We start from the raw sequence: 57671 nt of genomic DNA, 5'->3' as shown, positions 1-57671 counted from the left end.
AATCCGTTACACTGCGAGACGAAAGATTGACGATGCCATCCCCTTAATGACTTAAGCGGCAGCATTACTGGCTGCAACGCCATTTATTTTGGGTATAAAGCACAACAAGAGGCTATCTCTATGTACCACGATTTGATTCGTAGTGAACTGAATGAAGCGGCTGATACTCTGGCGAAATTTCTTGCTGATGACGCCAATATTGATGCGATCCAGCGTGCCGCAGTTCTGCTGGCCGACGCCTTTAAAGCGGGTGGAAAAGTGATTTCCTGTGGTAACGGTGGGTCTCACTGTGACGCCATGCACTTCGCGGAAGAGCTCACTGGCCGTTATCGTGAAAACCGCCCTGGCTATCCGGCTATTGCTATTTCCGATGTGAGTCACCTGTCGTGCGTCAGCAATGACTTCGGTTTTGAGTATGTTTTTTCACGCTATGTTGAAGCGGTTGGCCGCGAAGGTGATGTGTTGCTGGGGATCTCTACTTCGGGCAACTCCGGTAACATCATCAAGGCGATTGAAGCGGCTCGCGTCAAAGGGATGAAAGTGATCACCTTGACCGGTAAAGATGGTGGCAAAATGGCTGGTAGCGCTGATGTAGAAATCCGTGTTCCGCACTTTGGTTACGCCGACCGTATTCAGGAAATTCATATCAAAGCGATCCATATCCTTATTCAACTGATCGAAAAAGAGATGGTTGAGGCTTAAAGATAGAAAGGGGCGAGTTGCCCCTCACAAAGTCAGGGCGCTTGCCCGAATGTACCCAAAATAATTCGAGCTGCTTGTAGGCGGCAACTGAGTGAAGCCCTAGGAGCATAGATTAACTATGTGGCTAGGGTGAGCAAGGGCAGCCAACACCCAAGCAACTTGAAGTATGAAGAGTATACAACTGTCAGTGGTGTGAAGGAGTAACTGGCGATGTGTGAACTGCTCGGGATGAGCGCGAACGTACCCACCGATATCTGTTTTAGTTTTACCGGACTGGTGCAGCGCGGTGGCCTTACGGGGCCACATAAAGATGGCTGGGGGATTACCTTCTACGAAGGGAACGGTTGCCGCACGTTCAAGGATCCACAGCCGAGTTACAATTCACCCATCGCACGCCTGGTGCAGGAATACCCGATCAAGTCCCGCGCCGTGGTTTCCCATATACGCCAGGCCAATCGCGGCGAAGTAGCGCTGGAAAATACCCATCCGTTTACCCGTGAACTCTGGGGCCGTAACTGGACTTACGCGCACAATGGCCAGTTGAAAGGGTATCGTCAATTGGAGACGGGCAACTTTCGCCCGGTGGGGCAGACCGACAGTGAATATGCTTTCTGCTGGTTGCTGCATCAACTGACGCTGAAGTACCCCCGTACCCCCAGTAATTGGCCTGCTGTTTTTCGCTATATTGCGAAACTGGCCGATCAACTCAGGCAGAAAGGGGTCTTTAACATGTTGTTGTCGGATGGGCGTTTTGTTATGGCCTATTGCTCAACCAATCTTTATTGGATCACCCGTCGTGCGCCGTTTGGCAAAGCCACCTTGCTCGATCAGGATGTGGAGATTGATTTTCAGCAGCAGACCGCGCCGGATGATGTGGTTACGGTTATTGTAACGCAACCGTTAACGGGCAATGAAACCTGGCACAAAATAGCACCAGGTGAATTTGCCTTATTTTACTATGGTGAGAGCCTTGTTACTGGTTGACGGATTAGTGTCAACCGTTGACGCATACTGCGTGGGTTGGCCGCTGCCCGTAACTGGCCTGGTCAGCACATATTGACCGTTAGAAACCGTTACCGCTGGTGGCTGACGGTTTTTAGCAAAGTAGTCGTAACCTGGTTTTAGCTGACGCCAGAAGCTGATATGGCTGGAATTACGATGGCGTTGTAGATTCTGCTCGGTCATGCGGAACGGATATATGCTGATATTCACCTGTGCTTGACCATAGGCAAATGCTGCTTCCACATAACGATAAATCTCGTCCATATAGTCGTTGGTCATCGCGTAACAACCCACAGATTTGCACTCACCGTGGATCATCAGATAAGCGCCAGAATACCCCTGTGCTTTATCATAGTCATTCGGAAAACCGATATTGATGGCCCGATAATATTTGCTGTTGGGTTTCAGTTGGCGTACATCAACGCTGTAAAAACCTTCGGGGCTTTTAAAGTCGCCCTCACGGCGTTTTGGACCAAGGCCACCGGAGAAATTACAGATCGGGAAGCTATTCACCAGACGGAACTCGTTACCCATTTTGGCGTACAGTTCTAGCTTGCGTTCTTCTTTGAATATCTGAATATAGACGGGCGAGCCCAGTAATTGCTGTGTAACCACCGGTGCTTCTGGAGCTTGTTCGCTGGCGCTACAAGCTGTGATCATCGGTATACAAAATAGCATCGCAAAAAACAGCGCGATTTTACGCATTATTATTCCTGATTAAATTTATCTTTACCCAAGGCATTTCAAGTTGCAGCCTGGTGACCAACTCATGATTTTCCAGTCACAGAAGACTACTGTAAGCGACGGGAATAAGCGCGTGCAGCCAACGACGTTATGTCTTGAAAGGTACTGTGGTCTACTGCTTGCCGCATTAAACTCCGCCAGATTACCAGTGTGTTATTTTTTAGCAATACGTAAATTGTATAAAAAAAGTACACTCATCGATAAAAGTGAATTAACTGACAGATTTTAACGATGAGTACCGAGTAATGGCGGCGATTTTATTGTATTTGCTTGACTCAGGTCACTAGATAGCGCGAAAAAAAATTGTCGAAAATGGTAATATCTTCTCTGTGCTATTCCGTCATAAATACAGTAAATAACCGGGTCGAGACTGCATGAAAATTCATCAATCCCGCCTCTATATATTTATAGCAATATTTTAACACTTTGCATTATGACCGTGAGCGCAAACACCTTGAAAAGAACGGTGTGAAAATTTCATGTTGGGCATGATATCGTCGTGTTCATCCGGACGTTGCCAAGGCAACTTCATCATCCTGCGTTGTCCGAACCTGCCTCTGGGGCTGGTAAGACAGGCGAAATTTAAAAAATCTTATAAATCCTATGATTAGAATCAGAAAAGGGTTAGATCTGCCAATCGCTGGTGAACCTTCTCAGGTGATTCAGAACGGCCCGATTATCACGAAAGTGGCACTGCTTGGTCAGGATTACATTGGTATGCGGCCTTCAATGTTAGTACAGGAAGGCGATCGCGTTAAAAAAGGCCAGGCACTGTTTGAAGATAAGAAGAACCCTGGGGTTTTCTTCACCGCACCTGCAAGCGGGCTGGTTGTGGCGATCAATCGCGGCGAACGTCGCGTGCTGCAATCTGTGGTCATTGAGATCGATAACGGCGGCGATGAGCAGGTGGAGCTGGCTTATTATCAGCAGGCGGACTTGCCAATGCTGGAGCGTGAGCAGGTGGAAAGCGATCTGCTTGCCAGCGGTCTTTGGACCGCGTTGCGTACCCGCCCGTTCAGTAAAACACCGCGCCCGGGCACTTCGCCACGCGCAATTTTCGTCAGCGCCATCGATACCCAACCGTTGTCTGCCGATCCGTTAGTGATTATCGCGGAGCAACAAGCAGCATTTAACGCAGGGCTAACGGTACTGGCGCGGCTCACCGAAGGCAAAGTACACGTCTGCCATGCAGCAGGCACGCGTCTTGAGAACGTTCATGCAGCTCAGGTCAGTTATAGCGAGTTTGCAGGCCCTCACCCTGCCGGTCTGGTAGGCACACATATTCATTTCCTTGAACCGGTCAGCCTGAAAAAAACCGTTTGGCATATTGGTTATCAGGATGTGATCGCCATTGGTACGCTGTTTACCACTGGACGGCTTGAGACCCGCCGGGTAGTTGCATTGGCTGGGCCGCAGGTGGAACAGCCGGTTCTGTTACGAACCTGCTTGGGGGCCAGTCTGGATGAACTGACGGCAGGCCGTCTTAAAGCGGGCGAAAATCGCGTGATTTCCGGGTCAGTACTGAGTGGTAACCATGCTATAGGCACTAACGCTTGGCTTGGTCGTTTCCATACCCAGGTTTCAGTGCTGCTGGAAGGGCGCGAGAAAGAACTGTTCGGCTGGATCACCCCGGCACCGGATAAATTCTCGATAACTCGCACTACGCTGGGGCATTTCCTGAAGAACAAGCTGTTTGCTTTCTCGACCACCACCAATGGCGGGGAACGTTCGATGGTCCCTATCGGTAATTATGAACGGGTGATGCCGCTGGATATCCTGCCGACCCACCTGTTGCGTGATTTACTAGCCGGTGATACCGATAGTGCTCAGGCGTTAGGCTGTCTGGAGCTGGATGAAGAGGATCTGGCGTTGTGTACCTTCGTTTGCCCTGGCAAGTATGAGTATGGCCCGGTGTTACGCGAAGTACTGACCAAGATTGAGCTGGAAGGATAACCGATGGGCCTGAAGAATTTTTTTGACAAGATTGAGCATCACTTCACGCCAGGCGGAAAACTGGAAAAGTGGTACCCGCTGTTTGAAGCGACTGCCACCGTGTTCTATACGCCTGGAACGGTAACGCACGGCGCATCTCACGTTCGTGATGCCATCGATCTCAAACGCATGATGATCCTGGTCTGGCTGGCGGTGTTCCCGGCGATGTTCTGGGGCATGTACAACGTCGGTAATCAGGCGATCCCGGCACTGCATCACCTTTATAGTGGTGAGCAATTGCAGACAGTATTGGCGGGTGACTGGCATTACTGGCTGGCGGACTGGCTGGGAGCATCACTCAACACCGATGCCGGCTGGATCAGCAAAATGGTGTTGGGGGCGACCTATTTTGTACCGCTGTATGCAGTAGCCTTCCTGGTTGGGGGTTTTTGGGAAGTGCTGTTTGCGATGATCCGCAAGCATGAAATCAACGAAGGTTTCTTTGTTACTTCCATCCTGTTTGCGTTGATTCTGCCACCGACCTTGCCTTTATGGCAGGCCGCATTGGGTATCACCTTTGGTGTTGTGGTAGCCAAAGAGATCTTTGGTGGTACCGGGCGCAACTTCCTTAACCCTGCGTTGGCGGGGCGGGCTTTCCTGTTCTTTGCCTATCCGGCACAGATTTCTGGCGATCTGGTATGGACCTCGGCTGATGGTTACTCCGGGGCAACTCCATTGGCGCAGTGGAGTACCGGGGGGATCAGTAATCTGGTCAATCAGGCAACCGGTCAATCCATCAGTTGGATGGATGCATTTATCGGCAACATTCCGGGCTCTATTGGTGAGGTTTCTACACTGATGATCCTGATTGGCGGGGCAATTATTCTGTTTGGCCGCGTTGCCTCTTGGCGCATCGTGGCTGGCGTGATGATTGGCATGATCGCCACCGCTTGTCTGTTCAATGCTATCGGTTCTACAACCAACCCACTGTTTGCCATGCCGTGGTACTGGCATCTAGTGCTGGGGGGATTTGCTTTCGGCATGATCTTCATGGCCACAGACCCGGTTTCCGCCTCATTTACCAATAAAGGGAAATGGTGGTACGGCATGCTGATTGGCGTGATGTGCGTGCTGATCCGGGTGGTCAATCCGGCCTATCCAGAAGGCATGATGCTGGCGATCCTGTTCGCCAACCTGTTCGCACCGCTGTTCGATTATCTGGTGGTGCAGGCTAACATCAAGCGGAGAAAAGCACGTGGCGAATGAATCAAAGAATGACAGCATAGCTAAAACACTATGGGTTGTGCTGCTGCTGTGTCTGGTGTGTTCGGTGGTGGTGGCGGGTTCTGCTGTGGGCCTCAAAGCCAGACAGCAAGAGCAACAACTAATTGATAGACAACGTAATATTCTTGACGTTGCCGGTCTGCTGGAGCGTGGCATGACCGGGGAGCAAGTGAAAGCCACTTTCACCAAGAGTATTGAACCGCGTTTACTGGACCTGAATAGTGGTGAGTTTGTGGCAGGTCATAACACGACCTTTGATCTGGCCGCAGCTTTGCGTAGCGATGCCAAGAGTAGGGCGCTGCCAGCCGATCAGGATCTCGCTGGTATCCGCCGCCGCAGTAATTATGCAGAAATCTATCTGGTGCGTAACGAAAGCGGGGCGGTAAACAAGATTGTGTTACCGGTTTATGGCACCGGACTGTGGTCGGTGATGTATGCCTTTGTGGCACTGGATGCCGATGGGAATACCGTGAGAGGTTTAAGTTTTTACGCGCATGGTGAAACCCCGGGGCTGGGCGGTGAAATACAGAACCCTAATTGGCGTGCGCAGTGGGTTGGTAAGCAGCTATTCGATGAAAACGGCAATCCGGCCATTCGCATCGTAAAAGGCGGCGCGCGGCCAGGGGATGTGCATGGTGTTGATGGTTTGTCGGGTGCGACGCTGACTGCTAACGGTGTACAGAATATTTTCAATTTCTGGTTGGGTGAGCACGGCTTTGGCCCATTCCTGCAAAGAGTCCGTGAAGGAGCGCTGAAGAATGGCTGATTCCAAAGAGATTAGGCGGGTCTTGCTTGGGCCGCTGCTAGACAATAACCCGATTGCTCTGCAAGTGCTTGGCGTCTGTTCTGCGCTGGCGGTGACCACCAAGTTGGAAACAGCGGTGGTGATGACCATTGCGGTGACTCTGGTTACCGCATTTTCCAGCTTCTTTATTTCGTTGATCCGTCATCATATTCCGAACAGTGTGCGTATTATCGTGCAGATGACCATCATCGCCTCGTTGGTGATCGTGGTCGATCAACTATTGCGCGCCTACGCGTTTGAGATCTCGAAGCAGCTTTCGGTTTTCGTTGGGCTGATTATTACCAACTGTATCGTCATGGGGCGGGCGGAAGCTTACGCTATGAAATCGCCACCGATTGAAAGCTTTATGGATGGTATTGGCAACGGATTGGGCTACGGCGTGATCCTGATCCTGGTGGGGTTCCTGCGAGAGCTGATTGGTTCGGGCAAACTGTTTGGCATTACGGTGTTGGAAACGGTGCAAAACGGTGGCTGGTATCAGCCTAACGGCCTGTTCCTGCTGGCACCGAGTGCATTCTTTATCATCGGCCTGCTGATTTGGGGGTTACGTGCCCTGAAGCCAGCGCAGATAGAAAAGGAGTAACCGCCGATGGCACATTATATCAGCCTGTTTGTTCGTGCGGTGTTCGTTGAGAACATGGCATTGGCTTTCTTCCTCGGGATGTGTACTTTCCTGGCGGTTTCGAAGAAGGTTTCCACCGCGTTTGGCTTGGGTATTGCCGTTACCTTGGTGCTTGGCATTTCTGTACCAGTGAATAACCTGGTCTACAACCTGATCTTGCGCGACGGTGCGCTGATGGAAGGCGTAGATCTCAGCTTCCTCAACTTCATTACCTTTATTGGTGTGATTGCCGCCCTGGTGCAGATCCTGGAAATGATCCTTGATCGCTTCTTCCCAGCTTTGTATAACGCCCTGGGTATTTTCCTGCCGCTGATTACCGTGAACTGCGCCATCTTTGGTGGTGTGTCGTTCATGGTCCAGCGCGATTACAACTTTGTGGAATCTGTGGTGTATGGCTTTGGTTCCGGCACCGGATGGATGCTGGCAATTGTGGCCCTGGCGGGGATCCGGGAAAAGCTGAAGTATGCCGATGTGCCAGCTGGCTTACGTGGCCTGGGCATTACCTTTATTACCACCGGATTGATGGCATTGGGTTTCATGTCATTCTCCGGCGTTCAGTTGTAAAGGCAGGAAGCATTTATGGAAATTATTTTAGGCGTTGTCATGTTTACCTGCATCGTTATGGTGCTGGCGTTGCTGATCCTGTTTGCCAAGTCCAAATTGGTGAATACCGGCGACATCGCCGTAGAAGTTAATGGCGATCAAGATAAAAGTTTTACCGCCCCGGCTGGCGATAAATTGCTCAATATGCTCTCTGGTCAGGGGATATTTGTCTCCTCGGCCTGTGGCGGCGGCGGCTCCTGCGGCCAATGCCGGGTGGTAATCAAAGAGGGGGGCGGCGATATTTTGCCGACTGAACTTTCCCACATCAGCAAACGTGAGGCCAAAGAGGGCTGCCGTCTGGCATGCCAGGTCAACGTGAAGCAGAATCTGAAAATCGAACTGCCAGAAGAGATTTTCGGCGTAAAAAAATGGGACTGCGAGGTTATTTCTAACGATAACAAAGCAACCTTTATCAAAGAACTCAAGCTGAAAATTCCTGATGGCGAAGATGTGCCATTCCGTGCTGGGGGATTTATTCAGATAGAAGCTCCAGAGCACGCAGTGGATTATGCGGACTTTGACGTACCGCAGGAATATCGTGGTGATTGGGACAAGTTTAATCTGTTCCGTTTTCGTTCGGTGGTGAAAGAGACCACAGTGCGTGCCTATTCGATGGCCAACTATCCCGACGAAAAAGGCATCATCATGCTCAACGTGCGTATTGCCACGCCTCCGCCGAACAACCCTGAAGCGCCGCCGGGGATTATGTCCTCTTACATCTGGTCGCTTAAGGCTGGGGATAAGGTGACGATCTCCGGGCCGTTTGGCGAATTCTTTGCCAAAGAGACGGACGCCGAAATGATCTTTATCGGCGGTGGCGCGGGTATGGCACCGATGCGCTCGCATATTTTTGATCAGTTGAAGCGCCTGAAATCCAAGCGCAAAATCACTTTCTGGTATGGTGCTCGCTCTCTGCGTGAGATGTTCTATGAAGATGACTTCAATCGTCTGCAGGAAGAGAATGAGAACTTCACCTGGCATGTGGCGCTTTCTGACCCGCAGCCAGAGGATAACTGGACTGGGTATACCGGCTTCATTCACAATGTTCTGCTGGAGAATTATCTCAAAAATCATCCTGCTCCGGAGGACTGCGAATTTTATATGTGTGGGCCGCCGATGATGAACGCAGCGGTGATCAAAATGCTGAAAGATTTGGGTGTTGAAGACGACAACATCATGCTCGATGATTTTGGTGGTTAATGGTGTGCAATAGGTGGTGGTAATAGGATGAAAGTTTGGATTACGGTGGTGCTGTTTTGTGCCGCATTTTTGCTGAGTGGTTGTGGGCCAAAGCAGAAGGATCTCGATGGTAAGACCATGGGGACGTACTACTCAATCCGTTTTATCCCTGAAGATGGAACGCCCTCAGTGGAAGCGCTGCGGGCAGAGATAGATAAACGTTTGGAACTGGTTAACGCTCAGATGTCGACGTATCGGCCTGATTCTGAGCTGAGCCGTTTTAACAGCAGCCGCGAAGTGAACAAGCCTTTTCCGGTTTCTGGCGCAGTTGCGCAAGTGGTACGCGAAGCCAAGCGTATTAACCACGTTACCGATGGTGCCCTGGATGTAACCGTTGGGCCGCTGGTTAACCTCTGGGGTTTTGGTCCGGAAGAGCGCCCGGTTAAAGCGCCTAGTGCTGAAGAGTTGGCGCAGCGCCGCCTGTGGACAGGGATCGACAAGCTATCGGTAGAGGATAATGCGTTGGTAAAACGCATCCCAGAACTGTATGTCGATCTCTCTTCGATCGCCAAAGGCTACGGTGTTGATGTGATTGCACACTACCTGCAATCACAGCACATCAAAAACTATATGGTAGATATTGGTGGGGAAGTACGAACCCGCGGTCATAACGGTGAAAAGAAACCTTGGCGCATTGCTATCGAACGGCCCACAGCGGATAGTGAACGTAATGCTCAGTTGGTGATTGAACCGGGTGAAATGGCAATGGCGACTTCCGGTGATTACCGAAATTACTTCGAAGATAACGGGGTGCGCTATTCTCATACTATCGACCCGTTAACCGGTAGACCGATTACCCATAATCTGGTTTCGATCACGGTAATCAGCCCATCGTGTATGACGGCAGACGGCCTTTCTACTGGCTTGAATGTCATGGGGCCGGAACGGGGGATGGCGTTAGCCAATCTGTTGAATATTCCGGTGTTTATGATTGTGAAAACCGCAAACGGGTTTGAAGAACGCTATTCCGATGCGTTCAAACCCTACTTGGGGAAAAGTTAGTGGGGCGTTTATGCTGACGGTATTTGTTGCATCATTTGTGTTGTTTATGCTGGTGGTGGGCGGCATGTCGCTAGGCTATGTGTTTCGGCGCAAAACCCTGCAGGGGAGTTGTGGTGGAATTACCGCCTTGGGAATGGAGAAGGTTTGCGACTGCCCTGAACCCTGTGATGCGCGCAAGAAGCGTATGGCAAAAGAAGCACTGCGGCGTGAACAACTGAATAAGCACCGCATTCTCTGAGACTGAAAGGCCCTGCTGATAGGGCCTTTCAGCTATCTAGGCTGTATCTCTGCACTGTAAAACAGTGTGCTGATGATGTACGCACTATTGAGCTTTCCATAATTAGCTGTATACTTATACAGTGCTGTTAGGAGGGGCGATGCGTAAAATCATTCACGTTGATATGGACTGCTTCTTCGCTGCGGTTGAGATGCGCGATGATCCCAGCCTGCGCGATATTCCATTAGCTATTGGTGGCAGCGCCGAGCGGCGTGGTGTGATCAGTACAGCCAACTATCCTGCGCGCCGTTATGGAGTGCATAGCGCAATGTCTACCGCTATGGCGTTCAAACTGTGCCCCCAGCTTAAATTATTGCCCGGTAGGATGGCGGCCTATAAGGAAGCTTCGCAGCATATTCGTGAAATTTTTGCCCGTTATACCCCCCTGATTGAACCCCTTTCGTTGGACGAGGCCTATCTGGATGTCAGCAACAGCAGCCAATGTAATGGTTCCGCTACGTTGATCGCTCAAGAGATCCGTCAGGCAATATCCGACGAACTGAGTCTCACCGCTTCGGCAGGTATTGCACCAATCAAATTCCTGGCCAAGATCGCTTCCGAATTGAATAAACCTAACGGTCAGTTTGTGATTACTCCCGCTCAGGTTCCGGCATTTCTGCAACAACTCCCATTGAGCAAAATTCCAGGTGTGGGCAAGGTCACCGCCAAACGCTTGGAGGAACTGGGGTTAGTCACCTGCGCAGATGTACAACGCTATGATTTGGCGGCGTTACTAAAACATTTTGGTAAATTTGGCCGGGTGCTGTGGGAACGCTGCCAAGGGATCGATGAGCGTGAGATTTCTCCCGATCGTCTGCGGAAATCGGTAGGGGTGGAGCGAACGTTAGCGGAAGATATTCACCATTGGGAAGAGTGTGAAAAGCTGATTGTCGATCAGCTCTATCCAGAATTGGAGATGCGGTTACGCAAGGTTAAACCCGATCTCTGCATTGCCCGCCAGGGGGTCAAGCTCAAGTTTCAGGATTTTCAACAAACCACCCAGGAACATGTTTGGCCAGTGCTGAATAAAGAGGATTTGCTCAACGTCGCCCGTCAGGCGTGGCATGAAAGGAGAAATAGCCGCGGTGTACGTTTGGTTGGTCTGCATGTCACGCTGCTGGATCCCCAACTTGAGCGGCAGTTGGTACTGACATGGTAAAAAATCGTTATTGCGCTCCGAATAACTTGTTTTAGCCCATAGTTAATCTGAAATTTTTGCCGTTTTGGAACCCATCGGAGTTGATGTGCGCTTGGTGCTTGAAGTGGCCGTTTTTTTCGGTGATGCCTGACTATGGCTGCATACATTCACTGTCAAAATATTAGGCTGTGTCCCTTAATTGCACGCGAGCGCCGCTTGCGGTCATTTGCGCACAGGGCAAGGCGAGAGCCGCGAGGTTTGGTGGACCAAATAAGCGGCGAACAACGCCGCAATGCGCGCAAATGGCCCCAGCCCGAAGGGTCGCGCGCCAAAAGCCCGTTCGAAGTAAAGTCGGGCTTGAACAGAGGGCCACTCTGCCCTTCACCCTCCGCCTTGATAACGGGCTTTTGGGTCTGCGATGGCACCACGGGCAATTAAGGGACACAGCCTAGCAGGAAGGTAATAATTCAGTTCCCGGAATTGTGCGGTTAATAGCCTAGAGGGAGTGAGGCCTGTATATAGCCGGCATGTCTTAATAAAATGGGATTGATCAAAGTAATCATCATTGTTTGTATTGCAGTAGATGGGGCTTTCGGTAAGCAATTGTCGTAATGCTCGCTGGAATCGTGCTGTGCGGCAGAAATAGCGGGCATCTACCCCTGTAAACTGACGGATCCGTCTCTGCATTGTGCGCTCATTCATTCCCAACTGCTGCCGGATGAACCAGAGATCTTCACCATAATAAAGCCGATCAATAGCCCAGATCATCGCTGAATCCGTAGTATGGCAACGCATACAGAGTGCCAATAGCCACTGTTCTAACAGCGAGGTTCGTGTTTCATAAGGCAAACCGAGTAGCTCAACGGCTGGAAAGAACAAACCCAAATCCGCCAGTGGGATAGGCATGTCACTTAATTCATCTAATGCGAAACCAAATAATGGGAAGCTCGTCGCTGAGCGGAGTCGGATTGACAGGATATCAATCTCACCGGTCGCGCTAATCTTTAGCCTGGCTTTTCGTGGACGAAGTAGTACAGCTTCCCCTGTTGGTACCATGAAACGATAAGTTGTCTGTTCACCATCAGTAGACAAAGGGAAAGCAGAGAACATCAGGGGGGCTCCCAGGTTGAAAAGAACCTCTCCGCCAGTACCTGGAAAGAGGTCTGGTAATCCCCTGCCTGCCGGTATTTGCCAACCCCAATAGTGTGCCACCCAGCGGGATAGGCTTTGGTGTGGCTGGCTATATCGTTGCATTAATAAATTATTTTGCATTGTCACTGCATGGCATAAACAGTTTATCTCCGCTTATGTTGCCCAAACCGGGGTGATGGTCAAAACGGACGACTCCGACGCTCATCCTTCCTGCTGCGCCCTCGGCTACTTGCGCGACACCGAGATGGCCAAACCCGGCACAAAGCTCGATAGCTTGAATGCCTTCGTCATAAAGTGAATTGAGTAATTCTTTGGCTTGCTGATAATCCCTTACCGCAATCATCTTCACGTGGACTTTTTCTGTTACTACCCAGGCATAGTGAGTTTCTGGGATTACATTTGGTGCAACAAAAATAAAAGCAGCTTTCAATATATCGCTCATGTCGGTCTTCACGTTCTATATGAGAAAACGACATGCTAAATCTTGGTACACTCACTGTATTGTACCAATCCGACAGGGCGTAACTTAGGTTACCTTACCGAAGATAGTCCAGGTTTTTGCCTCACCGCTCGTTTAAAGCATAACTAAATGTACTACGTATTATTAACCTGGCCGGACATCTTATCGCATTGATTGTTAATGCGGTTAGGGGCATAGCGCACAGGCATTTATTCTTTCATTTGGCCTGGCGATAACGCCAAGGTTACTGCGCGGTCTGTTTGCTCTTCGCGCTTTCAGAGAGCTTGATAGCCCACAGTTTTTACTCTGTTCTCTAGTCTTAAAAAGAAAATGGGCCCGGATTTGCCGGGCCCACGAGGCTGATGACAAAGTCGCCTTCTGACCCGAGATACCCGGGCCTAGCGCACAGAGGGGCGCTCCGACGGCTTACGCCGTTACGACCCCATCGGCACGCTCTCCCTAATAACGGGGTTTGTCAGCAGTCTGATGGGCTCGGATTTGCCGGGCCCACAGGTTTAACTGCGTTCAGGAATGGCTTTCAGTAATTCTGTCAACAGCGTCCAGTATTGCCCCACGCTGGCGATATGTACTTGTTCATCCGGTGAGTGCGGCCCGGTGATGGTTGGCCCAATTGAGACCATATCCATATTCGGGTAAGGTTTCTTGAACAGACCACATTCCAGACCTGCATGGATCACCATGATGTTTGGCGTCTTGTTAAATAGCTTCTGGTAGGTTTCGCGTACCAACTGCATCACTGGCGAATGGGCATCCGGCTGCCAGCCTGGGTAGCTGCCTTTAGCAACAACTTCCGCCTGAGCCAACTGTCCCAGCGCGCTCAACATGCTGACTACATAGTCTTTGCCGCTGTCGATCAGTGAACGGATCAAGCAGATAATCTCGGCTTCATTTTCATTGGTCGTGACTACGCCAACGTTCAGTGAGGTTTCAACCACGCCTTGTACCGCATCGCTCATGCGGATCACCCCGTTTGGCGTGCCGTTCAGCAGCGCGATAAAACGGTTCTGGCAATCAGCGGTTAGCGCCTGCGCGGTGCTTTCGATAGGTTCCAGCAAAACGGTAACGTTTTTCTCTTTTGCAACCAGTTCGTTTTTCAAGATAGTCAGGAACTGTTGGCTCAGGGCTTTGAGCGCATCTGCTTTGGCAGCCGGGACGGCAACCACAGCAGAAGCTTCGCGCGGTATTGCATTACGCAGCGTACCGCCGTTCAGATCCAGCAAACGCAGTTCCAATTCCTGGGTATGGGCGAATAGGAAACGTGCCAGTAATTTGTTGGCGTTGCCAAGACCATGGTGGATATTGGCACCGGAGTGGCCACCTTTCAGGCCTTTGAGGGTCAGTTTCAGCGTTTGATAACCAGCAGGAACCGCTTCACGTTGAAGGGGCAGGGTGGAGATAAAATCAATACCGCCAGCGCAGCCCATGTAGATTTCACCTTCCTCTTCGGAATCGGTGTTGATCAGAATATCGGCTTGCAACCAGTTTGGCTGCAGGCCAAAAGCGCCATCCATTCCAGCTTCTTCGGTCATGGTCAGCAACACTTCCAACGGGCCGTGCTCAACGCTGTCATCGGCCAATACTGCCAGTGCAGAAGCCATACCTATGCCGTTATCGGCACCGAGAGTGGTACCATGGGCTTTTACCCATTCGCCATCAATATAAGGCCGGATGGGATCTTTGGCGAAGTCGTGAACGGTGTCGTTGTTTTTCTGTGGGACCATATCCAGATGGGCCTGCAGGGCAACCGGTTTGCGGTTTTCCATCCCTTTGGTTGCGGGCTTACGCAGCAGGATGTTACCCACCTGGTCGCGCTCGGCATGTAAATTCTTCTCTTTAGCCCAATCGAGGATATGCTTAGCCAGCGCTTCTTCATGGTAAGAAGGATGTGGAATAGAGCAGATTTTGGCAAAGATATCCCATAGGGGCTGTGGTGAAAGTTGAGACAACTCAGACACTATAAGTCTCCTGTAACAGCACGTTCAGCGGTGCGCAAGTGCTGTGCGGTTAGGTGTATTTGATACGGTTTCCAGAGAATATCATTTTATTCCGGGCTGTGTCCTTCAATTGACCGTCAACCATACTCATGGATAATTTATATACATAGCCCGCTACGCGCCTGCGCCAGACCGCGCTTTTAGGTGCGGTAACCCATTTAATCGGGATGGAACACTCAATGTTTCACAGACGAAATACTGATGAATCCCTCAGTTAAACTGGTATTCGATGCGTACTGTCTCTATAATCTCGCGCAACCTTTTTTCCCCCTTGATTACTGAGTAAGCCACTTCACTGCTGGCAGGGATACCATTCTATGAGCGAGAAATACGTTGTTACCTGGGATATGTTGCAAATGCAAGCCCGCAAACTGGCCCATCGCCTACTGCCAGCCGACAAATGGACTGGCATTATTGCTGTGAGTCGTGGCGGTTTGGTTCCTGCTTCTTTGCTGGCGCGTGAACTGGGGATCCGTCACGTTGATACCGTCTGCATTTCCAGCTACGACCATGACAACCAGCGCGAAATGAAGGTAATCAAACGTGCCGAAGGCGACGGCGAAGGCTTTATCGTGGTTGATGATCTGGTCGATACCGGCGGCACTGCAAAAGCGATCCGCGAGATGTATCCGAAAGCCCACTTCGTTACCATCTTTGCCAAACCTGCTGGCCGCCCACTGGTTGACGATTATGTGGTAGATATCCCGCAGGATACCTGGATCGAGCAGCCGTGGGATATGGCAGTCACCTTCGTGCCACCGATCGGCGGGCGCTAAGTTCTTCAGCCTATAGCTTTTGAAAACGCCCGGCATCACCGGGCGTTGGTGTTTTTGGGGTGCCAGGCTCTGCAAAAGCATCAATCAAATTAGCCTCAATCGTCATATTCTGTAAATACCCCGGGTAACTTTGGTTTCTTGCCCCAGAGTTAGGTACACTACTTCCAGGCTGTTTCAGGCCTTTCTGCTAGATCCTTGGAGGCTGTTGTTACCATGGCACAAGCCAACCTTTCTGAAGTACTGTTTAAACCCTCATTCAAACACGCTGAAACTTCTACGCTGGTGTCACGTGCGCATCATACGGTTGGCGCGGACATGCACTCTCCGTTGGAAGGCGACACCGACTGCAATTGGTATCGCATGCTTAACCATCTGTTGTGGACATGGCGCGGTATTGACCCATTGGAGATTAGCGAGGTACTGGCGCGTATTGCAGCTTCCAATGCTGAACACAGCGATGAGCACCTGTTGGATACCGTAGTGGGTTACCGTAATGGCAACTGGATTTACGAATGGGTGCACCAGGGAATGTTGTGGCAGCAGCGAGCGTTGGAGCAGGAAGATCCTCTGGTGGGCGGGCAGTATTGGCTGAACGCTGCCAACCTCTACAGCATTGCCGGTTACCCGCATCTGAAAGGGGATGTACTGGCCGAACAGGCTGAAGTGCTATCCAACCGCGCTTATCAAGAAGCTGCGCTTTTGTTGCCATATCAGTTGAAAGAGTTGGAGTTTGCCATCGAAGGAGGCAGCTCAATTACCGGGTTCCTGCACATGCCGGATGGTGCGCAAGCGCCTTACCCAACGGTGCTGATGTGTGGCAGCCTAGATACGCTTCAAACAGATTATCATCGCCTGTTCAGGGATTATCTTGCGCCGCATGGCATTGCGATGTTGACCATAGATATGCCTTCTATTGGTTCCTCTTCCAAGTGGAAGCTGACGCAAGACTCCAGCTTCCTGCATCAACAGGTTTTGGCTCAACTCCCTTCCATCGCCTGGATCGACCATACGCGAGTTTGCGTATTCGGTTTCCGCTTTGGTGCCAACGTTGCGGTTCGGTTAGCCTATCTGGAATCGAATCGCCTGCGAGGTGTTGCTTGCGTAGCCCCCCTGGTACACAGCTTGCTGTGTGACACCAAACGTCAGGGGCAGCCTGTTCCAGACATGTATATGGATGTGCTGGCCAGCCGCATGGGTATGGCGAATGCCTCTGATAGCGTACTGAAAACCGAGTTAAACCGCTACTCGCTGAAAACTCAGGGTTTATTAGGCCGCCGTTGCCCAACCCCAATGTTATCGGCATACTGGGAAGGGGACCCGCTCAGTCCGAAAGAAGAGTCGCAGTTGATAGTTTCTTCTTCATTGAACGGCAAGTTGATTTCTGTTCCTCGTACACCGGTTTATCAGGGTTTCCACCAATCCCTGTTGCAGATCTGTGATTGGCTTAGAGATAAAATGCGCTAATCAGTTGCTAATTTTTAGCAGTTTGTTAAAAAGAATGGATTATACCCAAGTTACTTCCAGTTACAGGCAGGCGGTAATGCTGCTTACAGCGCTCGCAAAGGGATGAGTAATGCACCCAACTCTCCTGCAGCTTGAAGGGCGACGGGTATACAATGAGGAGGTTGAAAATGACGTTACCGAGTGGCCACCCGAAGAGCCGTTTAATGAAGCGCTTTGCCAGTCTGGGGCCTTATTTGCGCGAAGGACAATGCGAGAACGACCGTTTTTTCTTTGATTGTTTAGCGGTTTGCGTCAATGTAAAACCGTCGCCGGAAAAGCGTGAATTCTGGGGATGGTGGCTTGAACTGCAAGCGGACGGGCCTCGCTTTATTTATTCCTACCGTTTTGGCTTTTTCGATAAAGAAGGGCAGTGGAAACCGGAAAAGATCAAAGATGCAGAAGTAAAAGAGAAGCTGGAAACTACGTTGCGTGACTTCCATCGCCGTTTGGGCGAACTGTTGGCGACCATGGAATTGGTATTGGAACCCGCTGATGATTTCGATGATCAACCAATAAAACTCTCCGCCTAGATCATTTTCACCTTAGAATTCCGTTTAAATCGCGTTGTGCCTGTTGGCATAACGCGCCTCTCCTGTTACAAAGTCCTTTGCAGTTATACTCTAAATAATTCGAGTTGCATGTAGGCGGCAAGTCCGAGACAAATCTGTCTGGAACAGATTTGAACAGCGCTTGCGTTGGCCCGAAGGGTGAGCCTCAGGGAAGAGGCTTATAATCTGCCAGGAGCATAGCCCACTATGTGACTGGTGCGACAAATCTGCCTGGAGCAGATTTGAACGCTGCTTGCAGCGGCCCCGGAGGGGCGAGGCCCATGGACGGGCCGAGTAGTTAGATGCAGCCAACACCCAGGCAACTTGAAGTATGACGAGTATATTTCTTATTCCAATGGAAGAGACCTATATGAAAGGCAGCCAGACATTGGTTGTGAAATTGGGCACCAGCGTGTTGACCGGCGGTTCGCTGCGTCTGAATCGTGCCCATATTGTTGAACTGGTTCGCCAATGTGCGCGCCAACATGCAGCGGGCCACCGCATTGTTATTGTTACTTCCGGGGCGATTGCCGCTGGGCGCGAGCATTTGGGTTATCCAGAATTACCCGCCACCATCGCCTCCAAACAGTTGCTGGCAGCCGTTGGGCAGAGCCGTCTGATCCAACTGTGGGAGCAGCTTTTCTCCATCTACGGCATCCATATTGGGCAGATGCTGCTGACCCGTGCTGACATGGAGGATCGCGAAAGATTCCTCAATGCACGTGACACCATGAGCGCACTGCTTGATAACCGTATAGTACCGGTGATTAATGAGAACGACGCGGTTGCTACGGCAGAGATCAAGGTGGGTGATAACGACAATCTATCGGCGCTGGCGGCCATTCTGGCAGGTGCGGATAAACTGTTATTGTTGACCGATCAACAGGGGTTGTACACCGCCGATCCGCGAAGTAATCCTTCGGCAGAGCTGATCCGTGAAGTTTACAGTATTGACGACGCATTGCGTGCGATTGCGGGCGATAGCGTTTCTGGTCTTGGCACTGGCGGCATGGGCACCAAATTGCAGGCAGCGGACGTAGCCTGCCGTGCAGGGATCGACGTGATTATTGCTGCGGGCAACCAGCCGGGCGTGATTGCTGAAGTGATAGAAGGTAACCCGGTGGGTACCCGCTTCCATGCACAGGAAACCCCACTGGAGAACCGCAAACGCTGGATCTTTGGCGCGCCTCCTGCTGGTGAAATCACCATTGATGATGGTGCGGTAGAAGCCATGATGGCCCGTGGCAGCTCACTCTTACCGAAGGGCATCCGCGAGGTAAAAGGTGATTTCTCCCGCGGCGAGGTTATCCGCATCTGCAATCTGGCGGGGCGCGACTTGGCCCATGGCGTCAGCCGCTATAACAGCGACGCGATGCGCATGATTGCCGGGTACCACTCGCAGGAAATCAGTGACATTCTGGGCTATGAATACGGCCCGGTAGCCGTGCACCGTGACGATATGATCGTCAGTTAAGGAGTTAACATGCTCGAGCAGATGGGAAAGGCGGCCAAGCGTGCCTCTTGGCAATTGGCAGTACTGAGCACCGCGAAAAAAAACCAGGTGTTGGCAGTGATGGCCGACAAGCTGGAAGCCGACAGTGAAGCGATTCTGCTGGCGAATGAGCAGGATATGGCGCAGGCACGTGCGACGGGGATGAGTGAAGCTCTGTTGGATCGTCTGCTACTGACCCCCGCGCGTTTGGCAGCGATAGCCAACGACGTGCGCCAGGTATGCCGCTTGAGCGATCCGGTAGGCCGCGTATTGGACGGTGATTTACTTGACAGCGGCCTTAAGCTGGAACGCCGTCGCGTGCCGCTCGGCGTGATCGGCGTGATTTATGAAGCGCGCCCTAACGTTACTATCGACGTCGCCAGCTTGTGCCTGAAAACCGGTAATGCGGTGATCTTGCGTGGCGGCAAAGAGACGCATCACACCAATCAGGCCACGGTAAAAGTGATCCAGCAAGCGCTTGAACAGTGTGGCTTGCCAGCGGCTGCGGTACAGGCAATTGAAAGCCCGGATCGGGCGCTGGTGAATGAACTATTACGTCTCGATCGCTATGTCGATATGCTGATCCCACGTGGCGGTGCCGGTTTGCATAAGCTGTGCCGCGAACAATCGACCATTCCTGTGATCACCGGCGGGATCGGCGTGTGTCATATCTACGTGGATGACTGCGCGGATTACGACAAAGCGCTGGCGGTTATCGAAAATGCCAAGATCCAGCGCCCAAGCGCCTGTAACTCGGTAGAGACTCTGTTGGTCAACCGTACCATCGCTAACAGCTTCCTGCCGGTATTGAGCGCGCGTATGGCGGCGGTAGGGGTGACCTTGCACGCCAGCGACAACGCAATGCCGCTATTGCAGCAAGGGCCAGCAACGGTGGTAGCGGTTGAAGCGAAGGATTATAACGACGAGTGGCTATCACTGGATCTGAATGTGACGCTGGTGGATGATATCGATCAGGCTATTGAACATATTCGTGAGCATGGTACCAGCCATTCGGATGCCATTCTGACGCGCTCCCTAAGTCACGCCGAGTATTTTGTCCGCGCGGTGGATTCTTCTGCCGTGTATGTCAATGCCAGCACTCGCTTTACCGACGGTGGACAGTTTGGCTTGGGGGCGGAAGTAGCGGTCAGCACCCAGAAGCTTCATGCCCGTGGCCCAATGGGGTTAGATGCCTTGACCACCTATAAATGGATCGGTTACGGCGACGATCTGGTACGTAGTTAAGTGGATGTTCCCGAAGGTTCAGCGGGCGCTGTTCTTTCGGGGTAACTATCTGTGCAGAATGACCAGTAAACAGCCCTAGCGTGACACAGCCTAACCTGTTTTTCGCTATACAACTTGGTTGTTTGTGTAAATATAAAATTACCGCTGTGTTGAACCGCGAATTTGTAATTTCCCGGCCATCTTAACGTGTGTTGAGATGTACTCTCCTTGGCAGAGATATTCCACTGCTGCGCGACCCAATTCGGCGTAAGGCAACTGCACGCTAGTCAGCTTGGGCATCAGTTGTTCTGCAATCCGCTGATCGTCATACCCAGCTATCAGAATGTCTTGTGGCACTTTTATTTCCATTTCTGCCAAGGCCTGATAACACCCCAAGGTCATCCAGTCACTGGAGCAAAAAATTGCATCGGGTCGAGAGGAAAGCTGCATGACTTTTTTGGTTGCCTGATGTGTTTCATCCAATCGCCAATTGGTTTTTACCACTAGCGCTTCATCAAATGGGATATTCGCATGTTCAAGAGCTGCTCTATACCCGGAAAGACGATGATGCGACGCATCCATCCAGTCATCCCCCATGATATGAGCGATACGCCTTGCCCCCTGATTGATCAGGTGGCGGGTAACCTGCAATGCATTGGCGTAGTCATCGGGTAAAAATGTTGACTGGAGGGGATAGGCTCGGTCATAGACGTTTAGGAGAACCAGGGGCAGAGCGGTGCAGCGGTCGAAAAACGAAAAATCGATGCAACGTGTAATCGGAGAGGCGAGGATAATACCGGCACAGCTACGTTGTTCAAGCTGCCTGATGATACGTAACGCTAGCGCTATATCATCATCGTAGTCGTAAATGGTTAACAGACTATCATTGCGCCAAGCCGCTTCACGAGCCTGAGCGAGTGCGTCAACAAAAGGGTCATAGCTGGGCATTGCATTGATAATAATAGCTATTTCTTCCTGCCCATCCACTTTCTCTGGTGAAGGTATCTTTTTGTAGCCTAGCATTTGCGCAGTATTAATGACCCGTGAGCGTGTCTCATCACTAAGTTTGATGCTCTGCGCATTGTTCAGTATCAACGACACCGTAGCCTGAGATACGCCCGCTTCGCGTGCAATATCATTCATAGTGACTTTGTTTTTCTTTTCCATGTGCATTCATCATCTTCTGCCTGCCTGGTAGCACTATATCACAGTGAGTATGCCGTCACATTTCACCCACTGGTGAATAACAGAAGTGTGATGGTGTTTACAATTTCTTCAGCCTGGGGTTGCTGTCTTCCTCTATTACTAATAAAAATTAGCTAATATTATTAATGACGGTATTGTTCTCAGGAGTAGTTATGCACCAACAGTGGAGTAAAGAGCAGGCAAATGACTGGTATCGGCAGCAGGGATGGATGTGCGGGTTTAACTACCTGCCGCGTTCAGCAGTGAACTGGACCGACATCTGGCAGGCTGAAACATTCAATACCCCTATTATTGACGAAGAACTGGGCTGGGCCGCACAGGTGGGTTACAACACCCTGCGCATCAACCTGCCTTTTATCGTCTGGCAACATGATCGCGTAGGGCTGTTAACGCGTATTGATACCTTCCTCGGGATTGCTGAAAACCATGGCATCCGAGTAATGCTGACGCTGATGGATGACTGCAGTTTTTCAGGTGATGAGCCTTATCTTGGCCCTCAAAAGGCTCCTATTCCAGGCAAGCATAATAGCCAGGCTGCGGCCAGTCCTGGGCGTGATAAGGTTTGCGATCAGAGTATCTGGCCAGAAATTGAAAGTTATATCCGCGATATCGTGAAGACATTCCGTGATGATAAACGCATCGTGGTATGGGACTTGTACAACGAGCCGGGCAACCGCGGCACCTTCGCCACCGGGATAACAGAAGTTCTGTATCACGAAAAGCTGGAAAAATTCGCGTTGGAGCTGATGACGCGAGCATTCGGTTGGGCGCGTGAGGAAAACCCGACACAACCTTTGACCGTTGGTGCATGGCACCTACCGCAGGACGAGGATCAACCTGATGAAGAGATTTTTCAGCATCCGATTGATCAGGCTGCTCTCAAACTATCGGACGTGGTCAGTTTCCATGCCTACATTGCCACATCCAAAATGGTTCGGGTGCTGCGCTATATGGAACAGTTTGGCCGCCCGATCTTCTGCACTGAATGGCTGGCACGCCATGTAGGTAGCAATTTTGAGGAACAACTCCCACTCATGCATGCATGCAATGTTGTGCCTTATCAATGGGGGTTAGTACGCGGTAAAACCCAAACCTTTATGCCATGGCCGGTGGTGTTACAGAAGCGTGAAGATTATGCCCATCTTTGGTTCCATGACGTTTTTGACGAGCATGGTATTCCTTTCCGTAAGACGGAAATGGAGCTTGTCACTCGCTTGAGTAAAGTTGGTTTACATCCACGAGCGGGATAATTAACGCCGCTTTAGTCATATCCAAAATCATTCAAGGTCCACCAGACCGTAACAGACTCAGTTTAAGCCATTGAAGTCAGTCAATGGCCTTTCTGGACGATAAATCTGTAGGGGCATATTTGCATTGCACCAGCATACAGGATGAGGTTCTGGAATGAGCTATACCAAAAAAATTCGAGTTGCTTGTAGGCGGCAAGCTTACGAGGCCCCAGGAGCATAGATAACTATGTGACTGGGGTGAGTAAGCGCAGCCAACACCCAAGCAACTTGAAGTATGAAGGGTATAACTGCCCACAACTACCCACCGTACCGTTTTTAAATGGTAACGGAAATAACTAAACAGAAAGGATATCTAATGGCCTCCTTGAAAGTATTACCGTTGGCTGCTTCAGCCTTGTTTTCCTTTGGTGCCATCGCAGCGAGCGATGATATGGTCTCTCGCAGTGAACTGAATAAAATAGTTGCCGCTGCAGTTGAGAAAGCCCTTAATGAAAGACAAGAGAAGCTAGAAGCTGCAATGGCTGATAAAAAGGCTGTAGAAGAGAAGCCGGTTTATGGCGAAGTTTCCGATCTTAAAGTTCAGCCTCAACCAAAAGAAAAATCAGATAAAGAAGATCCTAATAGAGTGGTGTTCTCAGGCTATGCACGCTATGGGGCTCATTATCAGGCGGATGACTTGAAATATGTTGGTGTTGATGGTTCTTTTAACGGTGCTTCATCGCTAGGGCGTTTAGGTAATGAAGGTAACGGGGGGGAATTCCAGGTTACCAAATTTTTCCGTAGCGAGCAGGGGGCTATCTGGGATGTGAACGTGATGATTGATCACTGGGGGGATGAGGTCAATCTGAAGAAAAGTTATGCAGGCGTGACACAGGTACTCGATTCTCAGCCAAATGCTTATATTTGGGCGGGGCGTGATTTCCATCAGCGCTTACAGCAGGGCATTAATGACTACATGGTGATGAATTATGATGGTCAGGGTGCTGGTATCAAAAATCTTGAATTAGGCTCGACCAAACTGGAGTTAGGGGTAGTCAGTGCGGTGGAATGGTGTGATCCACGTCTTGTAAGCGATAATAATAACCCCAATCCCTCACGTGTTACCTGTACCGGGGGCGGCGGTGTTGGTGATAGCGGGCATTATGCACTGACATCGAAGCTGTATAACATCGATTTAGGGGTTGCCGATCTTGAGTTGTATGGCAACTACGGTTTTGATTCAAAAGCGGTTGATAAAGATAAAAGGTTGAATGCCTGGCAGAGTGCGTTGGTGCTTGGGCGCGGTTGGGAACATGGTTATAACCGGCTGATAGTGCGTTACAGTAATCATGCTGATAATAGCGTTTATTGGAAAACAGAAGACCTGACGACTATTTTTGCCAGTGCAGAAGGGAGTGTTAATTTCTCTGAGAAAGCCTCTGTCGAGTATTTGCTGGCCTATCATGATTTCCATATTGATGGTAATGAAAAAGATAATAGAACTAATTACGGGGTTATTGTTCGCCCTATGTATTTTTGGAATGACGTTCATTCTACATGGTTTGAGACAGGATATCAGATCGTTGATTATTCAGAGGGTGGCAGGAATTCAGGTTGGAAAGCGACTCTTTCGCAAAATATCTCCATTGGTATGGGGCCAAGCTTCAGACCGATGTTGCGTTTCTATGTAACCGCAGGTGAGGTAGATAATAAGCGTAACAAAAACATCCTTAATAATGATGATACCCGGCTGAATGCTTTAAACGTTGGGGCAATGTGGGAAGCATGGTGGTAATAGCTAGGTGCTTTTTTGCAATCCCTATATGCCAAGTAAGTGAATTTATTTTTCTGATTTAATAAAAGGATAATGAAAAAATGAATAAATCAAAATTGTGGTTATTATTGACTGTGGGAACAATATTATCCCCGATAGTGATGGCACAGACCACGCTCCAATACTGGACACTGCTGAATGGTGGTGATGGCGCGCGTATGAAAACCTTGGTTGAGGGTTTTAATGCCAGCCAGGAGGAATACAAAATTGAAACAACCGTGTTGAACTGGGGGGAGCCTTTCTACACTAAATTGAAAACAGCGACCTCACTGGGCAGTGGCCCAGATATGGCGACTATTCATTTGTCCAAGATTTCCGGTTTTACGCAAACTAATGGCTTAGAACCCATCACGGTAGCAGCACTAAAAGGTGCTAACTATGACTCTAACAAAATTTTCCCATTGCTTTGGCAGCAAAGTACCGTCGAAGGTAAAAACTATGCCTTGCCGATTGATACCCATGCGCTAGTTCTCTACTACAACAAGGATATTGTCCGTAAAGCCGGTCTTTTGGATGAGCAGGGAAAACTTAAACCGATTGTCTCTTTAGAACAGTTCAACGCAGCACTTGAGAGTGTCAAACAAACCGGTGCCATCGGGCTTAGCATGGAAACTTCCCCCATGTCCTACATGCCTTATCGGCTATGGCTATCAATGATTCGCCAGCAAGGCGCGCAAACCATCCAGAACAACCAGTTCGTCTTCGGTGAAGCCGGTAAAAAAGCGATGGACGCCATGGCAAATTGGTACTCAAAGGGTTATGCCACCAAGGGATTGGATTACTCTTCCTCAACGACTGAATTCTTGACCGGGCATTCAGCCTTCATGCTTAACGGTGTGTGGGAGATCCCTTCGGTCATGGATAAGATGAATAACAAGCAGCAAGCTATGGATATTGGCGTTGCTCCGCTTCCTGCATTCTTTGATGGCAACCCAGCCGTCTGGGCTGACTCGCATGCTATCGCCATTCCAAATAACAAAGGGAAGCCGATCACGGCAGAGAAGATGCTGGGTATCGTGAAGTTTGCCACCTATGTCAACGAACATGCGCTTACCTGGGCCGAAGGTGGTCACATTCCTGCTTTTGAGCCAGCGGTGAACACTGAAGCATTTAAAGCGATGCCGCTGGTGAATGACTATGCCACCGCAACAGCAAGCCACATCGTCTATGAACCCGATGGTTGGTACAGTGGCGCAGCCGGTCCTCTACAGGCAACCGCTTCCAAGTATTTTCCAGCCGCGTTGACAGGCCAGCTTGCACCGGAAAAGGCCCTGCAAATGTTTGAGCGCGATGCGGGTAAATTTATGAACCGCCCCGCTCGCTAATACACTGCGTAGCGAAAGCCAGAGGGTTATAAGCGGCAGCTTTTTTAAACGGTGGTACTCAGGTATGCATAACCAAGACGGACAAAAAACAATCTCAGCTAGTGCAGGTAAGGCATTGATACCTTGGATGATGTTAATGCCATTTTTACTGGCATTCGTGCTCTTTTTTGTATTGCCTGCACTGCAGACATTGCAGCTCAGCTTTACCGATAGCGGCTTAACAGAAACACACGGTTATGTTGGGTTAGCCAACTATGTTGAACTGTTGCAGGATCCTGGTTTTTGGTATGCGATGTTGCATACTGGGTACTTCTCGCTGCTGACGGTGGTCCCACTCACGGCTCTAGGGTTGGTCATGGCAATGTTGATCAACCGCTTGAGCTACTTTGCCAGCACGGTGCAGGCTATTTTTTTCATTCCCAATATCTTGCCGATCGCCGTGATGGCAATGATCTCCAGCTGGATGTTACATCCAACCTTTGGGGTAGTGAACCTTGTTGCTGGTACCCAGATTGCGTGGTTTAACGATCCTGACTTTGCCATGCCGATGGTGGCACTTGCCACCATCTGGTGGACGGTTGGTTTCAACGTATTACTGTTCCTCGCAGCATTAAAAAATATTCCTCAAGATCTTTATGAAGCCGCGGGATTGGATGGTGCGACGCGCTGGGGAACATTTCGCTACATTACCTGGCGGCAATTACGTCCGGTTACCTTGATGGTATTTGGTTTGCAACTGGTTGCATCGTTGAAAATATTTGGTCAGACCTACCTGCTTACAGGGGGAGGGCCATTTGACAGTACGAAAGTCGTGCTCCATTACATGTATGAAACGGGATTCGTCAATCAAAATGCCGGTTATGCTTCGGCTATCGCGGTGACTTTCGTATTAATTATATTGCTGATCCTGTTACTGCAATCTTTGCTTAGCCGTTTTATGAATCGTCGGAGTTAAGATGAATATAAAGCTTAGTTCCCTGCTGGCCGCAATATTGACTCTGCTACTGTGCTTTCTTTGGAGCAGCCCACTGCTGTGGGCGTTCAGTACGGCATTGCGTTCAGAGGCACAAACTGTCTCCGGGTTACAATGGCTACCCGATCCTTCCACCGTTGAAGCGTTCGTCAATGTGTTGACCTTCGGGAGCTTACCCACATTCTTCATGAACAGCGTCGTCACCTCTTTAGCGATTACCGGTGTGACTTTGCTGATTACCGTGCTGGCGGCCTATAGCTTTTCGCAACTCAGATTCCGGGGCGCCAACCTGATTTTCTGGACCTGTATGTTCGGGATTATTTTTCCCTTTGAGGCGTTGGTCATTCCACTGTTTCGACAGATTTATCATATGGGGTTGGTTGACTCGCTCGGGGGGATCATTCTGCCGCAGATTGTCTCGCCTATGGTGCTTTTTGTATTCAAACGCTTCTTTGATCAGGTTCCCAAGGATTTTCGTGAAGCGGCGATCCTTGACGGTGCCAGCGAACTCCAGGTTCTATTGAAAGTATATATTCCACTTTCGAAGAATATTATTTATGCCATGGCAATTATTACCTTTATCGGTGCATGGAATAATTTCCTCTGGCCATTCCTTGTGATCAGCTCTACCGAGAATATGACGATCCCTATTGGCTTGACCCAATTGAATGACAGCTATGGAGTCAGATATGCACAGAATATGGCATCTGCGCTGATTGGTGGTATGCCAGTTGCGATTATTTATGTGCTTTTCCAAAAGAGGGTGGCTTCGGGTTTCCTCGCCGCGACTGGGCTGAAAGGTTAAATGAATGTTTGGGTTAGCTTGGTAACCTGAGCGGTTCCCCACGTTATTACAGCCTCATTGAGGTTGGTGAAAGAGATCAAGAGAATGTCTAGTGTAATATTGAACGATGTGAAGAAAATTTATCCCGACGGAAATCAAGTCATCCATAACGTTAATCTGAAAATTAACAAGGGGGAGTTTGTTGTATTTGTTGGTCCTTCCGGTTGTGGTAAGTCAACGCTGCTGCGGATGATCGCGGGGCTGGAAGAGATTACTGCTGGTGAGGTTCATATTGGCGACAAGCTGGCGAACAAGCTTGAAGCTGCAAAACGGGGAGTCGCGATGGTCTTCCAATCTTACGCGCTCTATCCGCACCTGACGGTAGAGGAAAACATGGGTTTTTCCTTGTTGTTCAATAAAACTTCCAAGAAAGAGATCGCCATTAAAGTTAATAAGGTGGCGGAAACCCTGCAATTGGCACATTTGCTGAAGCGCAAACCGGCAGAGCTTTCCGGCGGGCAGCGGCAGCGGGTAGCGATTGGCCGAGCCATCGTCCGTGAACCCGAGGTATTCCTGTTTGATGAGCCGCTTTCTAATCTTGACGCGTCGCTGAGAGGAAAAATGCGTACAGAGTTGGCGCGCTTGCATCAGAAATTGGGCACAACCATGATCTACGTCACCCATGACCAAGTAGAAGCCATGACCTTGGGCGATAGGATTGTGGTCTTCAATAAAGGATATATCGAGCAGGTTGGTTCCCCGGTTGCGCTCTATCAGCGTCCTGCTACCGAGTTTGTTGCGACTTTTCTGGGAACCCCAAGAATGAATATTCTAACAACCAGAGTAAACGCAGAAAAAGATCACGCATGGCATCTTGAGCTAGGGAATGACACTGCTATCCAGATTGCCAAGGCCAGGTTTGACTGTACTGGACATCAACAAATAAAGTTGGGTATTCGCCCGGAACACCTGACGGTAGTGGAGGAGAATAGCAGCGAAGGTCATCTTCGAGGCCACGTTTCGCTGGTAGAGAATCTCGGGGATTCAGCATTTTTGCATGTTCAATGTCCCGGAGTAGATCCCTTGCTGTTGGTAAAGATAAATACCGACTCCCGTATACCGGAATGCCATGAAGCCATTTCTTTGTCGATCGCGCTTGAGCATATTCACCTGTTTGACAAAGACGGTAAAACGCTACGTTGCTGACAACATATTCTAAATAATTCGAGTTGCATGACAAAAACGAGGTTGATGACAAAGTCGCCTTCTGACCCGAGATACCCGGGCCTAGCGCACCGAGGGGCGCTCCGACGGCTTACGCCGTTACGACCCCATCGGCACGCTCTCCCTAATAACGGGGTTTGTCAGCAGTCTGAAAAACGCAATGCGTTTTTGAACAGCGCTTGCGCTGGCCCCGGGCGGGCCGAGTAGTTGGACGCAGCCAACGCCCATGCAGCTTGAAGGGCTACGGGTATAAAGGATACATCCAGATGGAAAGGAATATGAAGCATCAGGTAACGCATTGGATGGGGATCTTTATTTTATTAATGATGGGAAATATCATGCCATTACAGGCCAATACGACGTTTACTAACCCTATCCTGAGTGATGGAGCAGATCCGTGGGTAGTACATCATAGTGATGGTTATTATTACTACACCCAAACCACGGCGAGCAATATCACACTATGGCGCACAACAGATTTGAGCGATCTGGATAATGCTGAACAGAAAGTAGTATGGATGCCTAAACCCAATAGTGTGAATAGCGAGCATGTCTGGGCACCTGAGTTACATTATCTGGATGGCCGTTGGTACATCTATTTTGCCGCGTCTGCAGGTGATATGACCAAGCAACGTATGTATGTACTGCAATCAGAAAATAGCGATCCGTTCAGTGATTATCATTATCCTGCGGCAACCCAGTCAGGAAAAATAGCGGATGCCAGTGATAAATGGGCTATTGATGGCACTATTTTCGAGTTTGCAGGAAAACGTTACTTTATCTGGTCGGGTTGGGAAGGCGATACTAATGAACAGCAGCGTCTTTATATCGCCAGAATGGCTACCCCGTGGCAATTAATTGGGGAACGCGTCGAATTATCCAGGCCAGAATTTGTGTGGGAACAGGTTGGAACACCACAGGTTAACGAAGCACCACAGGTGTTGTTAAATCCTAAAGGACAAGCGTTTATTGTTTACTCTGCCAGCGGAAGTTGGACAGATGATTATTGCCTTGGCTTGCTGCTTTTCAACGGCGGTGACCCGATGGTGGCGGCCAATTGGAGCAAGCATCCAACCCCAGTCTTTAGCAAGAATGAATCTGCCGATATCTATGGCCCAGGGCATAATGGCTTTTTTACCGATAATCTCGGTCAATCTTGGTTGATTTACCACGCTGCAAAATTCAAAGGCGCAGGGTGGGCGCGTGAAATCCATATGCAGCCTTTTGGCTGGCATGCCAATGGGCTTCCCTCTTTTGGGCTACCAATTGGTTCTCGTGTTCAACAAGATAAACCGAGTTAACTGGTTATAGGCCTAGGCTGTGTCCCTTAATTGCCCGCCAGCAGCGCTCGCGTCCAGTTAAGGGACACAGCCTGGTTTACTTATCCATGCAGCTACGGTGGTTTCTGCCCGCCGACCATGCCCCTTGCACCAATAACACCTACTTGGAAAGCTTCCTAACCTGCTATGATTGATATCCATTAGGCTGTGTCCCTTAACTGGCCCCAGCCCTGCGGGTCGCGCCCCAAAAGCCCATTCTCTGCGTTGTCGGGCTTGAACAGAGGGCCACTCTGCCCTTCGCCCTCCGCCTTGGTAATGGGCTTTTGGGTCTGCGACGGCACCACGGACAGCTAAGGGACACAGCCTAGCTTGATTTCTTGGAATTAATCGACGCGGGAAACTGTATGAAGCCTAAATCTGTCACGCTTAATGACGTCGCCGACTATGCCGGCGTGTCGTATCAAACTGTGTCACGGGTATTAAATCGTGCTGAACACGTTTCGGGTAAAACCCGCGCGAAGGTCGAGCAGGCAATGGCTGCGCTGAATTACGTACCAAACCGTGTCGCCCAGCAACTTGCGGGTAAACAGAGTTTTACGTTGGGGCTGGCAACCACCGAACTGGCACTGCATGCCCCTTCGCAAATTGCTTCGGCAATTAAAACCCAGGCTAACCAGATGGGATTTAACGTGGTGATTTCCATGGTAGAAGATCTCAGCGTCCAAGCCTGTCGCTCTTCGATAAACGAGCTGTTGTCGCAGCGGGTAGATGGCTTGTTGATTAATGTTTCTCTCAGTACTGAAGATTCCCAGGCTATTGTGCAAACTTGTGGCGAGGTGCCTGCGCTATTTTTGGACGTTGATCCCGATTGTGACGTATCCAGTATTCTGTTTGATCCGCATGAAGGTGCTCGTCAAGGGGTCGAACACGTCGTTGCTCTTGGGCATCGAGATATCGCACTGATTACCGGGCCGTTGGCCTCGATTTCGGCACGGTTACGCTATCAGGGGTGGCTGGCTACGCTAGCAGAACATCAGTTGAAGCCTTGTTCTGTGCTGCATGGTGATTGGAGTGCGGCTTCCGGCTACCAGTTGGCCGGGCAGATTTTAAGCTTGGCAAAACACCCTACGGCGATATTGGTTGCAAACGATCAGATGGCACTGGGCGTACTGCGAGCATTGCAGGAGTACGGGTTACAAATTCCGGCGCAAATGTCGGTAGTTGGCTATGATGATACCGAAGATAGCGCTTGCTATTACCCGCCGCTGACCACGATTAAGCAAGATTTTCGCATGTTGGGGCAGGAAAGCGTTAAACGCCTGGTCCAGTGTCTGGAAGGGCAGCATAAGTCTCAGGTTGGCTCTTTGCGCTTGGCGACTCGCTTGGTGCAAAGGCATACAACAGCGGCAGCGAGTCAAGAAAAGGTATCGTTGCAAAGTTTATCTCAGGAGTTGCTGCGTATCGCCCACCAAATCTCCGCGCTCGATGGAAAATAGCAGCCAAACTAAGGGATCGGTACCGGTCCCCGGCTGAATTTGTGACTGACCTCGCTTTCCCAAGGATATTTGCTTTACACCTCTGCGTATGTTGTTCATTTTATCATTAATTGTGAGCGCATAACATTTTAGGGGTGCAGTATGAATTCATCTCAACCAGGGCAATCACTCAGTGCTGTTTTATCTCGTCGAGACTGGGAAAATCCTGCCTGTACGCAATATCGTCGCCTGCCGGCACACCCGCCATTTCAAAGTTGGCGTAATGAGCAAGATGCCCGGGAAGATAAGGCTTCAACCCAGTCGATTTCATTAAATGGCAACTGGAAGTTTAGCTATTTTAGCCAGCCAGAGTTAGTCCCGGAGGCATGGCTACAGAGCGATCTGGACAGCGCGGATGAATTGCAGGTGCCGTCAAACTGGCAACTGGCAGGCTACGATGCACCCATTTATACCAATGTCACCTATCCGATCCCGGTTAATCCCCCATTTGTTCCTGCAGAAAACCCTACTGGATGTTACTCGCTCACATTTAATGTTGATGAATTGTGGTTAGCGCAGGGGCAAACCCGGATTATTTTCGATGGCGTTAATTCTGCCTTTTACCTGTGGTGCAATGGTAACTGGGTTGGCTATTCGCAAGACAGCCGTTTACCTGCTGAATTCGATCTCAGCGAGGTGTTGGTCCCAGGGGAAAACCGGCTGGCGGTGATGGTATTGCGCTGGTGCGACGGCAGTTATCTGGAAGATCAGGACATGTGGCGCATGAGCGGGATTTTCCGCGACGTCAGCCTGTTGCATAAACCCGCCACTCACCTGAGCGACATCCATATTACCACCCCATTGAGCGACAGTTTCCGCCGAGGGGAACTGGTGGTAGAGGTGCGAGCTCATCAGCCGCAACAGCACCGGGTGCAGGTGCAACTGTGGCGTAAAGATACCCTGATCGCCGAGAAAACTCAGGCCTTTGGCAGTGAGATTATTGATGAGCGCGGCGCTTATGATGAGCGCACTACCCTGCGCTTGCCGGTGGAGCAACCGGCCTTATGGAGTGCAGAGACGCCGGAACTGTATCGTGCAGTAGTCCTGTTGCTCTCGCCAACGGGGGAGTTGGTGGAGGCCGAGGCCTATGACGTGGGTTTCCGCCAGGTTGAAATCAGTAACGGTTTACTGAAGCTTAATGGCCAGCCGTTGTTGATCCGCGGCACCAACCGCCATGAGCATCATCCTGAACACGGCCAGGTGATGGATGAGGCCACCATGCGCCAGGATATCCTGCTGATGAAGCAGCATAACTTCAACGCCGTGCGCTGTTCCCACTATCCGAACCACCCACTGTGGTACAAGCTTTGCGATCGCTACGGTCTGTATGTGGTGGACGAAGCCAACATTGAAACCCACGGTATGCAACCGATGAACCGGCTTACCGATGATCCGCTTTGGCTGCACGCCATGAGCGAGCGGGTGACGCGTATGGTGCAACGCGACCGCAACCACGCCTGTATTATCATTTGGTCGCTGGGTAATGAATCCGGCCACGGCACCAACCATGATGCACTGTATCGCTGGGTGAAAAGCCAGGATCCTACCCGCCCGGTACAATATGAAGGCGGCGGTGCCAACTCGACGGCAACGGATATTATCTGCCCGATGTACGCACGAGTTGAACAGGATCAACCCTTTCCAGCGGTGCCAAAATGGTCGATCAAGAAGTGGATCGGTTTACCGGATGAACAGCGCCCGCTGATCCTTTGCGAATACGCCCACGCAATGGGTAACAGCTTTGGTGGTTTTGATCGCTATTGGCAGGCTTTCCGTAAACATCCACGGTTGCAGGGCGGCTTTGTCTGGGATTGGGTCGATCAGGCGTTGACGCGTATTGGTGATGACGGCCAATCTTACTGGGCCTATGGTGGCGACTTCGGCGATACGCCTAACGATCGCCAATTCTGTCTGAACGGATTGGTATTCCCCGATCGCAGTCCGCATCCGGCACTGTTTGAAGCGCAGCGCGCCCAACAATTTTTCCAGTTCCAGTTGCTGGAACAGCAGCCGTTAACGGTTGAAGTGAGCAGCGAATATTTGTTCCGTACCAGTGATAACGAACGGCTTTATTGGAACATCGCTTTAGACGGAAAAGCTATTGCGCAGGGCGAGGCTGAATTGTCCCTACCTGCACAGGGTACGCAGAAAATAGTACTGGGTGATATTCCCGAACTGAACGGTAGTGGCGAACTGTGGCTGAACGTCGAGGTTCGCCAAATGAAGGCGACGGCATGGTCTGAAGAACATCATCGCTGCGCCTGGGACCAGTGGCGTTTAGCGCGGTCATTAGCTTTGCCAACCGATAACAGTAATGTTCAGGCACAGCCACCTCGGTTGAGCGAGCGCAATGATGCCTTCAGTGTTGAATGGGGTACACAGCGCTGGTTGTTCAATCGGCAAACCGGTCTGCTTGAACAGTGGTGGCAGGATGAAAAAGCCTCTCTGTTGGCGCCGCTTCGCGATAACTTTACCCGAGCACCGCTGGATAATGATATTGGGGTAAGCGATGCCGCCCGTATCGATCCTAATGCGTGGGTAGAACGCTGGAAGAAGGCGGGGATGTATGCGTTAGAAACGCGCTTGCTGCAGTGCGAAGCCGATGCGATTTCGCAAGGTGTGCAGATCCGTACCACCCATGCCTATGCCTACCAAAACGACATCATGTTTATCAGCCGCAAGACCTATCTGATCGACCTCCGGGGTAAATTGCATATTGATGTCGATGTTGATGTGGCCCATGGTATTCCGGCACCAGCGCGTATTGGGCTGAGCTGCCAACTTGCGGATATTGCTGAACAGGCAACATGGCTGGGGTTAGGCCCCCACGAAAACTATCCTGACCGTCAGCTTTCTGCTCAGCTTGGACGCTGGACGTTACCGCTTTCTGAGCTCCATACGCCGTACATTTTCCCAACGGAGAATGGGCTGCGTTGTAATACTCGCCAACTGAGTTTTGGGCAGTGGCAGTGGCAGGGGAATTTCCACTTTGGCCTCAGCCGTTATAGCCAGCAGCAATTAGCCGATACCTCGCATAACCATTTGTTGCATGCGGAGCAAGGGGTTTGGGTCAATATCGATGGTTTCCATATGGGGGTCGGCGGCGATGACTCATGGAGCCCGAGCGTGAGCCCTGACTTTATCCTGGATGCTGAACACTATAACTATAAGTTGGTTTGGCAATACGGCGAATAACATTTAATCACTTTAGTTTTAGTTGTATTTGTTTACCCTAGTTACATAGCTATCTATGTGACTGGGGGTTAGCGACTTTATCGCCATAATGCAACTCGAATTATTTAGAGTACAGAAAAATAATTATCTCTTACCCGATACATATATAAATAATGTCGCGTACTTGAAGAAGAACTCAAAACGCGCTTGGGTTTTGCACAAGGAATTCGCATGTACTATTTAAAAAATACTAACTTCTGGATGTTTGGGTTGTTTTTCTTCTTCTACTTTTTCATCATGGGGGCCTATTTTCCGTTTTTCCCTATCTGGCTGCATGACATTAATCAGGTCAGCAAAAGCGATACCGGTATTATCTTTGCCTGCATCTCCTTCTTCTCATTGCTGTTTCAACCGATATTCGGCTTGCTGTCAGACAAGCTGGGGCTAAGAAAACACTTACTGTGGATTATCACCGGGATGCTGGTGTTATTTGCCCCATTCTTCATCTATGTGTTTGGCCCACTATTACGCACCAATATTTTTTTAGGCTCTATTGTAGGTGGGATCTATCTTGGCTTTATTTATAACGGCGGTGCGCCAGCTATTGAGGCGTATATAGAGAAAGTGAGCCGTCGCAGTTCGTTTGAGTTTGGCCGTGCACGTTTATTTGGCTGCGTTGGCTGGGCATTGTGTGCTTCGGTGGTTGGTATTATGTTCACCATCAACAACGAGTTTGTATTCTGGCTTGGCTCTGGCTGTGCCGTGATATTGGCGATCCTGTTACTTATCGCAAAACCGGAGGCAGGCAGTACCGCGCAGGTTGCAGATAAATTGGGCGCTAACAGTAAGCCATTTAATTTACGCCTGGCGTTCGAACTACTGAAAGACTCTAAACTGTGGTTTTTAGCCCTATATGTGGTAGGTGTTTCCTGTACCTATGACGTGTTTGATCAACAGTTCGCCAACTTCTTCACCTCGTTCTTCTCTTCAGCCGATCAGGGTACGCGTGTTTTTGGTTATGTCACCACCATGGGTGAGTTGTTGAATGCCGCGATCATGTTTTTTGCTCCGCTCATTGTGAACCGTATCGGCGGGAAAAATGCGCTGTTGCTGGCGGGGTTAATCATGTCTGTGCGCATTATCGGTTCTTCGTTTGCGTCTACGCCGTTAGAAGTGGTCGTTCTGAAAACCTTGCATATGTTTGAAGTGCCATTCCTGATCGTCGGTTGCTTCAAGTATATTACCTCGGTGTTTGAGGTGCGTTTCTCCGCCACTATTTATCTGGTTTGCTTCTGCTTCTTTAAACAATTGGCCATCATGTTTATGTCGGTCTTTGCCGGGAACATGTACGAAAAAGTCGGTTTCCACGGAACCTACCTTATTCTGGGGCTGATCGCGCTGACATTTACTCTGATATCTGTCTTCACTTTGTCGGGGCGCGGGCCGCTGTCGGCTTTTAAACGCGAACCTGAACCTGAAGCCGTACGGAATTTGGCGTAATGAACAGCAGGGATAACGCGATGATGACGCAACGGGAAAGATTGGCCAGCGGGTGTTTATATACTGATATGGATGAAGGTATGGCAGAAGATCGCCTACGCGGCAAAGAATTGGTCTATGACTTTAATCATACGCGGCCTTCAGAGCGGACAAAACGAGAAGCGCTGCTCCGTCAACTGATGGGGAAAATCGGCGATAACTTCTGGATTGAGCCGCCACTGCATGTTGCCTACGGCAGCCAGATCACTATCGGTGATAACTTTTACGCCAACTTTAATCTGGTTGTGGTGGATGACGGTAAGGTGCTGATTGGCGACAATGTGATGATCGCACCGAATGTCACCATATCCACCACGGGGCATCCGGTAGATCCTGCGGTGCGTATTACCGGGCAGCAGTTTTCTTTGACCGTAACGATTGAGGATAATGTTTGGATTGGCAGTGGGGTGATCATTAATCCCGGTGTCACCATCGGCCGGAATAGCGTGATTGGCGCAGGAAGCGTGGTAACCAAGGACGTGCCTGCAGACGTGGTCGCTGTGGGCGTTCCCTGCCGCGTACTGAGGCCAATCGGCGAGCATGATCGGGTTTTCTACCATAAAGGGCGGCGTTTCGCAGATAATTAAGTAGAAACAGCAAGATAACTTTTCGCTGCCCCCGCGCAACGGTTGGCTAAAGTCATCAACGCCCTATCCGCAGGTAGGGCGTTTTTTTACTTATCTGGCCCATTATTTATGGTTTATTATTGATGGTGTGTATGCATTTAAAATAAACATGTAAAATATAAATAATAGGCATAGAATATGCCAAGTCAGTATTATGATAAAAAGATCAGGTTAGTGTTATGACTTTAAATAACTTTAATGAGGTAAATTGTAGGTTTTCTATCTGTAATGGTACTAAATGTACCCCGGTGGTTTTTTTGTTAACATATAAAACGTAAATAACTGAAATTAAAGTATTTATAATTTATGAATTACTGGGTGTCTGCGGCTTTATCCTAGAATGGTTATTTTTATTTAACTGTTGTCATTGTTTTTAATATCAGGTAAATTCCGCCCCGAACTAATTAACCCCGTGTTACATGGATGTTCATTCACCACCTAGTGAGATTTTATGAACATTAGCACCCGCTCCAAAACTGCAACCTTAATTACCCCCTCGTTGCTTAATAATAGTACCAAAGATGGCGTTATTGGATTTTTTGCCACAGTTCACCCTCAGCTAACCGTAACTATCGGATGCTATCGAAACGGGCGGAAAATAAACAGCAGCCGCCATATGTCTGCATTCAATCTCCTTCAATAGCGAACTCTATTACAGCTTGGATGAGTAATGACCATCCTTGATGCTACCGGGTATTAGCCGGTGGTAAGCTATCTATTTTAATTTTCCCATTTAAAACTTATAAGATAATTCTTTTATCTTTTTTATTTAATAATATGACACGGATGTTCATTTGACTGAATAGTAAGGCTTTATGAACATTTTTACGCGTTATTCTATTGTGACCTCTCTTGCCGTTATGTCATTTTCTCATATTCCGGTGGCCAACAGTGCAACAGGCGGTGTGATTAACTTCACTGGCGCAATCGTCGAGGGATCTTGCAACATAGATAATACCGGTCGAGATATAAATATTGGATGCTACAGGGCGGGTAAAACAACCAATACGATTTTACCGATTAGCAAATCTAGAACTGAATTCCCTCAAGGGAAGGTCAAGGTAAAATGGCTTAATGAGAGCCACACTCTTGCCGTGTTGAAGATCGTCTACAATTAACGGTTGATTATGCAGAGTATAGGCCCCCATCCGCAGATGGGGGCACTGTTTTACTTATTAATGCGGCCAGTCATTTTGGTGAAGTTAAACCAGCTGGCACCAAAGTAATGGTACGCATCGATGTTTATCAACGCATCAAAACTGTTTTCTGGAAACGGCTTCAGCGCGGAAGGTCGCTAACATCCATATGCAGCGGCGTAATCTGCCCGAGCAATCCCATTTCCCTAAAGCGGTTAGCGTTATCTTCAGCGGCAATCCACAAATCCATCGCTACCACTTCAACACCAAACTCTTTTGCCAGGTACATCGAGGTCATACCGGTACCACAGGCTAAATCGAGCACCCGCATACCGGGTTTCAATGCCAGTGATGCGCTGACTTCTTCTGCCAGCAGCAGGGCGTTTGGCCCCATGATGTTGGCGTGGATAAACTCACGGGAAAAAAGGGTATTCATAACACTCTCCTTAGCGGTTATCCGGTTGTGAGCGCACGTTGTTCAGCCCGGTGGTGTTGATACGGTATGGCTGACCATTGACGGACTTGATCAGTTTTTTGGTTTTGAGTTTTTTGAAAACAGTGAGCGTGCAGTCGCTCAGCAACAGCCCTTCACGGCTGTAACATTCAACGGATGTGATACGGCCTGATGCATTGCGGACGTGTAAAATGCGTCCACCTTTGGCGAGTACGTGTAAGGTACGTTGTTCCTGACGGGATAAATTCATACTGGAAAAACCTGTTAATCATCATATGCAAAGCATGCAAACACACAGCGGTGTCCGCATTCGATTTCGGCGCATTGATAACCAGTCCGGCCTGAGAAGGTCGGCAAGCTGATTATCTGATGATTACATTCTCCAGCATCAAAGCCTCGGTGAAAGTTGATGGGTATTTACGGCGCGTATCATAACACGTAGTTTCTATATGGGAATACGTCTGCCAGAAAAATGTGATCTGAAAGCAGTGGGCCCTGCACAACCTGCCGGGTATCTGTTGCCGGGCCGTATCCATGGCTCAGCCCCATGCATCCCAGCCCCGGCACCGAAACTTCAAGGCCAGACTTATCGAGATAACGTTTTTGCATTAATAAATACCTCACGGATTACTTCAATGGATGCGATTAATTTGATTAGGGGCTGTAATTCGATAGGGTTAATGAGCTGAGTTTATTAATCACTGGGGCAGTTCGGTTTTCGCTTTTTCGTTACGGTAGATTGATTCTTCAGGTGGTGGAAGGGTAAGGATGGAGAATCTTTAATACCTATCCAGATGACATTGTTATGACAATGCAATTAAACTATTATTTTAACTTAACACTCGCTTTGTTGGGGTTATAATCCTACTTAATGTTAATTTTTAGAGTAAAACTCTGTTTTTTGTGGTTGAGAAGTGTTAAGTGTATTTGAGGTTGCTCAAGGGATAAAGTTTATCCAGTAAATGGGGATATGAAGAGATTAATTACAGGAAATAATATGTATGCCCTCACTCGATATTCTCATCGGCTCTAGGAGTATATTTTTTGCAATGTTACCTCACTGGCTATTGTTGATGTAAAACGTACTGTTGGTTGATTGCAGCAGAGTCGCTATTTATACAAATACACCAAAAATAGGACGAAATTTATAAAAAATGAATAGGTACCTTTTGCCACAACGTATTGTGGTGTGCGCCGTCTTTGCTCTTATTTTTTTTGGCCTTCCCAGCCAGGCATCAATGATGGTCTACCCGATGGAAACAGAGGTGGGAAAAAATGGCGCGGCACAAATTAAAGCGCTGTCGCAAAGCGACGAAGTGCAATTTATCAAAATTAGCCTAAAAAAAATAATCAACCCCGGAACGCCGAATGAAAAAGAGATCCATGCTGATATATCTGCAGGTGAGTCGCTTGTGGTTACACCGCAAAAACTAGCACTTACTGCCGGTGGGGAAAGAATTGTCAGACTGGTTTCTCTTGCTTTTCCAGAAAAGGAAACCACTTGGCGTGTCTATTTCGAGAGCGTGTCAGAAAATACTTTCAATAAAGCGAATAATGAAAAAAATTCAGAAAATCGTACTGCGGAGGTCGGCGTCAGCATCGTATGGGGCGCACTGGTGCATGTTGCACCGGCAGAATCCATTGTCAGCCTAAAATATAATCCCGGTTCTGCCGAAGTGATTAATGAGGGAACAATTCGTCTGCCTCTACGGGAATTAGCGATATGCAATACAACCGGTGAATGCTCATGGAAAAAAGAAACATCGACAGTGTATCCCGGCACCACGATACGTCTTGCCGGTATGCGTTTCTCATCCGAAATAAAGTACCGAGTCAAATATTACAACTGGCTGAAAAACGCAACGGAAGAAATCGAATTACCTGCTAATCAGGTGAACTAACCCCCCTCAACAATGAAGGGATACATCAATACCACTAATGGAGTTTTAAATGAAAAGTATTTTCAAAATTGCACTGAGTTCAGCGGCTTTACTGACTGCGGTTAACGCCAATGCCGTGCAGCAGGATATTACCGTGACGGCGGATATCGATCCTACTGTCGCCATTACTCAGGCCGATAATAGCCCACTGCCAGCCAGTATTACTATGCAATACCAACCAGGTCAGGGGCTTACAGCGTATCGCAATAACGTCAAGCTGTGGTCAAATACGGCAGATCGCGATCTTAACGTCAGCCTGGCATCTTCTCCTTCACTGACCGATCAGAGTGGCAATAATGCTATTCCTCTCAGCGTAACGTTGAACGGGCAGAAACTGAGCACCACCACCACGGTGTTTAACTACGGGACGACCTTCCCGGCAGGTATCACTAATGGTTCTGCGGTGATACCGCTGATTATCTCACAGACTACCGCTGGTGCAGCAACATTAGCTGGCAAGTACAGTGGTATTGTCAGCCTGATCGTTACTCAGGCAACTGCTAAAAACGGCTGATAAAAAGTCTTATCTCTTTCAGGCGGGGCTGTGATGGCCTCGCCTGCTCTCCTGGACGTCACAGATGAATATCAGAATAAAGCCATTATCAACTGCGCTGGCGACCCTGCTTTTTGTCTGCAACCATTCGGCGGCTTCCCCGAAGGTGCCTGCGGGCTTTGAAGATCTGGCCAAGGGGCAGGTTATTTGGCTGGATGTGTCATTTTACGGCAAACCGCTGGGACTATTTCAGGCTAAAGTTGACCTCGAGAAAGTGTTTTTTTTACGACCTGATGAGATTGCCGCCACCATCCACGAAAAATATAACGATTCACCGGTGCTGCAATTACTGCTGCGTAGCGCATTAAAACAACCCCTCAAGCGCAATGGCAACCTGGCATGCAGTTCTAGTGGCAATGCGCCGGGCTGTGACTTTATTGAAACGGACACCGTCGCCGTTATTTATGACGAGAACTATGGGCGCATTAGCCTATTCCTAGGCAAAGGGTATCTGCCAGAAAAGAAAAACGACGATAAATACTACGACACAACAATTAACAGCCGTAATGCCCTGGTGCACCAACAAAACATCAATTTTGTTGCTGACCAGAATTACCAGTCGGCTTCGGTGCAAGGTAATGGTTCTCTGGGGATAACGGAAAACGGCTTTATCAACGTCGATTGGCTCTGGCAGGGGCAGCGCTTCTATTCAGACAGTGTCCAGCAGACCGATGTAAACAATGCTTACTTCCGCCAGGACTTCCTGAAAAAGATCTACCTGCAGGGCGGCATCATGGACTCGCGGGATATTTTCAGCAATATGGGCGGTAACATCAATCTCAGCCAGCTACCGCTGGGCAAGATCCGCGGCGTAAGGATTGGTTCAACGCTAGCATGGATCGATCAGAACAAGGTGGTTCAGGGGACGCCAGTGAGCGTTTTTCTGGCGCGAGAGGCCCGGGTGGACGCCTTTCGTGACGGCCAGTTGCTGTCATCATTTTATCTGAGGCCAGGTGCGCAGGTGTTGGACACTCGTACTTTTCCCATGGGTAGCTATACGGTGACCCTACGTATCCATGAGAATAATCAGTTGGTCAGAACGGAAACCGTTCCCTATACCGGCACGGGGAATGCGCCGCTGAATACCTTTCAATGGTTTTTACAGGTGGGGAATCTGACTGGTCGTGATCAAAACAGTAGCGATGATAATCAACGCGTGGTGCAGGGCGGCGTCCGTATTCCCTTCACCGATACTCTTTCCTTGACGGCGGGCAGCGCGCTGCTAAGCAACGCTCGCTATTGGGAAAGTGCTGCAGATTGGGGCCACGGCTTCAGCAGTGGCCCTATAGACGGCGTACTGACAGCTCGGATTAGCTACCTGCACGGCAGCGATGGTTCCCAAGGCAACATTCAGCAGTTGAATTATAACGACGGTTTCTCGCTCAGTTTTTACCGCTCGGAAATGACGGCGCCAGATTGTAGTCAACAGACGACTAAACGCTACAGCTACAGCGGTTGTAATAAAAGCACCAGCCTGATGCTGTCGGTTCCCGTCTCGTTGTGGAACGTCAATCTGGGCTATTCAATTAACAGCAATCAAGGCCGCTACACCTATCGCCGCGACCTGTCGGAGGACGACATCAGCCGGTTAACCGGTGCCCCGTGGGAGCAGGTCTACACCAACAGCTCTCACAGTCGTACCTGGCAGGTGGGATTCAGCCGTTCCTTCTCGCTGAATGATATCAACATCAATACCAGCATTAACGCTTTGAGACGCAGGGATTCTGGCTTTGATGGCACCGATAACGTGGCGTTTCTAAACGTTAGCCTGACGTTTGGTAGCAACCGCAGTGGCGGTGGTAATCGCAGCCTCTCCACGTTGGGTACCAACTGGCAGAGTAGCCAGCGCGGAGGCGATAGTTTGAGCTACAACGCCTCTTACAGCCGCTTCGCCGATGACAACGGTGAGAACGAATTTGGTGTATCGCTTTACGGTATCAAGGCGCAGACGCTAACCGCATTGGCTAATGCACGCATGGGGGGACAATACGGCAATGGTACGCTCACCGTCAGCAACGCCTATGATCGGATTGAAAACCACCACACGCTGAGTAGCAGCGGCAACTTCGGCTCCTCGCTGGTCATTGACCGTACTGGGTTACTGTGGGGCCGCTGGGGCGATGGCTCTCCCTCATCTGCCATTGCGCTGAACGTGGATGCGCCAGAAGGGGAGATGCTAGCACGGGTTAACGTCTCCGTTGATAGCGGTGGCCAGGCTGAAGTCAGCGGCAATAGCCGGGCCGTATTCACCGTACCCGGTTATCGCCAATCAACCTTCAACGTCATCGAATCCTCTTCCGCCCCAGCGGGGGTTAACAGTGAAATCAGCAAGGGTTCGGGTTCACATTCGGTGTTTTTGACGCCAGGAAAGGTATTCAGCCGTGGTGTCGAGGTGACATCCCATTACACCTGGCTGGGTAGGATGATCGATGAAAATAACCTGCCGCTTGAGGACGCAATACCGTTAAACGTGGTGTCCTGGACGCCGCTTGGGCAGGGTGGTTTCACGCTAGAAACCACCAAGTTGCTGAAAACGTTGTACGTAATGAAAGAGAACGCGTTTTGGCAGTGCCAACTGAAGGTAAAGGCTATACGCGACGTAGTGCGCTGGGTGGGCACCACGCAATGCGCCAGCACCGAAATGGCAAGTTTACCCGGTGCCGAGCAAAAACAGGTAGAGCTGATGACAGCGGGTAACGGTAATAAAGGCCGCACAACGGTGCAAAACAAGTGATAGGAACAACTAGGCTGTGGATTTAAGGAGTCGTAATGTATCGGTTTTTTTCTTTTTGCTTTAATCCCATTGGCTTTATAAAGCTGTTGGTGTTACTGACGTATGGGATTCACTGTTCAGCCTCAGCGGCGGATACTCCCCCCCAGCCACAGAATACATCTATCAATGTGAAGTTTGACAAAAGAGGCATCCCGGCTCGTCTGCCTATTTGGGATAGCGTTTTTGGCGGAAGCTCAGACCCTGTATGCTCGGATGCTGTTAACTGTGCTAATAGGGATGCAGTGAATAGTTTGATTTGTTACTCAGAAACTGACGCTACCTATGGCGCGTGCCCGACAAAACTTATCTGGTACAGTAGCGTGCCAGCTAACAGCCTAAAACTTATCTTCAAACACGAGGGTAATACCAGAGTTACGCTAAATTTAACCAGTGAGAAAAATGGCACCGGCGCAGCAGCATCATGGAGACCGGCTTATTTGCAGTACGGTTTCTCTGTTTATATCCCATCGTCGGAACTGAATAAGCTTAACTTACCGGGAAAGTGGCAGGCCAGTTTGAAAATGCGAGTGAAGGCATGGGATAATTGCGATACACAATTCACCACCGGGTGTAACGGTTTTCAGCGGGCTGACTGGAATGCCAGCATTGTGCTGGATGTAACGGATCTCGGCAGGCAGCAAATCTATTTTCCGGCATTCTCAACCGCTACGCCGCAGGTGAGCCTTAATCTTAACAACCGGCCCGGTGTAAAGAACGTTACCGCCAGCGGTACCACGCTGTTGGATATGTGCCTGTATGACGGCAGTAACTCATCCAGTAACCGAGTCAGCCTGCTATTTCAGGATGAAGGTGCCAACGCATCTGGACGGCCTGCCGGGCAGTTCTCGGTTTATCGCCAAGGTGCGGATAAAAATAAGGCGGCTAACCGGTTGGACTACCAGGTCAGCGTGATAAACCCGACGACAGGGGCTGCACAGCGTGTGTCAAACGGCAGCGAGATTATCTGGACCAACACCGACCGGCGTAATATCCAACGGCAGGTGGTCTTAGCGGGCGTGCCGGGGGTAGCGCTGTGCGTACCCGCCCCTATCACGCTAACAACGCCAGCCTTTCGCCTGACGGACAAAACGGCTGGGCGCTATACCGGCACTCTGCGCATTATTTATACCCCGACAACACAGACCAGCACACCATAGATCACTACCTCAAAAGCCGGTTCGAGCTTTTGGGGTAGTGACAACACCACAATCAATCAGCATAGCCCATTGTCAGTATTGATCTTCCGCGCGTACGCAAATATAGAACGGGTTGGAAAGTGATTGTATTAACACTGCGTTTTTATTCATTTCTTTGATTTCAGAATAAAACTCACCTCCTGAAGATTTGGGAAACATGTATTGTAGCCATAACTCCTTAGGAAGATTATCTCTTTTATCAATATCCTCTTGAGTTATTCTGGTTATGTACATGTTATTTAACTCTGAAATTTTGGCGGTAAAAAACAAAGTTCTGCTTACCAGATATTCTTTACCATCCTGTGTGACCGAGCCGGTGATTGATGCAGGGCAAGATCACGAACGTTTTATGAGCAAGGCTATCCTGTTTGACTGAGTGTACAAGCTGTGATCTTATACTCCCTTTTACGGGAGCATCACCATGTCTATCAACGCCTTTTCAGAACACTTCGCTGACCTGCAAGATCCCCGGCAGACGGCCAAGGTCGCCTATTCCCTGTTCGATATTCTGTTTCTGACAGTCTGTGCGGTGGTCGGCGGAGCCGAAGGTTGGCAAGATATTGAGGATTTTGGCGAAGCTCATCTCCCATGGTTTCAGAAGCGAGGGCTTTTCCCCGCAGGATTGCCCGTTGACGATACGATTGCCAGAGTGATTTCACGCCTCAACCCGGAGCAATTTCAATGCAGCTTTATCAACTGGATGCGTGCGGTAAGCTCCCTCAGTAACGGGGCTGTCATCGCTATTGATGGCAAGGTGTTGCGGAGGTCTTACAACCCTGAAGACCGTGCCTCAACCCTCCATATGGTCAGTGCCTTTGCCAGTGCCAATGGCGTGGTCTTGGGCCAGGTAAAAACAGATGCCAAGTCTAACGAAATTACCGCTATCCCCGCCTTATTGGCGTTATTGGATATTCGTGGTTGCCTGATTTCCATTGACGCCATGGGGTGTCAAACCGCTATCGCTGCCCACATTGTCGAAAAAGGCGGCGATTACCTGCTGGCCGTTAAAGGTAATCAGGAGCGTTTGTCCAAGGCGGTGCGCAAGGCGTTGAGTAGTGTAGTGCCCGGCATGAGTGATATCGCCTGCGTTGAGCAAAACCGAGGCCGTGCAGAAATGCGGGAATACCACGTTATCCCTGCCACTGAGGTCGCTCGTGAGTTCCCCATCTGGAAAGGGCTAACGACGCTGGGTGTAGCGATAGGCTACCGATACGACCCACAGGGCAAAGAGTCGCTGGAATACCGTTATTACATCAGTTCAGCGGAGCTAAACAAGGCTCAATTTGCCAATGCGGTGCGAAGCCATTGGTGCATTGAAAATCAACTGCATTGGGTGTTGGATGTCACGATGAAGGAGGATAACTGTTCGATTTATCGGGACAACGGGGCGGTAAATTTGGCGACAGTACGCCATATGGCACTTAACATGCTGCGTTTAGAGAGCGGTAAAAAGGCCAGCATCAGACGTAAACAGAAGATGGCTGCTATGAACAGCGATTATCTTGAACAAGTGATACTGGCAGGTATTAATGGGGTGGATAAAAAGTAAGCATACATGCGTTTGCCCTGGTGATTGATGATGACCATTCGTTATGGAACGTGTAAATATTATTGATGTGTAAGTTTAACTCAATTTTACTATTGCCATCTTCAATGTGGGTTAATAGTTGAGTGTCGCAACGGAAAGGTTTTTTACTGTGATGTTGGTAATAGAAGTAACAACAGTAAGCGATAACAAAAACCAACATGGCTATTATTCTTTTCATTTTCATACCTACTTGACAATCTTATAGTTTTTACAATTCTGATAGTGTTCATCATCGCTAGGGTAACATACCGCCATAAGGCGTATTGTTAATAAGCTGCTGGCTTGGCGTTCGTCTGTATAATAAATATCTGCTGTCTCATGTGTACAATCTATTTTTTCATTTTCTATCATATTACTTGCGTTGGCGATAAAGTTAGCAGGAGGCGTGTTGCTCAAACCATAAATATTGCAACTCCCTTTAGTGGTCACCAAGCGAATAGCATCTTTTTTATTGGAGGTAAAAAAATGGTAACCTGCAGTAATAGAAAAGGCAATTAGGCCCAGAATAACAACGCCAGCTTTAAGCCAGGTATTTCCTCTTGGTTTGGCTGTTCTATTTTCTGGCTCAGACAGAACGATATCATTAAGCGAGATATCGTCATCATTAACGACGTCTTTTGATATTTCAGTTTGCTTAATCACCGGGTGAATTTCTGCCTCCATTCTGAAGCCTATTTTCGGCTCAGTGATAATAATCTCTTTAGTGAGGCCTAGACTCTCAAAAGACTTTCTTAACTCACTGATATGGTTGCTTAAACTAGCCTTTGATGGTGAGAAGCCATAATCAACCCATACGGTTTTAATAATGTCTTCACGTGCCATTGTGACATTATTATTAATGATTAATTCGCATAACAATCTGGTTGCAGGTTTTGATAACTCTACATATAGGTGTGGATCGTTTTTCAGTATGAGAACCCTAGCATTAGCGTCAAAAACAACGCTAAGATTTATTATGTATTTCATGTGGATAGCGATCTCTAAGTGTCTAAGTGAAGGTGGTATTTCACTACAAAGGAATAGTGCTTTTTTATACTTGGCTGGAATTTAGTTGAAACTTACACCCGGTGTCAACCTTTGAGTAATATGTTTATTTTTAATTAAAAAACCGCTTTTTTTTAGAGAAGTGGTTCATTCCAAATAGTCGATCTCCCTCCCTTTAATTTTGGATAACTATGCTTAATTTATATTAATTTATAGTTTAATATTCTGTTTTTTACGCTTAAATATAGTTTAATGTATTTAAAAATTAATTTTAATTAATATTTTGCAAAAAAAAAAGACACGGCCAGGTGGGAGTAAGCAAGTTAATTGGAAGCTGTTTAAAGGCAGTAAGCCCGTGACAATGCTTACGAGGTAAATAAAAAGGGCGGTGAAATTTGCAGCCAGGCTATGCATGAAAATTGATATTCGAGGAATTTATGTTAACTATAAGTATAATAGACAGTAATGTCTTTTACAGAGAGTCTTTGTATTTGCTGTTAAAAGAGTACTTCAGTATCAATAAAATTAAGGTAAAATTCACTGAATCTGACAATGCTTTTTTACCAAACTCAGATCTGGTGTTTGTGGAAGTAGACTGTATAACCCAATGCCTACACACCTTACCAATTTTTGGATACGGTTTTATGGGGAGGATCTTCCCAGTATTGGAGTACGGTGCAATCCACAAGAAAGCGGATAATACTCATCCATGCATTAATAAATTTCCAATTATCTATCGTGAAGACACGCTGTCGACAATCATCGGCAAGGTTACCGCTAATCTGCTTTTTTTAAACGAAAAAAATATGCTGTCTTGCAATAGAGTGATATCTAAAGACTGTCATGTATGTTCCCAACATCGGCTGACTCAACGGGAAACGGAGGTTCTTAGATTAATGGCAAAAGAATACTGTGTTACTGCGATATCTAATATCCTCAGGAAAAGTATCAAAACCGTTTCTTCTCAGAAAAAATCTGCGATGAATAAGTTAAGGATCAGCAATAATAGGGATCTTTATGCCTTTCTTCGTAAGAACAGCGAACTGCTTAGGTATGGTTAACGTGATAAGTGTTCTGCCACCACCGATTGAATTAAAGGTGATGGCTATCCGTTTTATATTAGAGCAGCGTTAGCAGTGCTTCGGCAGTAGCGTCTGAAGACGCTGGGTTTTGCCCGGTAATCAACAGGCCATCCACTACCACGTGGCTGTGCCAGTTTTCTGCATGGCTGTAGTGCCCGCCGTTGCCCTTGAGCATCTCTTCAACCAGGAAAGGAACCACCTGGGTCAGCTGTACCGCCTCTTCCTCACTGTTGCTGAAGCCGGTGACCTGTTTTCCCATCACCAGTGGTTTGCCTGCCGCATTTTTGGCATGGCGTAGTACCGCTGGCGCGTGGCAGACAGCCGCAACCGGTTTACCCTGTGCCTGAAATTGTTCTATCAGGGCGATAGAATGGGCATCTTCTGCCAAATCCCACAGTGGGCCGTGGCCGCCAGGATAAAACAGCGCATCAAAATCATCGGCGTTAACATCCTGCAGTTTCAGGGTATTTGCCAGCGCCTGCTGCGCGGTAATGTCCTGGTCGAACCGCCGGGTAGAGTCTGTCTGGGCATCCGGCTGGCTGCTTTTCGGGTCCAGAGGCGGCTGACCGCCTTTAGGCGAGGCCAGGGTAATATCCGCTCCCGCATCAAGGAACACATAATATGGTGAGGAGAACTCTTCCAACCAGAAGCCGGTTTTGTGGCCCGTGTTACCCAGCGTATCGTGAGAAGTCAGAACCATCAGGATTTTCATATTTAACTCCGTTTAGCGCTACGGCGCGTTGGTTGATCGGTGAACTGGCTATAAGCTTAGGTGACCGGTTATAATTCTAAAAATAAAAAGATTTCATTTCTGGTATTCAAAAAATGAATATTGCTAATAAAGACCTCAACCTGCTGCTGTTCTTCCACGTGCTTTACCAGGAGCGTAACGCCTCTCTGGCTGCGGTGCGGATGTCACTCAGCCAGCCGGCAATGAGCCACAAACTGAACAAATTACGTCATGAATTTGGCGATCCGCTTTTTGTTAGAGCTGCTCGCGGGCTGACGCCTACACCAGGCGCCCACCAGTTGGCACTCCAGGTTCAAAAACTGGTTGAAGATATCGAGGCGTTTTACGAACAGTGTGAAGGGCGCGATTTTCTTACGCGTGCGGAGCGCATCCATATTTACACCACCGATTACATGGAACAGATCCTGCTGCCGGGGTTATTGCCGGTATTACGTCAGGAAGCACCCAATCTGGTGTTGATCACCCACAACACACGTGGATTGCTACCGCGTGAAGAACTTGAAAAAGGCACCTGTGATCTGGCGATTGCTGGTTTCTACGAACAATTGCCGGATACCTTTCATCAGCAACGCCTGCTCAGTGAGGATTTTGTGGTGTTGGCTGCGGCAGGGCATCCTCTGCTTAATGAAGGATTGGACCTGAATACTTATCTGAGTTGTGAGCATGTGCTGACAACCTTGACCGGCGATTTGAACGGGCTGGTGGATCGAGAACTGCAACGCCAGGGGCTGGCACGCAAAGTGGTCGCCGGGCTGTCCAGCTTTCTTGCGCCAAGCCGTTTAATCAGAGGCAGTGATTTGCTGTTAACCTGCTTGCGTTCGGTGGGGGAAGACGCTATTGCCCGCGATCCTGAACTGCGTCTTTATTCTTTACCCCTCTCTCTGCCGCGTATCGACATGATGCAGATCTGGCATGAACGGACTCACAACGATCGCTTACGAAGCTGGTTACGTCATAAAATTCAGCAGCATACACAAGCTCTAAATAGCTGCACTTAATTAAAACTATTGAATTCAGCCTCTATTTCTGGCTTAAGCATACTGATAATAAAAACATGTTGTTAAAAACAGTATTGACATACTTATAAAAGAACGTAGATTAACGTTCAACAGCGGTGAACAAGTCACTAGCTGTTTATTTAAAGAGTTCTTTTAGTGTTATTCCTAGCAACTTAAATAGGATTTTGCGATAAAGGCCACGGAACATTTTGGATGTGATAATTGCGCTTGAGTATGAGTAACAGACTCACGCAATAATGTTATAAGGCCACGTAGTTAGTATCACGAATCGCAAGGGTGTGTAAGAAAACGCGATGATGTAAGGCTCTGTTAGTTATGAATTTTGATGTTGCGAGATGTTAAGTAAGTGTTAGTGTGTTGTAATGTCGCAACGAAAGTAAGGCTACGCATCAAATATTTATATCGCGAGGGAATGTGCCAGTTTAATCTACTCATTCTTAATTTTTTCTGATGTTTGAGTAGGAGTTATCTTAATCAGTGTGTATATGGGAGGATGTAGTTAGTTTTTAATACCCAATATTATCTGTGTTAAACGAGTGCATTTAAGTAGTATCGAAGTAGTAGAAATCAGTAAGTCAATTAATGTTAAATACTAAGTCTGTAGTACCTTAAAAGCCCTGACTTTTACCAGTCAGGGCTTTTATCTTTTTTGCTCAGCGAGTTATACCCACGTTCAAAGCGTCACTGGGGTGTCGCCGAAGTCGAACCACCCCAAAGATGAAAGACTGTTAAGATCCTCTCTTGCTTTTCTGTCAGCCCTCGTTAACTCTTAACCACACCGTAGCAGCAAAAATACTTACCGTGATTTCGCCAGAGGGCCTATGACCGAGCTCAGACTTATTTTAGGCGATCAACTTAACCCCGAACATTCGTGGTTCAAGCATCCTGCAGACCACATTGTCTATGTGATGCTGGAGTTACAGCAGGAAACGCAGTACGTTCTCCATCACGCCCAAAAAATTATTGCCATCTTTGCCGCCATGCGGGAGTTTGCTCGCCAGTTGCAGCAGCAAGGTCACCGGGTACGCTATGTAAAACTGGGTGATCCCTCAAATCGCGGATCGTTGACGGATAACCTTGATGCGCTTATTGCCCACTACCAGGCCAAGAAATTCTGCTGGCAACTTCCCGACGAGTGGCGGCTGGACCAGCAGCTAAAAAGCTGGGCAGCAACATGCGCGGTGAACAGTTCTGTGGTGGATAGTGAACATTTTTTCTGTGAGCGTCATGCGGTATCAGACTTTTTTGGCCAGAGAAAAACCTGGCGCATGGAACATTTTTATCACCAGATACGCCGCCGTGAAGGGGTATTGATGCGTTCCGATGGTACGCCCGAGGGCGGTGAGTGGAATTACGACGCCGAAAACCGCAAGCCCTGGAAAGGCGAGCCAGCTCCACCAGACGACAGACGCCCAGTCCGCGATCATGCTGAACTGTGGAATACGCTCACCGAGCTTAAGGTGCCCAGCTTTGGCGAGCCTAATGCCGGGCATTTCCGCTGGCCGTTGGATCGAAAGGAAGCACTGGCATTATTCGAACGCTTTGTCCGTAATGATCTTCGCCACTTTGGCCAGTGGCAGGATGCCATGCATACGGACTCCTGGCACTTGTTTCACTCCCTTATCTCCTTTGCCCTGAACACCAAAATGCTCTCTCCACGGGAAGTGGTTGCCCGCGTGCAGACGGCCTGGCAAAACGGTGAGGTTCCTCTAGCTTCTGCTGAGGGTTTTATCCGGCAGGTCATCGGCTGGCGTGAATATGTCAGGGGAGTCTATTGGGCAAAAATGCCTGAATATCGCGACAATAATTTCTTTGAACACCAACGCCCGCTGCCAGCCTGGTTCTGGAACGCTGATACAAAAATGAACTGCATGGCGCAGACCATTGGGCAGTCACTTGAGCAAGCTTACGCCCATCATATCCAGCGGTTGATGATTGTCGGCAATTTTGCACTGCTCGCAGGTTTGTCACCTGCCGAGGTTCACGCGTGGTATTTGGGGATTTATATAGATGCCTTCGAATGGGTGGAATTACCCAACACCCTCGGGATGAGCCAGTTTACCGATGGTGGTTTACTGGCGAGTAAACCCTATGTTTCCGGGGCGGCCTATATCAATAGAATGAGCAATTACTGTGCAAAGTGTCAATATAACCCGCGAGAACGCAGCGGGGAAAGTGCCTGCCCGTTCAATGCGCTCTACTGGCATTTCTTTATACAGCATCAGTCAATGCTGGCGCACAATCCACGTCTGTCGATGGTGTATCACCAGATAAAAAAATTCTCCCCACAGGAGCATGAGGAGATTATTCAGCGTGCGCAACTGCTACTTATTGAGATAGAAAAACTCTAAATGATCGGGATGGGCGACTTAACCCGTAATCAGTTTGCCTCTGACAATCACTTTCCCGGGTTTGACATCGCTATCCATAGCCCGCCGCATCGCCAAACCCAGCGCTTGCCAGGCTATTTCATGCAGATCGTGGGAAATAGCCGGGAAATTAAACCCATAAACTGCAGAGTAAGGCACTTCATCAATACTGAATAACGACACGTCTTTCATCAGAGTGAGCTGGCGGTCGATACAGGCTTTAATAATGCCTAATGAAATCTGATTATTGCACCCGACAAAATAATCAGGAAGCGGGTGATGATCGAGATAATTGTTGGTCACCCGGAGGGCGGCATCCATATAAAAATCTGCATGGATAACCTCCAAACTTGCCACTTTGCCCTGTAGCGCGGCAATCAGCCCGGTAACTCTCTCTTTTGCCACATTAGAGTCTTCCGGCCCAGAGACCACCACGGCTTTTTGGCAACCCTGTTCTAACAGATAACGGCCTGCCTGTAACCCGCAGTCGAGATTATCGATATAAACGCCACTGCTATAAGTCCAATCCAATTCCCGGTCAACCAGCACTACCGGAATACCGAGTTTCTCCAGGATCTTCAGATAACCAGGCGTATAGTTTCTGTCTGAGGAGATCACCGATAAAATAATAGCGTCGACGTTATAACCGATCAGTTTATCGATGATACGATCTTCATTTACCTGCGACTCGTAGGAATCAAATACCAACGTATCGTAACCGGCTTTTTGTGCCTCAAGCGTCATCAGCTTGGTTAACGCCCCAAAAAACGGATTTGCCATATCTGGATTGACAATACCGATGGTTTTACTCGCTTTAGCCCGCAAGTTTCGCGCTGCCGTATTCATCACATAGCCAAGACTCTCCGCAGTTTCGAGGATCCGGCTTAGCGTCTCGGGGTGAACTTTATCCGGCTGGGAGAAGGCGCGGGATACGGTAATTTTGCTGACATTTGCTAGCGCCGCAACGCTTTCAAGCGTAGCTTTCCGTGATCGATCAGCCGCCAAGTTATACTCCTGGTTGGAACATATCATTCTGAAACATAAATATGCCCGTCATACTACAAGCTGCATATGTGTTGGTTCACCTAGTGGACCAGCGCTTGCCGCGTTATTTGGCCCAAGCCTGGGTTAGCACAAGTGCGCTTCAAAAACGCATGGCGTTTATGTCATGCAACCCGAATTATTTAGAGCAATGAATTCATAAATAATATCATCACTCATGTAAATGCTCTAGGCTGTGTCCCTTAATTGCACGCGAGCGCCGCTGGCGGTCATTTGCGCACAGGGCAAGGCGTGAGCCGCGAGGTTTGGTGGACCAAATAAGCGGCGAACAACGCAGCAATGCGCGAAAATGGCCCCAGCCCGAAGGGGCGCGCCCCAAAAGCCCGTTTTCTGTGTTGTCGGGCTTGAACAGAGGGCCACTCTGCCCTTCACCCTCCGCCTTGATAACGGGCTTTTGGGTCTGCGACGGCACCACGGGCAATTAGGGACACAGCCTAGCTACCGAATAGTCAACCAATGCGTTTGATATTGGGATCGGTGAAAATATCCAGATCGTCTCGGCTTTCTGAAGAAAACTCTGAAATCACCGCTCCCTGTTTACCCGCTTGAAACCAGTGCCGTGTATCAGGCTTGACGGTATACTGCTCTCCCGCCCTCAACAAAATATAACGCTGGCAGGTATACCACTGCTCATAACCTTCCGGTGGCTGACAGACCGGCTGGCCATTGGCATTATTCAAAGACAATTCCTCGTCATCCACAAAGAGATAGACTTCTCCCCAACGGCAGCGAAACGTCTCTTGTTTACCGGACGTATTGTTGAACGGGGGATGGCGATGTTCGGGACAGGTCTGGTTCGGCAACAGAACCAACTCTTTTGCGCAATAGCGGGGGGTGTTGATGTAAGTCAGCAACTGTAGCCCAGAACGGGGATAGTCAGGTAAGCCAAAGTCCGCAACCTCGATCATGCCTTTTTCTCTGTCACTCAGCTGTATTCCGCAGCGGTCGAGAAACGCTAATGTGTTTTCCACCGCATCCTGATGTGTCTGCATAAGCTTCTCCTTCGATGGTATCGATATCATTTTATTTAGTGTTAAGAGTAACTCTCACGAGTAAAATTTACCACTAATCACCATTAAATTAACATTGATTTAAAAATTGCAACCGCTATCACACAAATTAAATCTGTTAAAGCTTACTATCGGTCGCATTGAAATGGTATCGATACCATAAAAATGATGTTAAAAGGGGTTAAGATGAAAGCATTGGTTCTCGAGGAAAAAGGCAGGATCGCCATTCAGAATTGCCAGTTTGAGGAAGAGCTCGGTAATGACGATGTGCATATCAAGATCCATTCTGTCGGCATATGTGGGAGTGATGTGCATTACTACCAGCATGGACGTATTGGGCCTTTCGTCGTCAACGCACCGATGGTCCTGGGGCATGAAGCCGCTGGTGTGGTGCTGGCAACCGGTAAAAATGTGACTCACCTAAAGCCTGGTGACCGTGTTTGTATGGAGCCGGGGATCCCTGATTTTCAATCGGTTCAATCACGTTCGGGGCTCTACAACCTCGATCCGAGCGTCCGTTTTTGGGCTACGCCACCGATCCACGGTTGCCTGAGGGAAAGCGTTATTCACCCTGCGGCCTTCACTTTCAAACTTCCTGATAACGTCAGTTTTGCCGAGGGCGCAATGGTTGAACCATTGGCTATCGGTATGCATGCTGCCACCAAAGCCGGGATCAAGCCTGGAGATATTGCCTTGGTCCTTGGTGCTGGCCCAATTGGTGTTGTCACGGCTTTGGCCGCGCTGGCAGGAGGGTGTGCCGAAGTCATCATTTGCGATCTGTTTGATGAGAAATTGGCGGTTGCTGCTAATTATGCAGGTCTGCACGCTGTCAATCTTAAAACGGGCAATCTGGCGCAAAAAGTTGCGGATTTGACCAGCGGTAATGGTGTTGACGTGGTGTTCGAATGCAGCGGTGCCAAACCTGCCATTGGCAGTATCAGTGAGCACATTGCACCGGGTGGTACCGCTGTGCTGGTCGGTATGCCGATTGATGCCGCGCCGATGGATATCGTAGCCGCGCAGGCTAAAGAAGTGACGTTCAAGACCATTTTCCGTTACGCCAATATGTATCCTCGCACCCTACGCTTGCTCAGCTCCGGCAAATTGCAGGTACAACCACTGATTTCGCAAACCTTTAAGTTTAAGGACAGCGTGGCGGCCTTTGAACGTGCGGCGGCAGGCCATCCAACCGACATCAAAATCATGTTGGAAATGGAGTAACCGATGGCGCTCTATGCAGGTATCGACTGCGGTACACAAGGCACCAAAGTGGTGATTGTCGATAGCCGAACCGGCACCATTGTGGGCGAGGGTAGTGCGCCGCACGAGATGATCAGTGATTCATCCGGGCGCCGCGAACAACGGGTTGAATGGTGGGTAGAGGCGCTGCTGAAGGCATTCCGTCAGGCGGTGGACTCACCGGATGTCGATCCCGCCAAGATCGCCGCGCTGTCGGTTTCCGGGCAGCAACACGGCTTCGTCGCTTTGGATGAGCATGGCGACGTGCTGCATGCGGTGAAGCTATGGTGCGATACCTCGACCATGCGTGAGAACCAAGCCCTGCTGTCTGGTTTAGGGGGCATCAAAGGTTCCCTGCAACAACTGGGATTGATGGTGGCTGCCGGCTATACCGCTTCAAAAATCCTGTGGTTCAAGCAACAGCATCCATCACTTTGGGCACGTTTGAAAACAGTGCTGTTGCCACATGACTACCTTAATTTCTGGCTGACCGGAGAGCGGGTAGCGGAGTTTGGTGATGCCTCGGGCAGTGGATTGTTTGACATCCGTCAGCGTTGTTGGGATAGGCGCACGGTCGAGCTGATCGACGGCAGTGGCCTGCTGTGGAATGCGCTGCCGCGCTTGATCCCTGCGCAGGAAACGGTGGGTTACCTGCGTCCTGAAGTTGCGGCAATGCTGGGGTTGCAGCCAACAACTCGGGTTGCCAGCGGTGGTGGCGACAACATGATGGCGGCTATCGGCACCGGCAATATCCGGCCGGGCATCATAACCATGAGCCTGGGGACCTCCGGCACGCTGTTTGCCTATGCCGAACAGCCGGTTGTCAGCCATTCCGAAGCAATCGCCGGTTTCTGTTCAAGCAGCAACGGTTGGCTGCCATTGATTTGCACCATGAACGTCACCTCAGCCAGCACCTCGGTGCAACGCTTGCTGGAGAAGGATATTGCTGCCTTTAACCAGGCGCTTGCCGAAACGGAACCCGGTGCAGAGGGCGTGATGATGCTGCCGTTTTTCAACGGTGAACGCGTTCCACCGTTGCCAGCAGCCAAGGCCAGCTTGCATAACCTGGATAGTGACAACTTTACTCCGGATAACCTTTGCCGGGCGGTAGTTGAAAGCGCGACTTACGGCCTGCGTTACGGTGTCGATCTTTTCCAGCAGCAGGGGATCGCTATCGATGAAATTCGCCTCACTGGCGGCGGCGCACGCAGTTCGTGCTGGCGTCAGATCGTTGCCGACGTGATGAATTGCCCGGTAGTGTGCCTG

50 protein-coding genes and 1 pseudogene (1 of these 51 cut by a window edge) are annotated in these 57671 nt (G+C 49.3%); 38 read left to right on the top strand and 13 right to left on the bottom strand.

The window, feature by feature from the left end; all coding sequences use genetic code 11:
- Positions 1-120: 120 nt before the first annotated feature.
- Together lpcA and SAQUA_RS18680 are read left to right on the top strand one after the other, a co-directional pair.
- Entirely contained in the window at positions 121-702 is a 582-nt protein-coding gene (lpcA, locus tag SAQUA_RS18685; protein ID WP_380679043.1) for a D-sedoheptulose 7-phosphate isomerase, read from the top strand.
- 210 nt (positions 703-912) lie between these two features.
- Positions 913-1686, top strand: a complete 774-nt coding sequence (locus SAQUA_RS18680) for a class II glutamine amidotransferase (RefSeq protein ID WP_380679040.1) — start codon at positions 913-915, stop codon at positions 1684-1686.
- Here SAQUA_RS18680 and dpaA read toward each other — a convergent pair.
- Positions 1651-2409, bottom strand: coding sequence for a peptidoglycan meso-diaminopimelic acid protein amidase (gene dpaA, locus SAQUA_RS18675; RefSeq protein ID WP_380679037.1), 759 nt, complete (start codon positions 2407-2409; stop codon positions 1651-1653). The two genes, SAQUA_RS18680 and dpaA, sit on opposite strands and share 36 nt — an antisense overlap.
- A gap of 642 nt (positions 2410-3051) precedes the next feature.
- Here dpaA and SAQUA_RS18670 point away from each other — a divergent pair.
- The 9 genes from SAQUA_RS18670 (at position 3052) to dinB (ending at position 11371) form a co-directional block, all read left to right on the top strand.
- Positions 3052-4401, top strand: coding sequence for a Na(+)-translocating NADH-quinone reductase subunit A (locus tag SAQUA_RS18670; protein WP_380679034.1), 1350 nt, complete (start codon positions 3052-3054; stop codon positions 4399-4401).
- 3 nt (positions 4402-4404) lie between these two features.
- On the top strand, positions 4405-5646 hold the full coding sequence (locus SAQUA_RS18665) for an NADH:ubiquinone reductase (Na(+)-transporting) subunit B (RefSeq protein WP_380679031.1): 1242 nt from the start codon (positions 4405-4407) through the stop codon (positions 5644-5646).
- Positions 5636-6430, top strand: a complete 795-nt coding sequence (locus tag SAQUA_RS18660; protein ID WP_380679028.1) for a Na(+)-translocating NADH-quinone reductase subunit C — start codon at positions 5636-5638, stop codon at positions 6428-6430. The genes SAQUA_RS18665 and SAQUA_RS18660 overlap by 11 nt, the downstream gene beginning before the upstream one ends.
- Positions 6423-7052 carry an NADH:ubiquinone reductase (Na(+)-transporting) subunit D gene (locus tag SAQUA_RS18655; protein WP_380679025.1) on the top strand — a complete coding sequence of 210 codons (630 nt, stop codon included), beginning with the start codon at positions 6423-6425 and terminating at the stop codon, positions 7050-7052. Before SAQUA_RS18660 ends, SAQUA_RS18655 begins: the two co-directional genes overlap by 8 nt.
- A gap of 6 nt (positions 7053-7058) precedes the next feature.
- Positions 7059-7655 (top strand): NADH:ubiquinone reductase (Na(+)-transporting) subunit E, encoded by a 597-nt coding sequence (gene nqrE, locus SAQUA_RS18650; RefSeq protein WP_380679022.1) that lies wholly within the window; start codon positions 7059-7061, stop codon positions 7653-7655.
- 15 nt (positions 7656-7670) lie between these two features.
- On the top strand, positions 7671-8894 hold the full coding sequence (gene nqrF, locus SAQUA_RS18645) for an NADH:ubiquinone reductase (Na(+)-transporting) subunit F (RefSeq protein WP_380679019.1): 1224 nt from the start codon (positions 7671-7673) through the stop codon (positions 8892-8894).
- A gap of 27 nt (positions 8895-8921) precedes the next feature.
- Positions 8922-9935 carry an FAD:protein FMN transferase gene (locus tag SAQUA_RS18640; protein WP_380679016.1) on the top strand — a complete coding sequence of 338 codons (1014 nt, stop codon included), beginning with the start codon at positions 8922-8924 and terminating at the stop codon, positions 9933-9935.
- A 10-nt stretch (positions 9936-9945) separates the two neighbouring features.
- Positions 9946-10173, top strand: coding sequence for a (Na+)-NQR maturation NqrM (gene nqrM, locus SAQUA_RS18635; protein WP_380679013.1), 228 nt, complete (start codon positions 9946-9948; stop codon positions 10171-10173).
- A 139-nt stretch (positions 10174-10312) separates the two neighbouring features.
- Positions 10313-11371, top strand: a complete 1059-nt coding sequence (gene dinB, locus SAQUA_RS18630) for a DNA polymerase IV (RefSeq protein ID WP_380679010.1) — start codon at positions 10313-10315, stop codon at positions 11369-11371.
- Between the two features lie 360 nt (positions 11372-11731).
- Here the strand turns inward: dinB and SAQUA_RS18625 are convergent, their stop codons facing one another.
- The 3 genes from SAQUA_RS18625 to pepD form a co-directional block, all read right to left on the bottom strand.
- Positions 11732-12622 (bottom strand): helix-turn-helix domain-containing protein, encoded by an 891-nt coding sequence (locus tag SAQUA_RS18625; protein ID WP_380679006.1) that lies wholly within the window; start codon positions 12620-12622, stop codon positions 11732-11734.
- Positions 12612-12944 (bottom strand): DUF6506 family protein, encoded by a 333-nt coding sequence (locus SAQUA_RS18620; RefSeq protein WP_380679003.1) that lies wholly within the window; start codon positions 12942-12944, stop codon positions 12612-12614. Before SAQUA_RS18620 ends, SAQUA_RS18625 begins: the two co-directional genes overlap by 11 nt.
- A 533-nt stretch (positions 12945-13477) precedes the next feature.
- Positions 13478-14938: a beta-Ala-His dipeptidase gene (gene pepD / locus SAQUA_RS18615; protein WP_380679000.1), complete on the bottom strand. Its 1461-nt coding sequence runs from the start codon at positions 14936-14938 to the stop codon at positions 13478-13480.
- Between the two features lie 356 nt (positions 14939-15294).
- Between pepD and gpt the strand changes: the two genes are divergently transcribed.
- The 5 genes from gpt (at position 15295) to proA (ending at position 20541) form a co-directional block, all read left to right on the top strand.
- Positions 15295-15753 carry a xanthine phosphoribosyltransferase gene (gpt, locus tag SAQUA_RS18610; protein WP_380678997.1) on the top strand — a complete coding sequence of 153 codons (459 nt, stop codon included), beginning with the start codon at positions 15295-15297 and terminating at the stop codon, positions 15751-15753.
- A gap of 213 nt (positions 15754-15966) precedes the next feature.
- Positions 15967-17217 (top strand): esterase FrsA, encoded by a 1251-nt coding sequence (frsA, locus tag SAQUA_RS18605; protein ID WP_380678994.1) that lies wholly within the window; start codon positions 15967-15969, stop codon positions 17215-17217.
- A 167-nt stretch (positions 17218-17384) separates the two neighbouring features.
- Positions 17385-17786: a sigma factor-binding protein Crl gene (gene crl, locus SAQUA_RS18600; RefSeq protein ID WP_380678991.1), complete on the top strand. Its 402-nt coding sequence runs from the start codon at positions 17385-17387 to the stop codon at positions 17784-17786.
- Between the two features lie 388 nt (positions 17787-18174).
- A complete protein-coding gene (proB, locus tag SAQUA_RS18595; RefSeq protein ID WP_380679121.1) occupies positions 18175-19278 on the top strand; it encodes a glutamate 5-kinase in 1104 nt (367 codons plus the stop codon).
- Between the two features lie 9 nt (positions 19279-19287).
- On the top strand, positions 19288-20541 hold the full coding sequence (proA, locus tag SAQUA_RS18590) for a glutamate-5-semialdehyde dehydrogenase (protein WP_380678988.1): 1254 nt from the start codon (positions 19288-19290) through the stop codon (positions 20539-20541).
- 138 nt (positions 20542-20679) lie between these two features.
- Here proA and SAQUA_RS18585 read toward each other — a convergent pair whose 3' ends face one another.
- The gene (locus SAQUA_RS18585) at positions 20680-21687 is read right to left on the bottom strand and encodes a LacI family DNA-binding transcriptional regulator (RefSeq protein ID WP_380678985.1); all 1008 of its coding nucleotides are present in this window, start codon (positions 21685-21687) and stop codon (positions 20680-20682) included.
- A 191-nt stretch (positions 21688-21878) separates the two neighbouring features.
- On the opposite strand from SAQUA_RS18585, the gene SAQUA_RS18580 reads away from it, so the two are divergent.
- The 12 genes from SAQUA_RS18580 to SAQUA_RS18525 all read left to right on the top strand — a co-directional run bounded on the left by SAQUA_RS18580 (position 21879) and on the right by SAQUA_RS18525 (position 38367).
- Positions 21879-22976: a cellulase family glycosylhydrolase gene (locus tag SAQUA_RS18580; protein WP_380678982.1), complete on the top strand. Its 1098-nt coding sequence runs from the start codon at positions 21879-21881 to the stop codon at positions 22974-22976.
- Between the two features lie 355 nt (positions 22977-23331).
- A complete protein-coding gene (locus tag SAQUA_RS18575; protein WP_380678979.1) occupies positions 23332-24750 on the top strand; it encodes a carbohydrate porin in 1419 nt (472 codons plus the stop codon).
- 80 nt (positions 24751-24830) lie between these two features.
- Positions 24831-26114, top strand: coding sequence for an extracellular solute-binding protein (locus SAQUA_RS18570; RefSeq protein WP_380678976.1), 1284 nt, complete (start codon positions 24831-24833; stop codon positions 26112-26114).
- Positions 26115-26250: 136 nt separating this feature from the next.
- Positions 26251-27069 (top strand): carbohydrate ABC transporter permease, encoded by an 819-nt coding sequence (locus SAQUA_RS18565; protein ID WP_380678973.1) that lies wholly within the window; start codon positions 26251-26253, stop codon positions 27067-27069.
- Between the two features lies 1 nt (position 27070).
- The gene (locus SAQUA_RS18560; RefSeq protein WP_380678970.1) at positions 27071-27892 is read left to right on the top strand and encodes a carbohydrate ABC transporter permease; all 822 of its coding nucleotides are present in this window, start codon (positions 27071-27073) and stop codon (positions 27890-27892) included.
- An 84-nt stretch (positions 27893-27976) separates the two neighbouring features.
- Positions 27977-29077, top strand: a complete 1101-nt coding sequence (locus tag SAQUA_RS18555) for an ABC transporter ATP-binding protein (RefSeq protein WP_380678967.1) — start codon at positions 27977-27979, stop codon at positions 29075-29077.
- A gap of 284 nt (positions 29078-29361) precedes the next feature.
- Complete coding sequence (locus tag SAQUA_RS18550) at positions 29362-30396, top strand: family 43 glycosylhydrolase (protein WP_380678964.1); 1035 nt, start codon at positions 29362-29364, stop codon at positions 30394-30396.
- A 383-nt stretch (positions 30397-30779) separates the two neighbouring features.
- On the top strand, positions 30780-31871 hold the full coding sequence (locus SAQUA_RS18545) for a LacI family DNA-binding transcriptional regulator (protein ID WP_380678961.1): 1092 nt from the start codon (positions 30780-30782) through the stop codon (positions 31869-31871).
- 141 nt (positions 31872-32012) lie between these two features.
- On the top strand, positions 32013-35105 hold the full coding sequence (locus SAQUA_RS18540; RefSeq protein WP_380678958.1) for a beta-galactosidase: 3093 nt from the start codon (positions 32013-32015) through the stop codon (positions 35103-35105).
- Positions 35106-35315: 210 nt separating this feature from the next.
- Entirely contained in the window at positions 35316-36584 is a 1269-nt protein-coding gene (locus tag SAQUA_RS18535; protein ID WP_380678955.1) for an MFS transporter, read from the top strand.
- Positions 36585-36604: 20 nt separating this feature from the next.
- On the top strand, positions 36605-37210 hold the full coding sequence (locus SAQUA_RS18530) for a maltose acetyltransferase domain-containing protein (RefSeq protein WP_380679118.1): 606 nt from the start codon (positions 36605-36607) through the stop codon (positions 37208-37210).
- A gap of 854 nt (positions 37211-38064) precedes the next feature.
- A complete protein-coding gene (locus SAQUA_RS18525; protein WP_380678952.1) occupies positions 38065-38367 on the top strand; it encodes a hypothetical protein in 303 nt (100 codons plus the stop codon).
- A gap of 160 nt (positions 38368-38527) precedes the next feature.
- Here the strand turns inward: SAQUA_RS18525 and SAQUA_RS18520 are convergent, their stop codons facing one another.
- From SAQUA_RS18520 to SAQUA_RS18510, 3 genes and pseudogenes are all read right to left on the bottom strand, one after another.
- A complete protein-coding gene (locus SAQUA_RS18520) occupies positions 38528-38821 on the bottom strand; it encodes an SAM-dependent methyltransferase (protein ID WP_380678949.1) in 294 nt (97 codons plus the stop codon).
- A gap of 10 nt (positions 38822-38831) precedes the next feature.
- On the bottom strand, positions 38832-39089 hold the full coding sequence (locus tag SAQUA_RS18515) for a YjhX family toxin (protein WP_380678946.1): 258 nt from the start codon (positions 39087-39089) through the stop codon (positions 38832-38834).
- A 254-nt stretch (positions 39090-39343) separates the two neighbouring features.
- Positions 39344-39448, bottom strand: a pseudogene (locus SAQUA_RS18510) (aldo/keto reductase); the annotation flags it as partial.
- A gap of 560 nt (positions 39449-40008) precedes the next feature.
- On the opposite strand from SAQUA_RS18510, the gene SAQUA_RS18505 reads away from it, so the two are divergent.
- From SAQUA_RS18505 to SAQUA_RS18490, 4 genes are all read left to right on the top strand, one after another.
- Positions 40009-40740, top strand: coding sequence for a fimbrial protein (locus tag SAQUA_RS18505; protein WP_380678943.1), 732 nt, complete (start codon positions 40009-40011; stop codon positions 40738-40740).
- Positions 40741-40789: 49 nt separating this feature from the next.
- A complete protein-coding gene (locus tag SAQUA_RS18500) occupies positions 40790-41293 on the top strand; it encodes a CS1 type fimbrial major subunit (protein WP_380678940.1) in 504 nt (167 codons plus the stop codon).
- Between the two features lie 64 nt (positions 41294-41357).
- The gene (locus SAQUA_RS18495; RefSeq protein ID WP_380678937.1) at positions 41358-44066 is read left to right on the top strand and encodes a TcfC E-set like domain-containing protein; all 2709 of its coding nucleotides are present in this window, start codon (positions 41358-41360) and stop codon (positions 44064-44066) included.
- 281 nt (positions 44067-44347) lie between these two features.
- The gene (locus SAQUA_RS18490; protein WP_380678934.1) at positions 44348-45262 is read left to right on the top strand and encodes a CfaE/CblD family pilus tip adhesin; all 915 of its coding nucleotides are present in this window, start codon (positions 44348-44350) and stop codon (positions 45260-45262) included.
- Between the two features lie 72 nt (positions 45263-45334).
- On the opposite strand, the gene SAQUA_RS18485 is transcribed toward SAQUA_RS18490, so the two are convergent.
- The gene (locus SAQUA_RS18485; protein ID WP_404413091.1) at positions 45335-45571 is read right to left on the bottom strand and encodes a FidL-like protein; all 237 of its coding nucleotides are present in this window, start codon (positions 45569-45571) and stop codon (positions 45335-45337) included.
- A gap of 151 nt (positions 45572-45722) precedes the next feature.
- Between SAQUA_RS18485 and SAQUA_RS18480 the strand changes: the two genes are divergently transcribed.
- Positions 45723-46850 carry an ISAs1 family transposase gene (locus SAQUA_RS18480; protein WP_404413090.1) on the top strand — a complete coding sequence of 376 codons (1128 nt, stop codon included), beginning with the start codon at positions 45723-45725 and terminating at the stop codon, positions 46848-46850.
- Positions 46851-47075: 225 nt separating this feature from the next.
- Here SAQUA_RS18480 and SAQUA_RS18475 read toward each other — a convergent pair whose 3' ends face one another.
- Positions 47076-47855 carry a transcriptional regulator gene (locus tag SAQUA_RS18475; RefSeq protein WP_380674549.1) on the bottom strand — a complete coding sequence of 260 codons (780 nt, stop codon included), beginning with the start codon at positions 47853-47855 and terminating at the stop codon, positions 47076-47078.
- Positions 47856-48310: 455 nt separating this feature from the next.
- On the opposite strand from SAQUA_RS18475, the gene SAQUA_RS18470 reads away from it, so the two are divergent.
- Positions 48311-48934: a LuxR C-terminal-related transcriptional regulator gene (locus SAQUA_RS18470; protein WP_404413089.1), complete on the top strand. Its 624-nt coding sequence runs from the start codon at positions 48311-48313 to the stop codon at positions 48932-48934.
- Between the two features lie 58 nt (positions 48935-48992).
- Here the strand turns inward: SAQUA_RS18470 and SAQUA_RS18465 are convergent, their stop codons facing one another.
- Entirely contained in the window at positions 48993-49667 is a 675-nt protein-coding gene (locus SAQUA_RS18465) for a type 1 glutamine amidotransferase domain-containing protein (protein WP_380674551.1), read from the bottom strand.
- A gap of 113 nt (positions 49668-49780) precedes the next feature.
- Here SAQUA_RS18465 and SAQUA_RS18460 point away from each other — a divergent pair, with 113 nt between their 5' ends.
- Positions 49781-50704 carry a LysR family transcriptional regulator gene (locus SAQUA_RS18460; protein ID WP_380674553.1) on the top strand — a complete coding sequence of 308 codons (924 nt, stop codon included), beginning with the start codon at positions 49781-49783 and terminating at the stop codon, positions 50702-50704.
- Positions 50705-51546: 842 nt separating this feature from the next.
- Positions 51547-53076: a cryptochrome/photolyase family protein gene (locus tag SAQUA_RS18455; protein WP_380674555.1), complete on the top strand. Its 1530-nt coding sequence runs from the start codon at positions 51547-51549 to the stop codon at positions 53074-53076.
- Positions 53077-53094: 18 nt separating this feature from the next.
- Here SAQUA_RS18455 and SAQUA_RS18450 read toward each other — a convergent pair whose 3' ends face one another.
- Positions 53095-54099, bottom strand: a complete 1005-nt coding sequence (locus tag SAQUA_RS18450; RefSeq protein WP_380674557.1) for a LacI family DNA-binding transcriptional regulator — start codon at positions 54097-54099, stop codon at positions 53095-53097.
- Positions 54100-54605: 506 nt separating this feature from the next.
- Positions 54606-55148 (bottom strand): D-lyxose/D-mannose family sugar isomerase, encoded by a 543-nt coding sequence (locus SAQUA_RS18445; RefSeq protein ID WP_380674559.1) that lies wholly within the window; start codon positions 55146-55148, stop codon positions 54606-54608.
- Positions 55149-55352: 204 nt separating this feature from the next.
- On the opposite strand from SAQUA_RS18445, the gene SAQUA_RS18440 reads away from it, so the two are divergent.
- Both SAQUA_RS18440 and xylB read left to right on the top strand, forming a co-directional pair.
- Positions 55353-56387, top strand: coding sequence for an NAD(P)-dependent alcohol dehydrogenase (locus SAQUA_RS18440; protein ID WP_380674561.1), 1035 nt, complete (start codon positions 55353-55355; stop codon positions 56385-56387).
- Between the two features lie 3 nt (positions 56388-56390).
- A protein-coding gene (xylB, locus tag SAQUA_RS18435; protein ID WP_380674563.1) for a xylulokinase crosses the window boundary here: on the top strand, positions 56391-57671 show its 5' portion. It continues 237 nt past the right edge of the window; the window shows 1281 of its 1518 coding nt (coding positions 1-1281); its start codon is at positions 56391-56393; the stop codon falls past the right edge of the window.

Source organism: Serratia aquatilis (assembly GCF_044865145.1).
Taxonomy (GTDB): Bacteria; Pseudomonadota; Gammaproteobacteria; order Enterobacterales; family Enterobacteriaceae; genus Chania; species Chania aquatilis.
The sequence above is the reverse complement of the archived record's forward strand: the minus strand, read 5'-3'. Positions and strand labels throughout refer to the sequence as shown.

Excerpts from the sequence above, each read along its gene's own strand:
- SAQUA_RS18580 (WP_380678982.1), top strand. The coding sequence starts at position 21,879 with ATGCACCAACAGTGGAGTAAAGAGCAGGCAAATGACTGGTATCGGCAG.
- SAQUA_RS18455 (WP_380674555.1), top strand. The coding sequence starts at position 51,547 with ATGACCGAGCTCAGACTTATTTTAGGCGATCAACTTAACCCCGAACAT.
- SAQUA_RS18445 (WP_380674559.1), bottom strand. The coding sequence starts at position 55,148 with ATGCAGACACATCAGGATGCGGTGGAAAACACATTAGCGTTTCTCGAC.
- nqrM (WP_380679013.1), top strand. The coding sequence starts at position 9,946 with ATGCTGACGGTATTTGTTGCATCATTTGTGTTGTTTATGCTGGTGGTG.
- SAQUA_RS18670 (WP_380679034.1), top strand. The coding sequence starts at position 3,052 with ATGATTAGAATCAGAAAAGGGTTAGATCTGCCAATCGCTGGTGAACCT.
- nqrF (WP_380679019.1), top strand. The coding sequence starts at position 7,671 with ATGGAAATTATTTTAGGCGTTGTCATGTTTACCTGCATCGTTATGGTG.
- SAQUA_RS18540 (WP_380678958.1), top strand. The coding sequence starts at position 32,013 with ATGAATTCATCTCAACCAGGGCAATCACTCAGTGCTGTTTTATCTCGT.
- gpt (WP_380678997.1), top strand. The coding sequence starts at position 15,295 with ATGAGCGAGAAATACGTTGTTACCTGGGATATGTTGCAAATGCAAGCC.
- SAQUA_RS18640 (WP_380679016.1), top strand. The coding sequence starts at position 8,922 with ATGAAAGTTTGGATTACGGTGGTGCTGTTTTGTGCCGCATTTTTGCTG.
- SAQUA_RS18475 (WP_380674549.1), bottom strand. The coding sequence starts at position 47,855 with ATGAAATACATAATAAATCTTAGCGTTGTTTTTGACGCTAATGCTAGG.
- dpaA (WP_380679037.1), bottom strand. The coding sequence starts at position 2,409 with ATGCGTAAAATCGCGCTGTTTTTTGCGATGCTATTTTGTATACCGATG.
- SAQUA_RS18500 (WP_380678940.1), top strand. The coding sequence starts at position 40,790 with ATGAAAAGTATTTTCAAAATTGCACTGAGTTCAGCGGCTTTACTGACT.
- SAQUA_RS18575 (WP_380678979.1), top strand. The coding sequence starts at position 23,332 with ATGGCCTCCTTGAAAGTATTACCGTTGGCTGCTTCAGCCTTGTTTTCC.
- SAQUA_RS18470 (WP_404413089.1), top strand. The coding sequence starts at position 48,311 with ATGTTAACTATAAGTATAATAGACAGTAATGTCTTTTACAGAGAGTCT.
- SAQUA_RS18560 (WP_380678970.1), top strand. The coding sequence starts at position 27,071 with ATGAATATAAAGCTTAGTTCCCTGCTGGCCGCAATATTGACTCTGCTA.
- SAQUA_RS18570 (WP_380678976.1), top strand. The coding sequence starts at position 24,831 with ATGAATAAATCAAAATTGTGGTTATTATTGACTGTGGGAACAATATTA.
- SAQUA_RS18555 (WP_380678967.1), top strand. The coding sequence starts at position 27,977 with ATGTCTAGTGTAATATTGAACGATGTGAAGAAAATTTATCCCGACGGA.
- proA (WP_380678988.1), top strand. The coding sequence starts at position 19,288 with ATGCTCGAGCAGATGGGAAAGGCGGCCAAGCGTGCCTCTTGGCAATTG.
- SAQUA_RS18480 (WP_404413090.1), top strand. The coding sequence starts at position 45,723 with ATGTCTATCAACGCCTTTTCAGAACACTTCGCTGACCTGCAAGATCCC.
- SAQUA_RS18460 (WP_380674553.1), top strand. The coding sequence starts at position 49,781 with ATGAATATTGCTAATAAAGACCTCAACCTGCTGCTGTTCTTCCACGTG.
- SAQUA_RS18665 (WP_380679031.1), top strand. The coding sequence starts at position 4,405 with ATGGGCCTGAAGAATTTTTTTGACAAGATTGAGCATCACTTCACGCCA.
- frsA (WP_380678994.1), top strand. The coding sequence starts at position 15,967 with ATGGCACAAGCCAACCTTTCTGAAGTACTGTTTAAACCCTCATTCAAA.
- proB (WP_380679121.1), top strand. The coding sequence starts at position 18,175 with ATGAAAGGCAGCCAGACATTGGTTGTGAAATTGGGCACCAGCGTGTTG.
- SAQUA_RS18465 (WP_380674551.1), bottom strand. The coding sequence starts at position 49,667 with ATGAAAATCCTGATGGTTCTGACTTCTCACGATACGCTGGGTAACACG.
- SAQUA_RS18530 (WP_380679118.1), top strand. The coding sequence starts at position 36,605 with ATGATGACGCAACGGGAAAGATTGGCCAGCGGGTGTTTATATACTGAT.
- SAQUA_RS18550 (WP_380678964.1), top strand. The coding sequence starts at position 29,362 with ATGGAAAGGAATATGAAGCATCAGGTAACGCATTGGATGGGGATCTTT.
- SAQUA_RS18655 (WP_380679025.1), top strand. The coding sequence starts at position 6,423 with ATGGCTGATTCCAAAGAGATTAGGCGGGTCTTGCTTGGGCCGCTGCTA.
- SAQUA_RS18625 (WP_380679006.1), bottom strand. The coding sequence starts at position 12,622 with ATGCAAAATAATTTATTAATGCAACGATATAGCCAGCCACACCAAAGC.
- dinB (WP_380679010.1), top strand. The coding sequence starts at position 10,313 with ATGCGTAAAATCATTCACGTTGATATGGACTGCTTCTTCGCTGCGGTT.
- lpcA (WP_380679043.1), top strand. The coding sequence starts at position 121 with ATGTACCACGATTTGATTCGTAGTGAACTGAATGAAGCGGCTGATACT.
- SAQUA_RS18525 (WP_380678952.1), top strand. The coding sequence starts at position 38,065 with ATGAACATTTTTACGCGTTATTCTATTGTGACCTCTCTTGCCGTTATG.
- SAQUA_RS18520 (WP_380678949.1), bottom strand. The coding sequence starts at position 38,821 with ATGAATACCCTTTTTTCCCGTGAGTTTATCCACGCCAACATCATGGGG.
- nqrE (WP_380679022.1), top strand. The coding sequence starts at position 7,059 with ATGGCACATTATATCAGCCTGTTTGTTCGTGCGGTGTTCGTTGAGAAC.
- crl (WP_380678991.1), top strand. The coding sequence starts at position 17,385 with ATGACGTTACCGAGTGGCCACCCGAAGAGCCGTTTAATGAAGCGCTTT.
- SAQUA_RS18620 (WP_380679003.1), bottom strand. The coding sequence starts at position 12,944 with ATGAGCGATATATTGAAAGCTGCTTTTATTTTTGTTGCACCAAATGTA.
- SAQUA_RS18495 (WP_380678937.1), top strand. The coding sequence starts at position 41,358 with ATGAATATCAGAATAAAGCCATTATCAACTGCGCTGGCGACCCTGCTT.
- SAQUA_RS18545 (WP_380678961.1), top strand. The coding sequence starts at position 30,780 with ATGAAGCCTAAATCTGTCACGCTTAATGACGTCGCCGACTATGCCGGC.
- SAQUA_RS18440 (WP_380674561.1), top strand. The coding sequence starts at position 55,353 with ATGAAAGCATTGGTTCTCGAGGAAAAAGGCAGGATCGCCATTCAGAAT.
- SAQUA_RS18565 (WP_380678973.1), top strand. The coding sequence starts at position 26,251 with ATGCCATTTTTACTGGCATTCGTGCTCTTTTTTGTATTGCCTGCACTG.
- SAQUA_RS18515 (WP_380678946.1), bottom strand. The coding sequence starts at position 39,089 with ATGAATTTATCCCGTCAGGAACAACGTACCTTACACGTACTCGCCAAA.
- SAQUA_RS18585 (WP_380678985.1), bottom strand. The coding sequence starts at position 21,687 with ATGGAAAAGAAAAACAAAGTCACTATGAATGATATTGCACGCGAAGCG.
- SAQUA_RS18680 (WP_380679040.1), top strand. The coding sequence starts at position 913 with ATGTGTGAACTGCTCGGGATGAGCGCGAACGTACCCACCGATATCTGT.
- SAQUA_RS18535 (WP_380678955.1), top strand. The coding sequence starts at position 35,316 with ATGTACTATTTAAAAAATACTAACTTCTGGATGTTTGGGTTGTTTTTC.